Origin of the sequence: Novosphingobium sp. BW1, assembly GCF_008107685.1 — a bacterium.
Classification (GTDB): Bacteria; Pseudomonadota; Alphaproteobacteria; order Sphingomonadales; family Sphingomonadaceae; genus Novosphingobium.
In genome coordinates, this window is record NZ_VIRF01000064.1 from 1 (window position 1) to 54,522 (window position 54,522).

At 66.1% G+C, this 54,522-nt stretch carries 59 protein-coding genes and 1 pseudogene (1 of these 60 only partly in view); 37 read left to right on the plus strand and 23 right to left on the minus strand.

From position 1 onward, the window contains the following. The coding region (locus FMM79_RS08870; RefSeq protein ID WP_148627151.1) for a helix-turn-helix domain-containing protein at positions 1 to 345 on the minus strand (345 nt) is incomplete at its 3' end. Positions 346 to 493: 148 nt separating this feature from the next. On the opposite strand from FMM79_RS08870, the gene FMM79_RS08875 reads away from it, so the two are divergent. Together FMM79_RS08875 and FMM79_RS08880 are read left to right on the plus strand one after the other, a co-directional pair. Continuing rightward, positions 494 to 1,195 (plus strand): Crp/Fnr family transcriptional regulator, encoded by a 702-nt coding sequence (locus FMM79_RS08875; RefSeq protein ID WP_148627152.1) that lies wholly within the window; start codon positions 494 to 496, stop codon positions 1,193 to 1,195. A 168-nt stretch (positions 1,196 to 1,363) separates the two neighbouring features. Next, positions 1,364 to 1,810, plus strand: coding sequence for a GtrA family protein (locus FMM79_RS08880; RefSeq protein ID WP_240339074.1), 447 nt, complete (start codon positions 1,364 to 1,366; stop codon positions 1,808 to 1,810). 104 nt (positions 1,811 to 1,914) lie between these two features. Here the strand turns inward: FMM79_RS08880 and FMM79_RS08885 are convergent, their stop codons facing one another. After that, on the minus strand, positions 1,915 to 2,613 hold the full coding sequence (locus FMM79_RS08885) for an OmpW family protein (RefSeq protein ID WP_148627154.1): 699 nt from the start codon (positions 2,611 to 2,613) through the stop codon (positions 1,915 to 1,917). A gap of 231 nt (positions 2,614 to 2,844) precedes the next feature. Between FMM79_RS08885 and ccoN the strand changes: the two genes are divergently transcribed. The 9 genes from ccoN (at position 2,845) to hemN (ending at position 12,247) form a co-directional block, all read left to right on the plus strand. Continuing rightward, positions 2,845 to 4,506, plus strand: coding sequence for a cytochrome-c oxidase, cbb3-type subunit I (ccoN, locus tag FMM79_RS08890; RefSeq protein ID WP_148627155.1), 1,662 nt, complete (start codon positions 2,845 to 2,847; stop codon positions 4,504 to 4,506). 25 nt (positions 4,507 to 4,531) lie between these two features. Further along, positions 4,532 to 5,281 carry a cytochrome-c oxidase, cbb3-type subunit II gene (ccoO, locus tag FMM79_RS08895; protein ID WP_148627156.1) on the plus strand — a complete coding sequence of 250 codons (750 nt, stop codon included), beginning with the start codon at positions 4,532 to 4,534 and terminating at the stop codon, positions 5,279 to 5,281. Next, positions 5,278 to 5,448, plus strand: coding sequence for a cbb3-type cytochrome c oxidase subunit 3 (locus FMM79_RS08900; protein WP_148627157.1), 171 nt, complete (start codon positions 5,278 to 5,280; stop codon positions 5,446 to 5,448). Before ccoO ends, FMM79_RS08900 begins: the two co-directional genes overlap by 4 nt. Next, on the plus strand, positions 5,441 to 6,385 hold the full coding sequence (gene ccoP, locus FMM79_RS08905) for a cytochrome-c oxidase, cbb3-type subunit III (RefSeq protein ID WP_148627158.1): 945 nt from the start codon (positions 5,441 to 5,443) through the stop codon (positions 6,383 to 6,385). The genes FMM79_RS08900 and ccoP overlap by 8 nt, the downstream gene beginning before the upstream one ends. A 143-nt stretch (positions 6,386 to 6,528) precedes the next feature. Continuing rightward, positions 6,529 to 8,013 carry a cytochrome c oxidase accessory protein CcoG gene (ccoG, locus tag FMM79_RS08910; protein WP_148627159.1) on the plus strand — a complete coding sequence of 495 codons (1,485 nt, stop codon included), beginning with the start codon at positions 6,529 to 6,531 and terminating at the stop codon, positions 8,011 to 8,013. A gap of 17 nt (positions 8,014 to 8,030) precedes the next feature. Beyond that, entirely contained in the window at positions 8,031 to 8,495 is a 465-nt protein-coding gene (locus FMM79_RS08915) for a FixH family protein (RefSeq protein ID WP_148627160.1), read from the plus strand. After that, the gene (locus FMM79_RS08920) at positions 8,492 to 10,648 is read left to right on the plus strand and encodes a heavy metal translocating P-type ATPase (RefSeq protein WP_148627161.1); all 2,157 of its coding nucleotides are present in this window, start codon (positions 8,492 to 8,494) and stop codon (positions 10,646 to 10,648) included. Before FMM79_RS08915 ends, FMM79_RS08920 begins: the two co-directional genes overlap by 4 nt. 11 nt (positions 10,649 to 10,659) lie before the next feature. Then, positions 10,660 to 10,827, plus strand: coding sequence for a cbb3-type cytochrome oxidase assembly protein CcoS (ccoS, locus tag FMM79_RS08925; RefSeq protein WP_148627162.1), 168 nt, complete (start codon positions 10,660 to 10,662; stop codon positions 10,825 to 10,827). Between the two features lie 106 nt (positions 10,828 to 10,933). After that, positions 10,934 to 12,247 carry an oxygen-independent coproporphyrinogen III oxidase gene (gene hemN, locus FMM79_RS08930; RefSeq protein WP_148627163.1) on the plus strand — a complete coding sequence of 438 codons (1,314 nt, stop codon included), beginning with the start codon at positions 10,934 to 10,936 and terminating at the stop codon, positions 12,245 to 12,247. Here hemN and FMM79_RS08935 read toward each other — a convergent pair. The 3 genes from FMM79_RS08935 to FMM79_RS08945 all read right to left on the minus strand — a co-directional run bounded on the left by FMM79_RS08935 (position 12,231) and on the right by FMM79_RS08945 (position 15,975). After that, positions 12,231 to 12,524, minus strand: a complete 294-nt coding sequence (locus FMM79_RS08935) for a histidine kinase (protein ID WP_148627164.1) — start codon at positions 12,522 to 12,524, stop codon at positions 12,231 to 12,233. The two genes, hemN and FMM79_RS08935, sit on opposite strands and share 17 nt — an antisense overlap. Positions 12,525 to 12,811: 287 nt before the next feature. Beyond that, positions 12,812 to 14,422, minus strand: coding sequence for an amino acid ABC transporter ATP-binding/permease protein (locus tag FMM79_RS08940; protein WP_240339075.1), 1,611 nt, complete (start codon positions 14,420 to 14,422; stop codon positions 12,812 to 12,814). Continuing rightward, positions 14,419 to 15,975, minus strand: coding sequence for an ABC transporter ATP-binding protein/permease (locus FMM79_RS08945; RefSeq protein WP_148627165.1), 1,557 nt, complete (start codon positions 15,973 to 15,975; stop codon positions 14,419 to 14,421). The genes FMM79_RS08940 and FMM79_RS08945 overlap by 4 nt, the downstream gene beginning before the upstream one ends. A gap of 200 nt (positions 15,976 to 16,175) precedes the next feature. Between FMM79_RS08945 and FMM79_RS08950 the strand changes: the two genes are divergently transcribed. From FMM79_RS08950 to cydX, 3 genes are read left to right on the plus strand one after another with little or no spacing between them, the layout of a single operon-like run. Further along, the gene (locus tag FMM79_RS08950; RefSeq protein WP_205466584.1) at positions 16,176 to 17,759 is read left to right on the plus strand and encodes a cytochrome ubiquinol oxidase subunit I; all 1,584 of its coding nucleotides are present in this window, start codon (positions 16,176 to 16,178) and stop codon (positions 17,757 to 17,759) included. Between the two features lie 18 nt (positions 17,760 to 17,777). Continuing rightward, on the plus strand, positions 17,778 to 18,929 hold the full coding sequence (gene cydB, locus FMM79_RS08955) for a cytochrome d ubiquinol oxidase subunit II (protein ID WP_148627167.1): 1,152 nt from the start codon (positions 17,778 to 17,780) through the stop codon (positions 18,927 to 18,929). 12 nt (positions 18,930 to 18,941) lie between these two features. Beyond that, positions 18,942 to 19,058: a cytochrome bd-I oxidase subunit CydX gene (gene cydX, locus FMM79_RS08960; protein WP_148627168.1), complete on the plus strand. Its 117-nt coding sequence runs from the start codon at positions 18,942 to 18,944 to the stop codon at positions 19,056 to 19,058. Between the two features lie 448 nt (positions 19,059 to 19,506). On the opposite strand, the gene FMM79_RS08970 is transcribed toward cydX, so the two are convergent. Genes FMM79_RS08970 through FMM79_RS08990 form a run of 5 tightly spaced genes read right to left on the minus strand, consistent with a single transcriptional unit; the run spans position 19,507 to position 23,813 of the window. After that, positions 19,507 to 20,298, minus strand: a complete 792-nt coding sequence (locus FMM79_RS08970; RefSeq protein ID WP_148627170.1) for a sulfite exporter TauE/SafE family protein — start codon at positions 20,296 to 20,298, stop codon at positions 19,507 to 19,509. 38 nt (positions 20,299 to 20,336) lie between these two features. Further along, the gene (locus FMM79_RS08975; RefSeq protein ID WP_148627171.1) at positions 20,337 to 21,923 is read right to left on the minus strand and encodes a bifunctional protein tyrosine phosphatase family protein/NAD(P)/FAD-dependent oxidoreductase; all 1,587 of its coding nucleotides are present in this window, start codon (positions 21,921 to 21,923) and stop codon (positions 20,337 to 20,339) included. 41 nt (positions 21,924 to 21,964) lie between these two features. Further along, positions 21,965 to 22,381 (minus strand): DUF6691 family protein, encoded by a 417-nt coding sequence (locus FMM79_RS08980; protein WP_148627172.1) that lies wholly within the window; start codon positions 22,379 to 22,381, stop codon positions 21,965 to 21,967. Position 22,382: 1 nt separating this feature from the next. After that, positions 22,383 to 22,835, minus strand: coding sequence for a YeeE/YedE family protein (locus tag FMM79_RS08985; protein ID WP_240339076.1), 453 nt, complete (start codon positions 22,833 to 22,835; stop codon positions 22,383 to 22,385). A 36-nt stretch (positions 22,836 to 22,871) separates the two neighbouring features. Next, positions 22,872 to 23,813, minus strand: coding sequence for an MBL fold metallo-hydrolase (locus tag FMM79_RS08990; RefSeq protein ID WP_148627174.1), 942 nt, complete (start codon positions 23,811 to 23,813; stop codon positions 22,872 to 22,874). Between the two features lie 77 nt (positions 23,814 to 23,890). Here FMM79_RS08990 and FMM79_RS08995 point away from each other — a divergent pair, with 77 nt between their 5' ends. Then, positions 23,891 to 24,526: a peroxiredoxin gene (locus tag FMM79_RS08995; protein ID WP_148627175.1), complete on the plus strand. Its 636-nt coding sequence runs from the start codon at positions 23,891 to 23,893 to the stop codon at positions 24,524 to 24,526. Then, complete coding sequence (locus FMM79_RS09000; protein ID WP_371710888.1) at positions 24,523 to 24,972, plus strand: ArsR/SmtB family transcription factor; 450 nt, start codon at positions 24,523 to 24,525, stop codon at positions 24,970 to 24,972. The genes FMM79_RS08995 and FMM79_RS09000 overlap by 4 nt, the downstream gene beginning before the upstream one ends. A 123-nt stretch (positions 24,973 to 25,095) precedes the next feature. Here the strand turns inward: FMM79_RS09000 and FMM79_RS09005 are convergent, their stop codons facing one another. The 4 genes from FMM79_RS09005 to FMM79_RS09020 all read right to left on the minus strand — a co-directional run bounded on the left by FMM79_RS09005 (position 25,096) and on the right by FMM79_RS09020 (position 29,969). Then, complete coding sequence (locus FMM79_RS09005; RefSeq protein WP_148627176.1) at positions 25,096 to 25,800, minus strand: M23 family metallopeptidase; 705 nt, start codon at positions 25,798 to 25,800, stop codon at positions 25,096 to 25,098. A gap of 154 nt (positions 25,801 to 25,954) precedes the next feature. After that, complete coding sequence (locus FMM79_RS09010) at positions 25,955 to 26,767, minus strand: ferritin-like domain-containing protein (protein WP_148627177.1); 813 nt, start codon at positions 26,765 to 26,767, stop codon at positions 25,955 to 25,957. Positions 26,768 to 26,772: 5 nt separating this feature from the next. Next, complete coding sequence (locus FMM79_RS09015) at positions 26,773 to 27,246, minus strand: peroxiredoxin (protein WP_148627178.1); 474 nt, start codon at positions 27,244 to 27,246, stop codon at positions 26,773 to 26,775. Next, on the minus strand, positions 27,243 to 29,969 hold the full coding sequence (locus FMM79_RS09020) for a bifunctional [glutamine synthetase] adenylyltransferase/[glutamine synthetase]-adenylyl-L-tyrosine phosphorylase (RefSeq protein WP_148627179.1): 2,727 nt from the start codon (positions 29,967 to 29,969) through the stop codon (positions 27,243 to 27,245). Before FMM79_RS09020 ends, FMM79_RS09015 begins: the two co-directional genes overlap by 4 nt. A gap of 121 nt (positions 29,970 to 30,090) precedes the next feature. Here FMM79_RS09020 and FMM79_RS09025 point away from each other — a divergent pair, with 121 nt between their 5' ends. The 6 genes from FMM79_RS09025 (at position 30,091) to FMM79_RS09045 (ending at position 34,683) form a co-directional block, all read left to right on the plus strand. Then, positions 30,091 to 31,812, plus strand: a complete 1,722-nt coding sequence (locus FMM79_RS09025) for a M28 family metallopeptidase (RefSeq protein WP_148627180.1) — start codon at positions 30,091 to 30,093, stop codon at positions 31,810 to 31,812. A gap of 1 nt (position 31,813) precedes the next feature. Then, complete coding sequence (locus FMM79_RS09030; protein WP_240339077.1) at positions 31,814 to 32,806, plus strand: agmatine deiminase family protein; 993 nt, start codon at positions 31,814 to 31,816, stop codon at positions 32,804 to 32,806. Between the two features lie 34 nt (positions 32,807 to 32,840). Further along, positions 32,841 to 32,978 (plus strand): hypothetical protein, encoded by a 138-nt coding sequence (locus tag FMM79_RS21205; RefSeq protein ID WP_153269319.1) that lies wholly within the window; start codon positions 32,841 to 32,843, stop codon positions 32,976 to 32,978. 196 nt (positions 32,979 to 33,174) lie between these two features. Beyond that, a complete protein-coding gene (locus FMM79_RS09035; RefSeq protein WP_148627182.1) occupies positions 33,175 to 33,417 on the plus strand; it encodes a hypothetical protein in 243 nt (80 codons plus the stop codon). Continuing rightward, a complete protein-coding gene (locus tag FMM79_RS09040) occupies positions 33,414 to 34,301 on the plus strand; it encodes a bestrophin family protein (protein WP_148627183.1) in 888 nt (295 codons plus the stop codon). The genes FMM79_RS09035 and FMM79_RS09040 overlap by 4 nt, the downstream gene beginning before the upstream one ends. Before the next feature lie 40 nt (positions 34,302 to 34,341). After that, positions 34,342 to 34,683, plus strand: coding sequence for a hypothetical protein (locus FMM79_RS09045; protein WP_148627184.1), 342 nt, complete (start codon positions 34,342 to 34,344; stop codon positions 34,681 to 34,683). Between the two features lie 137 nt (positions 34,684 to 34,820). Here the strand turns inward: FMM79_RS09045 and FMM79_RS09050 are convergent, their stop codons facing one another. The 4 genes from FMM79_RS09050 to thrS all read right to left on the minus strand — a co-directional run bounded on the left by FMM79_RS09050 (position 34,821) and on the right by thrS (position 38,922). After that, positions 34,821 to 35,705, minus strand: coding sequence for a GNAT family N-acetyltransferase (locus FMM79_RS09050; RefSeq protein WP_205466579.1), 885 nt, complete (start codon positions 35,703 to 35,705; stop codon positions 34,821 to 34,823). A 110-nt stretch (positions 35,706 to 35,815) separates the two neighbouring features. Further along, positions 35,816 to 36,490 carry a spermidine synthase gene (locus tag FMM79_RS09055; protein WP_148627185.1) on the minus strand — a complete coding sequence of 225 codons (675 nt, stop codon included), beginning with the start codon at positions 36,488 to 36,490 and terminating at the stop codon, positions 35,816 to 35,818. Positions 36,491 to 36,493: 3 nt separating this feature from the next. After that, positions 36,494 to 36,928 (minus strand): acetyltransferase, encoded by a 435-nt coding sequence (locus FMM79_RS09060; RefSeq protein WP_148627186.1) that lies wholly within the window; start codon positions 36,926 to 36,928, stop codon positions 36,494 to 36,496. Then, positions 36,925 to 38,922, minus strand: a complete 1,998-nt coding sequence (thrS, locus tag FMM79_RS09065; RefSeq protein WP_148627187.1) for a threonine--tRNA ligase — start codon at positions 38,920 to 38,922, stop codon at positions 36,925 to 36,927. The genes FMM79_RS09060 and thrS overlap by 4 nt, the downstream gene beginning before the upstream one ends. Before the next feature lie 381 nt (positions 38,923 to 39,303). Between thrS and FMM79_RS21210 the strand changes: the two genes are divergently transcribed. Genes FMM79_RS21210 through FMM79_RS09080 form a run of 4 tightly spaced genes read left to right on the plus strand, consistent with a single transcriptional unit; the run spans position 39,304 to position 40,293 of the window. Beyond that, positions 39,304 to 39,471, plus strand: a complete 168-nt coding sequence (locus tag FMM79_RS21210; RefSeq protein ID WP_153269320.1) for a hypothetical protein — start codon at positions 39,304 to 39,306, stop codon at positions 39,469 to 39,471. Continuing rightward, entirely contained in the window at positions 39,465 to 39,896 is a 432-nt protein-coding gene (locus tag FMM79_RS09070) for a hypothetical protein (protein ID WP_240339078.1), read from the plus strand. Before FMM79_RS21210 ends, FMM79_RS09070 begins: the two co-directional genes overlap by 7 nt. Beyond that, positions 39,893 to 40,087, plus strand: coding sequence for a helix-turn-helix transcriptional regulator (locus FMM79_RS09075; protein ID WP_148627188.1), 195 nt, complete (start codon positions 39,893 to 39,895; stop codon positions 40,085 to 40,087). Before FMM79_RS09070 ends, FMM79_RS09075 begins: the two co-directional genes overlap by 4 nt. Before the next feature lie 2 nt (positions 40,088 to 40,089). Next, positions 40,090 to 40,293, plus strand: a complete 204-nt coding sequence (locus FMM79_RS09080) for a hypothetical protein (protein ID WP_148627189.1) — start codon at positions 40,090 to 40,092, stop codon at positions 40,291 to 40,293. Here the strand turns inward: FMM79_RS09080 and FMM79_RS09085 are convergent. Continuing rightward, positions 40,287 to 41,333 carry a hypothetical protein gene (locus FMM79_RS09085; RefSeq protein ID WP_148627190.1) on the minus strand — a complete coding sequence of 349 codons (1,047 nt, stop codon included), beginning with the start codon at positions 41,331 to 41,333 and terminating at the stop codon, positions 40,287 to 40,289. The genes FMM79_RS09080 and FMM79_RS09085 overlap by 7 nt on opposite strands. A gap of 220 nt (positions 41,334 to 41,553) precedes the next feature. On the opposite strand from FMM79_RS09085, the gene FMM79_RS09090 reads away from it, so the two are divergent. The 8 genes and pseudogenes from FMM79_RS09090 to FMM79_RS09120 all read left to right on the plus strand — a co-directional run bounded on the left by FMM79_RS09090 (position 41,554) and on the right by FMM79_RS09120 (position 48,486). After that, complete coding sequence (locus FMM79_RS09090; RefSeq protein WP_148627191.1) at positions 41,554 to 42,306, plus strand: alpha/beta fold hydrolase; 753 nt, start codon at positions 41,554 to 41,556, stop codon at positions 42,304 to 42,306. 55 nt (positions 42,307 to 42,361) lie between these two features. Further along, positions 42,362 to 43,210, plus strand: coding sequence for a hypothetical protein (locus FMM79_RS09095; RefSeq protein ID WP_240339079.1), 849 nt, complete (start codon positions 42,362 to 42,364; stop codon positions 43,208 to 43,210). A gap of 28 nt (positions 43,211 to 43,238) precedes the next feature. After that, entirely contained in the window at positions 43,239 to 44,219 is a 981-nt protein-coding gene (locus tag FMM79_RS09100; RefSeq protein WP_148627208.1) for an LLM class flavin-dependent oxidoreductase, read from the plus strand. 94 nt (positions 44,220 to 44,313) lie between these two features. Next, complete coding sequence (locus FMM79_RS09105; RefSeq protein ID WP_148627193.1) at positions 44,314 to 45,540, plus strand: NAD(P)/FAD-dependent oxidoreductase; 1,227 nt, start codon at positions 44,314 to 44,316, stop codon at positions 45,538 to 45,540. Between the two features lie 128 nt (positions 45,541 to 45,668). Continuing rightward, on the plus strand, positions 45,669 to 46,985 hold the full coding sequence (locus FMM79_RS09110) for an MFS transporter (RefSeq protein ID WP_148627194.1): 1,317 nt from the start codon (positions 45,669 to 45,671) through the stop codon (positions 46,983 to 46,985). A 177-nt stretch (positions 46,986 to 47,162) separates the two neighbouring features. Further along, a pseudogene (locus FMM79_RS22250) lies at positions 47,163 to 47,270 on the plus strand (hypothetical protein); the annotation flags it as partial. Further along, entirely contained in the window at positions 47,239 to 47,499 is a 261-nt protein-coding gene (locus FMM79_RS22255; RefSeq protein ID WP_371710890.1) for a transposase, read from the plus strand. The pseudogene FMM79_RS22250 and the gene FMM79_RS22255, both read left to right, overlap by 32 nt. Positions 47,500 to 47,694: 195 nt before the next feature. Then, positions 47,695 to 48,486 carry an FkbM family methyltransferase gene (locus tag FMM79_RS09120; protein WP_205466581.1) on the plus strand — a complete coding sequence of 264 codons (792 nt, stop codon included), beginning with the start codon at positions 47,695 to 47,697 and terminating at the stop codon, positions 48,484 to 48,486. A 9-nt stretch (positions 48,487 to 48,495) separates the two neighbouring features. Here the strand turns inward: FMM79_RS09120 and queG are convergent, their stop codons facing one another. Next, positions 48,496 to 49,563, minus strand: coding sequence for a tRNA epoxyqueuosine(34) reductase QueG (gene queG / locus FMM79_RS09125; protein ID WP_148627195.1), 1,068 nt, complete (start codon positions 49,561 to 49,563; stop codon positions 48,496 to 48,498). A gap of 60 nt (positions 49,564 to 49,623) precedes the next feature. On the opposite strand from queG, the gene FMM79_RS09130 reads away from it, so the two are divergent. The 3 genes from FMM79_RS09130 to msrB all read left to right on the plus strand — a co-directional run bounded on the left by FMM79_RS09130 (position 49,624) and on the right by msrB (position 52,494). After that, positions 49,624 to 50,652: an ABC transporter ATP-binding protein gene (locus tag FMM79_RS09130; protein WP_148627210.1), complete on the plus strand. Its 1,029-nt coding sequence runs from the start codon at positions 49,624 to 49,626 to the stop codon at positions 50,650 to 50,652. A 5-nt stretch (positions 50,653 to 50,657) separates the two neighbouring features. After that, positions 50,658 to 51,905, plus strand: a complete 1,248-nt coding sequence (locus FMM79_RS09135) for an ABC transporter permease (RefSeq protein ID WP_148627211.1) — start codon at positions 50,658 to 50,660, stop codon at positions 51,903 to 51,905. Positions 51,906 to 51,969: 64 nt separating this feature from the next. Further along, entirely contained in the window at positions 51,970 to 52,494 is a 525-nt protein-coding gene (gene msrB / locus FMM79_RS09140; RefSeq protein WP_148627196.1) for a peptide-methionine (R)-S-oxide reductase MsrB, read from the plus strand. Here msrB and FMM79_RS09145 read toward each other — a convergent pair. The 3 genes from FMM79_RS09145 to FMM79_RS09155 form a co-directional block, all read right to left on the minus strand. Then, positions 52,481 to 53,716, minus strand: coding sequence for an MFS transporter (locus FMM79_RS09145; protein WP_148627197.1), 1,236 nt, complete (start codon positions 53,714 to 53,716; stop codon positions 52,481 to 52,483). The genes msrB and FMM79_RS09145 overlap by 14 nt on opposite strands. 130 nt (positions 53,717 to 53,846) lie before the next feature. After that, positions 53,847 to 54,185, minus strand: coding sequence for a hypothetical protein (locus FMM79_RS09150; RefSeq protein ID WP_148627198.1), 339 nt, complete (start codon positions 54,183 to 54,185; stop codon positions 53,847 to 53,849). Then, positions 54,182 to 54,522, minus strand: partial view of a class I SAM-dependent methyltransferase gene (locus FMM79_RS09155; RefSeq protein WP_162528468.1) — the final stretch only. The gene runs 844 nt beyond the window's last position; 341 of the gene's 1,185 nt are visible here — the last part of the coding sequence; its start codon lies off the right edge, out of view — the gene reads right to left on this strand; the stop codon is at positions 54,182 to 54,184. Before FMM79_RS09155 ends, FMM79_RS09150 begins: the two co-directional genes overlap by 4 nt.

Here is a 54,522-nt window from a genome sequence, read left to right on the forward strand (position 1 = left end):
CGCCCGCACCGTCCAATGGGTGGCCTCATGGCTGGGTGGTTCCAGCGTCAGCGCAACGACCTTGTCGACCAAAGCCGCATCGAGAGGCGCGATCCCCGGAGGTCGGGTCTTGTCGCGCAGCAGCCCATCCACGCCTTCGGCCATGTACCGTTCCTGCCAGCGCCACACGCACGGCTTGGATTTGCCAGTCGCCTCCATGATCGCCTGCGTTCCTAGCCCTTGAGCCGTCAGCAGAATGATCCGCGCCCGCCAAACATGCTTTTGAGGAGAACTACGCGCTGCGACAATCGCTTCGAGCCGCTTGGTGTCCGGTCCTGTAACCTCAATCTGGATGCCCGTTCGCATGCGCCATCTTCGCATGTCCCCCCGTTCAAGGGAATCCCGAAAACGGAATCATCTGTTCCGATCAATCCACTAGTTACTTTCCATATGTAGTCGATTGAGGTATCTGCCGAAACTTGTGTGTAGCTGTAGGCCCTGATAACGGAACATAATGTCGACTTGTGACCTTTGTGTTGTCCGCAACCGGGCGATTTGTGCGTCTCTCAACGCTAGCGAACTCGAGGCCCTCAATGCGATCGGGCGCACGCGCAAGATCACGCCGGGCGAATCGCTGATCTGGGAAGGCGAGGATTCGGTCCTCGTTGCCAACGTGATCGAGGGCGTCCTCAAGCTGTCGACCAACACCGAGGATGGTCGCGAACAGATCGTGGGCGTGGTCTACCCTTCTGACTTCATCGGGCGTCCCTTCGGGGGAACCAGCGGCCACGGTGTGACCGCTCTTACCGAAGCCAAGGTCTGCGTGTTCTCGCGCCGCGATTTCGATGCCTTTGCCCGTGAGCACCCGTCGCTGGAGCACAAGCTGCTTGAGCGCACACTGGGCGAACTGGACCGCACGCGCCGCTGGATGCTGCTGCTGGGCCGCAAGTCGGCGGCCGAGAAGATGGCGAGCTTCCTGGTCGAGATGACCGAGCGCCTCGGCGGCAGCGGCTGTAAGATCCCGCTTGATGCACCGCAGGAGCGCCACCTCACGCTGCCGTTCTCGCGCCAGCAGATCGCCGATGTGCTGGGCCTGACGATCGAGACGGTGAGCCGTCAGTTCACGCGCCTGCGCAACGAAGGCATCATCGACCTGCCCTCGCGCCGCGATGTCATCATTCGTGACATGGATGCACTCGCGGCCGAAGCGGGCTGATTCGCACCAGACCTGGAGCATGCAGTTCGGCGGAGCTCCGCATGCGATGCATGCGCGCGTGCACAGACAGCATGGTCGGAGCGGAAACCGTGCGTCTGCTAGCGAGTTGTGCAAGGCATGCCACCGCGTTCGAATTCGTACGATATACCGACCGGGGCGACCTCCCGCGTGCCCCCTGAAGACGCTGATCCCGGGATTGGCGGGCGCGGTTTCCTGGGCCGCGTCCTGACCCGCAAGGGGCTCGATCTCTATCTGCGCAATGCCCTCGCGAGCGTCGCGACATTTCTTCTCGATCTCGTCTTCATCTGGGTCTTGGTAGAAAAAGCCGGAGCCGGTCGGTTGCTGGCGGTCGCACTGGGCTTCCTGTTGGCAAATGCGCTCCACTACGTTCTGGCGCGGGTCTGGATCTTCCGGGGCAGTGCGCGCGGGATGGCCTCGGGCTATGTACTTTTCGTCGGCAACGCGCTGGTGGGGCTGGCGCTTATTCTGGGTGCTTTCACGCTGCTGAGCGATGTCCTGAGCGTGCCCTATCTGGCCGCTCGCATCGCGGCCTCGCTGGTGGCGGGGACTGCAGTGTTCCTGTTCAACGCGACGGTCAATTTCGGGAAGCTGTAGACGGGCCCGCGACAGACACGAAAAAAGGGGGAGCGGTTTGCTCCCCCCTTTCCGCGCATGCAGCGTGTGTCCCTTGAAGTGGAGGCCCTGGGCCTCGTCCGGACTCAAAAGCGGTAGGTGACGCCCGCGCTGAGAACCCAGGGATCGAGGTTGTGCTTGGTCTCGAGCACCTTGGTGTCCTCGACATAAAATTTGGCGGTCGGCTTCATGAAGTACTTCTTGGCGTCGAGCGAGACACCAAAGCCGCTGTCGCCGAGCGCGATATCGACACCGCCCTGCAGCGCCACACCGAACGAGTTGGACATCTTCACGCGGTCAACGCCCAATGCCTGGGCGGTCGCGCCCGGCTTTTCGTCGAATACGAAGAAGATCGAGGGGCCCGCGCCGATGTAGGGCTTGAAGGGCGTGCCGGTGGGCAGGTGGGCCTTGAACGTCACCGTTGCGGGCAGGATCAGGACGTGGTCGACCAGCTCGGTGCCCGAGAGGTCGGCGGCGCCGTTGACGTGGTGCTGGGTGAAGCAGCAGATCGTCTCGAGCGAGAAGTTCTGGTTGAAGAAGTATTCGACCGCGAGCGTGGGGACCACGTTGTCGTTCGCCTTGGCGTCGACGTCGCTTACGCCCATGCTGGCAAGCGTGTCGCCCAGACCCGCATCGAGGTGCTTGATCTTGTCGATCTCGCCGTTGGGCAGGACGGCCGTGCCGAGCACCTTGACCTGGAACTTGCCGTTCGGACTGCCGGCCATGGCGGGCGTGGAAAGGGCAGTGGCCGCGGCCAGGGCGACGAACATCGTCATCTTGCGCATAGTAATTTCTTCCGTTGCCGCCGGGGCCGCACCATGCGTGTCCCCCCTTTTGAGCGGCTGCGCAAATGCCTTTGCGGCAATTGCGATCAAGTTGATTTGATTACGCGCAAAACAACGGAAATCTGCCTTTAAATTCATTGCTCGCGTAATTTGATCATTATCAATGCTGGATCAGGTGTTACTCGCCAAGGCGTTCGTCAGGTTCAGCAACAGTCTCGAAAGAGAAATGATATGGTAACGGTTCTCGCGCGGGCGGGCCTCTGGCTCGCCGTGCTCTTCCTTGCCGTCATCGGGGTCGCGCTCGCGGCTGATGGGGGTTTCGCCATTCACATGAGCATCGTCGCGCTGGCCGCGCTGATTGCCGTGTGGTTCACGGTGCGGAGTGCGGATTACGGCGCGATCGCGCGCGGTATCCTCAAGATGCCCGACGAGGGACGCTACGATGACGACCCGGTTCGCTGGGGTGTCATCGCAACGGTGTTCTGGGGCGTGGTAGGCTTTGCGGCCGGCGTGTTCATCGCCGCCCAGCTCACCTGGCCCTGGCTCAACCTGGAACCTTACCTCAACTTCAGCCGCTTGCGTCCGCTGCACACCTCGGCGGTGATTTTCGCGTTCGGGGGGAACGCGCTGATCGCTACGAGCTACTATGTCGTGCAGCGCACCTGCCGGGCACGCCTGGCCTTCCCGGGCCTCGCGCGTTTCGTATTCTGGGGCTACCAGCTGTTCATCGTGCTCGCCGCCACCGGCTATGTGCTGGGCATCAGCCAGTCCAAGGAATACGCCGAGCCCGAATGGTACGTCGACTGGTGGCTGACGATCGTGTGGGTCTGCTATCTGGCGGTCTTCGTGGGCACGATCATCAAGCGCTCCGAGCCGCACATCTACGTTGCGAACTGGTTCTACCTCTCGTTCATCATCACCGTGGCCATGCTCCACGTGGTCAATAACCTCGACTGGCCGGTGAGCTTCGTCGGCTCGAAGAGCTATCCGGTCTTTGCCGGCGTGCAGGGCGCGCTGGTGCAGTGGTGGTACGGCCACAACGCGGTCGGCTTCTTCCTGACCGCCGGCTTCCTGGCGATGATGTACTACTTCGTGCCCAAGCAGGCCGAGCGCCCGGTCTATTCCTACCGTCTCTCGATCATTCACTTCTGGTCGCTGATCTTCATCTACATCTGGGCGGGGCCGCACCACCTGCACTACACCGCGCTGCCCGACTGGGCGCAGACGCTGGGCATGGTCTTCTCGATCATGCTGTGGATGCCCAGCTGGGGCGGCATGATCAACGGTCTGATGACGCTGAACGGCGCGTGGGACAAGGTCCGCACCGACCCGATCATCCGCATGATGGTCATGGCGCTCGCCTTCTACGGCATGAGCACCTTCGAGGGCCCGATGATGTCGATCAAGTTCGTCAACTCGCTCTCGCACTACACCGACTGGACCATCGGCCACGTCCACTCGGGCGCGCTGGGCTGGAACGGCATGATCACCTTCGGTGCTATTTACTACCTGGTGCCGCGCCTGTGGAACCGTGAGCGGCTCTACTCGGTGCGCATGGTCAACTGGCACTTCTGGCTCGCGACCATCGGCATCGTCTTCTACGCCGCGAGCATGTGGGTGGCGGGCATCATGCAGGGCCTCATGTGGCGTGAATACGGCGCGGACGGGTACCTCGTAAACACCTTCGCCGACACCGTCGCCCGTATGTACCCGATGTACGCGATGCGCGCCTTCGGCGGCCTGCTCTACCTCGCGGGCGGTGCGATCATGGTGCTCAACGTATGGAAGACCATCGCGGGGCAGCTGCGCGAGGAAGCGCCGATGCACAATGCCTCCTACGATCCCGAGGCTGACAAGCCGCTGCCCGGCGCCCGCGCCGCGCAGGCCAACTGAAGCGCTTGGAAAGGGAACAGGTAAAATGACTTCCATGACCGAGCGCCACAAGAAGCTCGAAAAGAACATCACCCTGCTCGGCGTCTGCGCTTTTGGTGCGGTGATCGTGGGCGGCATCGTCGAGATCGCCCCGCTGTTCTGGATCGACAACACCATCGAGAAGGTGGAGGGGATGCGCCCCTACACCCCGCTCGAACAGGCTGGCCGCGACATCTACGTGCGCGAGGGCTGCTATGTCTGCCACAGCCAGATGATCCGTCCCTTCCGTGACGAGGTCGAGCGCTATGGCCACTACAGCCTCGCCGCCGAATCGATGTACGACCATCCGTTCCAGTGGGGCTCCAAGCGCACCGGGCCCGACCTGGCGCGCGTGGGCCTGCGCTACTCGGACAGCTGGCACGTCCAGCATCTGACCGACCCGCAGTCGGTGGTGCCCGAAAGCGTGATGCCCAAGTACGGGTTCCTGGCGGAGAACGACCTCGATGTCCCCGACATCGCTGCCAATCTGACCGCGCTGCGCCACGTCGGGGTGCCTTACACCGACAAGGACATCGAGATGGCCTTGGCCGACTTGTCGGCCCAGGCCGATCCCATGGCCGACGCAGGCGACCTCGAAGAGCGTTATCCCAAGTCGCAGATCCGTGACTTCGATGGCAATCCTTCGCGCCTTACCGAAATGGACGCGCTGGTCGCCTACCTGCAGATGCTGGGCACCCTCGTCGACGTCAACGACGCGGCGGCCCAGGAGGAACTTGCCTCGGAGAAGGGCCGATGAACGCGCACTCCACCTACGAGACACTGCGGCACATTGCCGACAGCTGGGGGCTCCTCGCCATGATGCTGGTCTTCCTCGTGCTCGTCGCCTGGCCCTTCCGGCCGGGCCACCGGGCCAAGAACGAGGAAGCTGCCACCATGATCTTCAAGGACGAGAACGATGGCTGACAAGCGTTACGATGAAGCCACGCAGACCGAGACCGTCGGCCACGAATGGGACGGCATCGAGGAACTGAACACGCCGCTGCCGCGCTGGTGGCTCTGGACCTTCTATGCCTGTATCGTTTTCGCGATCGGCTACACCGTGGCCTATCCGGCCTGGCCGGGGATAAGCTCGGCGACGCAGGGCGTGCTGGGCTGGACCAGCCGCGGACAGCTCGCCGAAGAGATGGACGAGGCCGCCGCGGCGCGCGCCAAGACCGTCGCCTCGCTGGCCGACATGCCGATCGAAGAACTGCCCCAGCACCCCGAACTGATGCGCGCGGCGGTTTCGGGCGGTGCGGCGGCCTTCAAGGTTAACTGCGTGCAGTGCCACGGCGCAGGCGCGGCGGGTTCCAAGGGCTATCCCAACCTCAACGACGACGACTGGCTGTGGGGCGGTGACCTCCAGACCATCGAGACCACGCTCATCTACGGTATCCGCCAGCCGGGCGAGGACATGACACGCCAGTCGATGATGCCCAACTTTGGCAGCGACGGCCTGCTCGATGCCGGTCAGATCAGCGATGTGGCGGATTACGTCCTCAGCCTCTCGGGCAAGGCGCAGAAGAGCGTGGCGACCCAGCGCGGCGCGCAGGTCTTTGCCGACAACTGCGCGGTCTGCCACGCCGAGAACGCGAAGGGCAACCGGGACCTGGGCGCCCCCAATCTCTCCGACGCGATCTGGCTCGACGGGGGCAGCAAGGCCGAAGTCGAAGCGCAGATTCACCATCCGCACCACGGCGTGATGCCGGCCTGGGGCGAACGCCTCGATCCGGTCACGATCAAGATGCTGGCCGCCTATGTCCATTCGCTGGGCGGCGGTGAGGAGTTCACAGCTCCGGTGCCCGAAGCGGCTGGCGAAGGCGAGGATATGGCCGAAGACACGGCCGAGACACGCGAGTAACACAGGACTGACAGGGGCCGGGGTGGCAAGGACCCCGGCCTGACCCTTCAGGCGTACCCCGGCCTTCGCATGCCTTGCGAAGAGGCGGACCACACCTTCCGGGCCGCTCAGCCCCCCATTTCGATGACGGGCGGACAACGGACATGAACAAGCCAGAACCGATCACCCCCAGCGCCGAGGCTCCGGTCTCGCTCTATGCCAAGCACGAGCCGGTCTTCAACCGGCGCATCGATGGCAAGTTCCGCCGCATCAAGTGGGCGATCATGGCGGCGTGCCTGGCTATCTACTGGGTGACGCCCTGGCTGCGCTGGGACCGTGGTCCCTACGCGCCCGACCAGGCGGTGCTGATCGACCTCGAACACCGCCGTTTCTACATGTTCGGCATCGAGATCTGGCCCCAGGAATTCTATTTCGTGGCGGGCCTCCTCATCATGGCGGGCATTGGCCTGTTCCTGGTGACGAGCGCGGTGGGGCGCGCGTGGTGCGGCTATGCCTGCCCGCAGACGGTCTGGACCGACCTTTTCCAGCACGTCGACCGCCTCATCGATGGGGACCGCAACGCGCGGTTTCGCCTCTACAAGGCCCCCTGGGGGCCGGCCAAGATCGCGCGGCGCCTGCTCAAGTGGACGATCTATCTTGTGATCTCTTTTGCCACCGGCGGCGCATGGATCTTCTACTTTGCCGATGCCCCCACCCTCCACGAGGAGTTCTGGAGCGGCACGGCCGCGCCGGTTGCCTACGGCACGGCCGCGCCGGTTGCCTACGGCACGGTACTTGTCCTTACCCTCACCACTTTTGCGCTGGGCGGCTTCATGCGCGAGCAGGTGTGCATCTACATGTGCCCCTGGCCGCGCATCCAGACCGCGATGCTCGATGAGAAGAGCCTTATCGTCACCTACAAGGAGTGGCGCGGCGAGAAGCGCGGCAGCCTCAAGAAGGCGCAGAAGAATCCCGGCGAATACGGCGACTGCATCGATTGCAACCAGTGCGTTGCGGTCTGCCCCACCGGCATCGACATCCGCGAGGGAGCGCAGATAGGCTGCATCACCTGCGCGCTGTGCATCGATGCCTGTGACCGCGTCATGGCCGAAACCGGCCGTCCGCGTGGCCTCATCGACTACGCGACGCTTGAAGACGCGGAGAACGAGAAGAAAGGCCATCCGCCAACCCGGCACGCCAAGCTTATCTGGCGCCCGCGCACGCTCGTCTACTTCGCGGTATGGGCCGGCATTGGCCTGGGTCTGCTCTTCATGCTGGGCACGCGCGTCCACACCGATGTCTCGGTCGCCAAGGATCGCAATCCGCCCTATATCCTCATGAGCGATGGTTCGGTGCGCAACGGCTATACCCTGCGCCTGCACAACATGCAGAACCGTCCGCGCGAAATGGACCTTGGCATCAAGGGGCTGCCCGGCGCGGTGATGTGGACCGAGGACATGCCCCGCGAGGCCGCATCGCGGGGCCTGACGCGCACTGTCGCGCCCGATGCGACGCAGGTGGTGCGGGTCTACGTGGTGGCGCCGCAAGGCACCCGCGACCAGGAATTTGCCTTCACCCTGGAGGCGCAGGGGGAAGAGCGCGAAAGCGATACCGCCAAGGCGCAGTTCGATGCGCCTGGAGACGAATGATGGCAGGTGATACGAACATGGCGAAACGCCCCACGCGCAAGCCCTTTACCGGCAAGCACATGACGCTGATCCTGGTGGCCGGCTTCACGGTCATCGTGGGGGTCAACGTGCTCATGGCCACGCTGGCGAGCCGTACCTTCGGCGGCATTGTCGTCGAGAATTCCTACGTCGCCAGCCAGAAGTTCAACACCTGGCTCGACGAGGCCCGCCGCGAGGAGGCGCTGGGCTGGCAGGTCGCGGTCGCGCGGCGCGGCGATGGCCGCCTCCAGCTTGAACTGACCGGCGCGCCCGAAGACGCGCAAGTTCTTGCCGAGGCGCGCCACCCGCTCGGGCACAAGCCCGACCAGGCGCTGACCTTCACGCGCGGTTCGGACGGAACCTGGGCCAGCGACGCCGTCCTGCCCGAGGGGCGCTGGACGCTGCGCCTGCGTGTCGAGACGCCCGACGGTGCGATCTGGCGGACAGAGCGGGCCGTGCTGTGACCGATCTTGTGGCGCCGTACCCGGACATCGCCACGCCTCCCGAGGCCGATTTTGTCGACAGCCGCTTCACGGTTCCGGGCATGCGCTGCGCGGGCTGCATCGCCAAGGTCGAGCGCGGGCTGGGTGCCATCTCGGGTGTCGAAACTGCACGCGTCAACTTCTCGGCCAAGCGCGTGGCTGTCCATCACGCTTCCACGATCACCGACGACGATCTGATCGGTGCGCTGCGCAAGCTTGGCTTCGAGGCCGAGCGCGCCGCCGACAATCCGCTCGGCCGCGATGATGGCGAACAGCGCCGATTGGCCAGGGCGCTCGCGGTTGCGGGCTTTGGCATGATGAACATCATGCTGCTTTCGGTCTCGGTCTGGTCGGGGGCGGACGCGATCACGCGCGACATGTTCCACTGGATCAGCGCGCTTATTGCGGTGCCGGTGATCGCCTATGCTGGACGCCCCTTCTTCGCCTCGGCCGCAATGGCGCTGCGCTATCGGCGTACCAACATGGACGTGCCGATCAGCATTGGCGTTCTGCTCGCCACGGGCATGAGCCTGTATGAGACGCTGACCGGTGGCCTGCACGCCTATTTCGACGGCGCGGTGATGCTGCTCTTCTTCCTGCTCGCAGGTCGCGTGCTCGATGCAATGATGCGCAGCCGCGCGCGCTCGGGCATTGCCGCGCTGCTGGGCCGGATGGGCAAGGGCGCGCAGGTGCTGAACTCGGATGGTTCGACCCGCTACGTGGCCGCCGAAGAGCTTGCCCCCAACATGGTGATGCTGGTGGCCGCGGGCGAATCGCTCGCCGCTGATGGCGTGATCGTGGAAGGGCGCACCCGCGTTGATTCCTCGATGCTGACGGGCGAAAGCGAGCCCCGCCCCGTGCTGGAGGGCGAGACCATCCATGCCGGGATGATCAACCTGGGCGATCCGGTCCGGGTCAAGGTGACGGCTGCCGCGCAGGACACCGCGATTGCCGACATCGCGCGTCTTATGGACGAGGCCGGACAGTCGCGTTCGCGCTACGTGCGCATCGCCGACCGCGCCTCGCGCCTCTATGCGCCCGCCGTGCACAGCCTCGCCGCGCTCAGCTTTCTGGGCTGGTGGCTGGCGGGCGCAGGCGTCTACAAGGCGCTTCTCATCGCCGTCTCGGTGCTCATCATCACCTGCCCCTGCGCACTCGGGCTGGCCGTCCCCGCCGCGCAGGTCGTCGCCTCGGGCGCGCTCATGCGCCGTGGCCTTCTCATCAAGGACGGTTCCGCGCTCGAACGCCTGGCCGAGGTGGATCAGGTGCTGTTCGACAAGACCGGCACGCTGACACTGGGGGAGCCGCGCCCGGTAGACCTGGGCGTGCTCGACCCGCAAGGCCGCAGCGTCGCGCTGGCGCTGGCGCAGGCGAGCCGCCATCCGCTTAGCCGGGGGCTTGCCAAGGCGCTGCGCGCCGCCGGTACCGAACCCGCCGTGCTCGACGGCATCAGCGAGGAAGCCGGACGGGGCATGCAAGCGCGCTACCAGGGGCGTGAAGTCGCCCTTTTACGCCCTGAATTCGAGGTTGGCGGACTTGCCGTTGACCTGCTCATAGATGGCATGCGCACGCGCCTTGCCTTCTCCGATCCGCTGCGGCCTGACGTGCGTGAAACGCTCTCGGATCTTTCCGGGCAGGGCGTCACGGCGGCGATCATTTCGGGTGACCGCGAGGCCTCCGTCGGCGCTGTTGCCGAGGACCTCAAGCTCTTTGCCACCCACTCCATGAAGCCGGCCGGAAAGCTCGCGCTGCTTGAGCGGCTGAAGGGCGCTGGGCACTTCCCGCTGATGGTCGGCGATGGTCTCAACGACGGGCCTGCCCTTGCCGGAGCGCATGTCTCCCTTGCGCCGGGCGGGGCCAGCGACGTCAGCCAGCAGGCGGCTGACGCGGTCTTCGTGGGGGAACGCCTGATGCCGGTCGCACTGGCGCTGCGCGTGGCGCGCCGGACCATGGCCATCGTTCGCCAGAACTTCGCCATGGCCGCGATCTACAACGTCTTTGCCGTGCCGCTCGCGATCCTGGGGCACGTGACGCCGCTCGTCGCCGCGATTGCGATGTCGGGCAGCTCGCTCGTCGTCGTCGGCAATTCCTTGCGTCTGGCCCGCGCGGCAGGCCGGGCGAACGAGCAGGCGTAAGCGCGCGAACCATGACGATACTCGGGTTTCTGATTCCGCTCGCCCTCATCATGGGGCTCGTCGGTCTGGTCGGCTTTTTCTGGGCGATGAAGAGCGGCCAGTTCGAGGACCTCGATGGGGCGGCCAACCGCATCCTCATCGACGAAGAGGAGGACAGCGACGACGACGCGATGGGGTGAGGGAAACGCCCCTTAGCGGCCCTCCAGGCATCCCCTGTGCGATCTTGTCGACGTGGCTTGATCAATCGCAATGAAGCGCCCGGTGGGATCGCCCAAGGTCCCCTGCATGTGGACATATCACCCCGATCTGCTGGCGGTCCCGGTACCGCGCTACACGAGCTTCCCGACCGCGGCCGAATTCGGCGACGAGGTGGGCGAAGGCGATTTCGTTCAGGCTCTCGCCGACGTATGCGGGGACATATCGCTCTACGTGCATATCCCGTTCTGCGAGAAGATCTGCTGGTACTGCGGGTGCAACACAAGCGCGGCCAATAAGGCCGAGCGCGTGGCAAGCTACCTCGATGCCCTCAACCACGAGATCGGCCTTGTCGCCGAGCGCGTTCCCAAGGAGGCAAAGATCTCGCGCATCGCCTTTGGCGGGGGCAGTCCCAACGGTATTTCGCCTATCGACTTCGTGCGCATCGTCGATACGCTGATCGTCCATTTCGGGGTGACGAACCCGGTCATGTCGATCGAGCTGGACCCGCGCACGCTGGGCTCGGAATGGGCTTCGGTGATCGGGGCCATTGGCATCGATCGTGGGAGCCTTGGCGTGCAGACTTTCGCGCCGCATCTCCAGGAGGCCATCGGCCGCGTCCAGCCCACCGGCATGATCGAGAATTCGACCGCGATGCTGCGTGCGGCGGGGATCACCTCGCTCAATTTCGACCTGATGTACGGGCTGCCCGGACAGACCATGGCCGATCTCGACGATTCGCTTGAACAGACCGTGGCGCTGGGTGCAGACCGCATCGCCCTGTTCGGCTACGCCCACGTCCCGCACATGATCCCGCGCCAGCGCAAGATCGACGCAAGCGACCTGCCCGATGCCAAGGCGCGCTTCGCTATGGCCGCGCATGGCTATTCGTTCCTGCTCGATGCGGGTTATGTGCCGGTTGGCTTCGATCATTTCGCCCTGCCCGGCGACAGCCTCGCGCAGGCCATGCGCAACGGCACCTTGCGCCGTAACTTTCAGGGCTTCACCGAGGACCCGTCCGACGTGCTGCTGGGGCTCGGCGCGTCGGCGATCAGCGGTTTCCCGGGCCTCCTTGCCCAGAACGAAAAGAACACCGGGCGCTATCGCATGATGCTCTCGCAGGATCGGCTGCCGGTGAACCGGGGCATCGCGCGCACGGCGCAGGACCAGCACCGAGGGGCGGTGATCGAGGCGCTCTTGTGCGGGGGCCGTGCACGAATCGACGAGACCCTGGGCGCGGAGGCCCTGCCGTTGCTGCGCCCCTATCTCGATGCGGACCTGTGTGAGATCGATGGCGAAGATCTCGTCATTCGACCGGGCGGCGTGGCGTATGCGCGCTCGATCGCGGCGCGTTTCGATCCCTATCGCAAGGATTCGCTGCGGCGCTTCAGTTCCGCGGTTTGAGCGCGCCCTCGCGGGTGTCGAACTCGACCCCGAAGAGGTTGCCCTCGCGCCAGCGCACCAGGCCCCACAGTTCCTGACCGTCCTCCAGCCGGGCGCGCACGACGCTTTCGGCGGGCGGCGGTGTGCCGAGTGCGGCTGCGCTCAGCCCACGTGACGAAATGTCGCGCACCATCACCTCGATCGGTTGGCCGTAGGCGTCGGTGAGCGCAAAGCGCGCACACTGGCGCAGTCGCCGTTCGCGTGGGGTCGGTGTCGGTCGAAAGCGGTCATGTCCCATCCAAAACCAGAACGACGCACCGGAGCGCGAATTAAGGGCTCGGCGAAGAACTTGGCAAAGACCTTGGCATTTTCTCCACGCGTGAGCGTAGCGCGGCAAGAATTGTGATCAACGCAACTGCGATTTGACCATGATCAAAGCCGGTTCCTGCCGCATCTGCGAGAAGAGAGTTGCCGGTCGCGCACCGCTGGCTGTCTCTGGCCCCGGTGCGAACCGCTTCTCCCCACCTTCGGGCGGCCCTACCTCGTGACGGGCCGCCTGTTTTTTTGTCCGCGCGGCGCCGGCTCTCAGGTGCGGGGCAGGGCTTCGATGGGCAGGCTGTGCTGCGCCAGCGAAAGCGGATGGGGGCGGTGGGAGACCAGCACCAAGCCCGTGTCCGTGCTTTCCAGCCATCCGCCAAGGCGGCGCACCAGTTCGCGCTCGGTCGCGCCGTCGAGCCCTTCTGTGGGTTCGTCGAGCAGCAGCCAGGGACGTCCGGCCAGGAGCGCGCGGGCAAGTGAGAGGCGCTTGCGTTCCCCGCCCGAAAGCGGTGCGCCGTCCTCGCCCAGCAGCGTGTCGAGGCCTGCGGGAAGCCGCGCGATCCTTTCGTCGAGACAGGCTGTGGCGAGCGCGGCGCGCATTGCGTCCTCGGTGATCCCGGGGCGGGCGAGGCGCAGGTTGTCGGCAATCGATCCGGCAAGCAAGGGCGCGTCCTGCGCGCTGAGCGCAAACTGGCCGCGCAAGGTATCCTCGGCGCATTCGGCAAGCGGCGCATCGTCGACCCAGATCGGGGCCGTGCTGGCGCGAAGCCCGGCCAGCGCCTCGAGCGCAAGAGTCTTGCCAGAGCCGGACGCTCCCAGCAGGGCGATATGGCTGCCGGGGGCAATGGCATGGGTCCCCAGCCGCAAGGGCGCGGCGAGGAAACGCTCGGACGGCGCTGCCGGCAAAGGCTGTTCTGCCAGGTCGAGCAGGCTTTCCAGGCGGCGCAGGCCTTCCTCGACACGGGCCTGGCGCAGCGCGGTGCGTGAGATCGCCGCGAGCGCTTCGATGGCCGCCGTGGCGGCGAGCAGGCCGAGCGCGGCAAGCGCGGGGCCGCCCGACGCGGTAGCAAGGACGGCGATGGCCGCCAGAGCGCCGTAGAAGAGCTGGAAGGCTGCAACACCCGCTTCGGCACGGAACAGCGTCCAGCGTGCGGCATCAAGCCGTGTGATGGGCTCGGCCAGTTCGTCGAGGACCGTGTCGACAAGGCCATAAGCCGCGATCTCGGCGCGGGCCTGCGCCATGTCGACATAGCGGGCGCGCAGCTCTCCCAGGGCCTCGGCGGCGTCGTGTGCGGGGGCGGCGGTGAGGCGTCGCGACAGCGCGGTCACGGCGAAGGGAAAGATCACGAGCAGCCCCGCCAGCAGCAGCGCGGAAAGCCAGCCCGAAAGGGCGGCGAGGGCCACGCCAGCAAGGGCTGCGGCCAGGCTGCCGGGGCGCGTGGGCTGACGCACGATGAGGTCTTCAAGCGATTCGATATCGCCGATCAGCCGCGCGCTCGCCTCGCCCGCAGAGACATCGGGGGCATAGCGCGTGTCCTGTGCGGCAAGCAGGCGGAAGAGGCGGCTGCGCAGGTCCGCCATCGCGGTCAGCGCGGCCTTGTGGGAGAGCATCCGCTCGCCGTAGCGGCTGACCGTGCGCAGGATCGCAAGGAGGCGGATCGCCGCGCTCGGGATCAGGTAATTGAAGGTCTGTACGGCAAGGAGCCCGGAGGCGCCCGCGATGGCCGCGCCGGTCAGGAACCAGCCTGAAATGCCAAGCAGCAGCAGACCGCTCAGCGCCGCGACAATGGCTGACAGCGTGCCAAGGCGCAGCACGTGGCGGACAGGCGGCGTGGGTTTGGCCAGTTCGAACGGATGCGAAAAAGCGGCGCGGCTCACAGGGCGATCTCCTGCTGGGCAATGGCCCGGACGGCTTCATCGTGGGTGGCGACAAGGAGCGCCTTTTCGCGGCCAAGTTCCTGCAGCACGGCCACGATCTGGGCGGCGCTGGCGGCATCGAGGTCGGCGGTGGGCTCGTCGCACAGGAGGAGCGGGCGGCCTGAAAGCAGCGCGCGGGCCAGTCCGATACGGCGCCGCTCGCCGCCCGAGAGGCCCGACCCCTTGTGATCGATGACGAAGTCGAGCCCGCCGCGCGCTTCCAGCAGCGGACCCAGGCCGACCCGGCGGGCGGCGACCAGGACGGCGGCATCGCAGACTTCGGGCGCGGCAAGAGCGAGATTGCGGCGCAGCGTGCCGGGCAACAGCAGTGGGCGCTGCGCGGCCCAGGCCACGTCGGCGGGGTCGAGAGGATGTCCGGCAAAGGTCGTGATCCGGCCCGAGGTGGCCTCGATTTGCCCGGCGATGGCGGCCAGTGTGCTGGTCTTGCCGCTGCCTGAGGGGCCGCTCAAGGCCACGATGCCGGTGCGTGGCAGGCGCAGGTCGACAGGTCCGATGCAGACCGGCGGCCAGGTCAGGATCAGTCCCTCGACAACGAGGCCGTCGAAAGGAGAGGGCGCTGCGCTGGACACTTCTTCCGCCTCCTCCTGCCCGGGCGCATAATCGGCCAGCGCGCTCTCAGCCGCCTCGCCCATCTGCTTCTCGTGGTAGGCGGCGGCAAGACGGCGCATGGGCAGGTAGACCTCGGGCGCCATCGCGAGCGCAAAGAAGGCGCGGCCCAGCGTCAGCGGCTCGGGCGGGGTGAAGGGCAAGAGGCCCAGCAGCGCGAAGCCGCAGTAGATGGCAACCAGTGCCACCGCGATGGCGGCGAAGAATTCGAGCACCGCGCTCGACAGGAAGGCCGCGCGCAGTACCGCGACGGTGCGCATCGCCACGCCATGGGTGGCGTCCTCGACCTGGCGGGCGATGCGTGCCTGCGCGCCGAAGTGGCGGATGAGAGGGAGGTGCCGGACCCGGTCGACGAAGAGTCCGGAGAGCGCGGCCAGGGCGTCGAGCTGGCGCTCCGAGGCCCGCCGCGCGGCGGTCCCGGCAAAGATCATGCCGACCACGAAGGGCAGCAGCGTCGCCAACAGGATGAGCGCGGAGAACCAGCTGGCCAGGGCGATGAGACTGATGGCCAACAGCGGTCCGACCACGGCCGAGACGCGGGCCGGCTGGAAGCGCGCGCCGTGCTCTTCGATGGCCTGGACGTGATCGATGGCAAGCGCCGCGCTGGTTCCCGCGCTGACCGGGGCGGGCAGACGCCCGCCGAGCAGGCGCGACATCGCAGCGCGGCGCCAAGGGTTTGCAGCGATTTGCGCACCTGGCATTGCGTAATGGTGCACGAGTACCACGCTGGCCGCGCGCACAAGGGCGCCTCCTGCGAGGCATGCGAGCCATCCATCAAGGGCCGTGCGCGCCACAAGTGCTTCCACGCCGCCGGAAATTCCCCAGGAAAACAGGGCCGCACCGAGAATATCGAGGGCCCAGAACTGCCCGGCTCTTTTGGGTTTCATAAATAGGCAACTGTGTAAGTGATATTGACTTGAGACCTGGCGAGGCCTAGGCGGGGGCTATTGAGTGCAAGCGCGTGACGCAAGTGCCGCGTGCCGGCACGCCGCTACTTGGGATTGACTGCGATCAATGCCCGGAATGCCTTGGCGCTCCAAGGGGCTACGCACGGATCGCACCAAAATTGCAAAGGTGACCCCCCATGATCGACTTCGCTGTCGTCGAATTGTCACGCCTTCAGTTCGCCCTCACGGCACTCTACCACTTCCTCTTCGTACCGCTCACCCTTGGCCTGTCCTTCATGCTGGTCATCATGGAGAGCGTCTATGTCATTACCGGACGGCCGATCTGGCGCGACATCACGCGCTTTTGGTCCAAGCTGTTCGGTATCAACTTCGTCCTGGGTGTCGCCACCGGCCTCACCATGGAGTTCGAGTTCGGGACCAACTGGTCCTATTATTCGCATTACGTGGGCGACATCTTCGGTGCGCCGCTCGCGATCGAGGGCCTGATGGCCTTCTTCCTTGAAGCGACGTTTGTGGGTCTGATGTTCTTTGGCTGGGACCGCCTCTCCAGACGCGGCCACTTGCTGACCACGATCATGGTGGCGCTGGGCTCCAACCTCTCGGCGCTGTGGATCCTCATTGCCAACGGCTGGATGCAGCACCCGGCTGGTTCGAGCTTCAATCCCGACACTATGCGCATGGAGGTGACGAGCTTCTTCGATGTCGTCTTCAACCCCGTCGCGCAGGCCAAGTTCGTCCACACCGTGAGCGCGGGCTACGTGACTGCCAGCGTCTTCGTTCTAGGCGTTGCCTCGTACTACCTGCTGCGCGGCCGCTTCCTAGAGCTTGCCAAGCGCAGCTTCACCGTGGCGGCCGCCTTTGGCCTGGCCTCTTCGCTTTCGGTCGTCGTGCTGGGCGATGAAAGCGGCTATGCCCTTGGTGACAACCAGCAGATGAAGCTCGCCGCTATGGAGGGCATGTGGCACACCGAAGCCAGCCCGGCCGGCCTCTCGGTCATTGCCTTCCCCTCGCAGGAAAAGCGCGAGACGCTCTTCGAGGTCAAGGTGCCCTACGTGCTGGGCCTGATCGCCACGCGTTCGCTGACCGGCCAGGTCGAGGGTATCTATCCCCTCGTCGCCGAGGCCCGCGGCCGTATTGAGAACGGCCTTGTCGCCTATGATGCGGTCGAGAAGCTCAAGTCTGACCCTGCGAACACCGCGGCGCGCGCGCAGTGGGAGAGCGCCAAGAACGATCTTGGTTACGCGATGCTGCTCAAGCGCTATGTCGCCGATCCGCGCACGGCTGATGCCGTGACCATCGACAAGGCGGCCTGGGACACCGTGCCCGAAGTGCCCGTCCTGTTCTGGGGCTTCCGCGCCATGGCGGGCATCGGCTTCCTCCTCGTCGCCTTCTTTGCCACGGCCTTCGCGTTTTCCACGATGCGCCGCTTCGACAAGCGCTGGTTCCTGCGTGCGGCTCTCTTCATCATGCCGCTGCCCTGGTTGGCAGTGGAGCTGGGCTGGATCGTCGCCGAAGTCGGGCGTCAGCCCTGGGCGGTCGACGGCGTGCTGCCGACGTTCCTCGCCAACTCAAGCCTGACCGTACCGCAATTGTGGACCACGATTGCCGGTTTCACGCTCCTTTACGGCGCGCTGGCGGTGATCGAGGTGCGCCTCATGCTCGCCTCGATCCGCAAGGGACCGGAGGAATACCGCCCCTGGCGTCCGGGCCGCGAAGAGAGCGCCGAAGTCGCGACGGCCTATACCGCCGTCCCCGCGGAATGATCTGAAAGGACAGATGAAATGCCTTTCGTACCTATCGATTACGAAACCCTTCGCCTGATCTGGTGGCTGCTCCTGGGCGTGCTCCTGATCGGCTTTGCCATCGCGGATGGCTTTGACCTTGGCGTGGCCGCCCTCCTCCCGTTCATCGGCAGGAACGACGTCGAGCGGCGCCAGGTGATCAACACCATCGGCGCCACCTGGGAGGGGAACCAGGTCTGGTTCATCCTGGCTGGCGGCGCGATCTTCGCGGCCTGGCCCTTCGTTTATGCGGTAAGCTTTTCCGGCTTCTACCTGGCGATGTTCCTGGTGCTGGCCGCGCTGATCCTGCGTCCCGTTGGCTTCAAGTACCGCTCCAAGAAGGCCGATCCCGCCTGGCGTTCGCGCTGGGACTGGGCGCTGTTCGTGGGTGGCTTTGTGCCCGCGCTGGTCTTTGGCGTGGCGGTGGGCAACGTGCTCCTGGGCGCGCCTTTCCGGCTCGATAGCGACCTTCGCACTTTCTACGAAGGCTCGCTGCTGGGCCTGTTCACGCCCTTCTCGCTGCTGACCGGGCTCCTGTCGGTGACGATGCTGGCGCTTCACGGGGCCGGCTGGCTCAGCCTCAAGCTGGAGGACGGCCCGGTGCTCGACCGAGCGCTGAAGTTCGGCAAGATCGCCGCGCTGGCCTCGGTCGTGCTGTTCGTCCTGGGCGGCGCCTTTGTGGCTTATGGCGACATGGGCTACCGCCTTGCCGCCGAGGCCGATCCGGCTGGCCCCTCCAACCCGCACCTGACGGGCGCGGTGGCCGCAACCGGCGCCTGGCTCGACAACTACGCCGCGCACCCCTGGATGCTGATCGCCCCGGTGCTTGGCCTTCTGGGGCCGATCCTCGCCTTCGTGGGCATCTCGGGCCGCAAGCACGTGCTGGTTTTTGCCGGTTCGACCCTGGCGAACGTGGGCATCATCGCGACCGTGGGCCTTTCAATGTTCCCCTTCATCCTGCCCAGTTCCATCGATCCGGCCTCGAGCCTGACCTTGTGGAACGCCTCCTCGAGCCAGGGCACGCTGTTCATCATGCTGATCGTTACGCTCATCTTCCTGCCGATCGTGCTTCTCTACACCGCCTGGGCCTACAAGGTGATGTTCGGCCGCGTGACCGATGAGGAAGTCCGTCTCAACCCCGATTTCTACTGAGGAGTTCGCCCCATGTGGTATTTTGCCTGGATTCTGGGCGTCGGCCTCGCCGTCAGCTTCGGCGTCATCAACGGCGTGTGGCATGAGTTCCACTCCGACCCGTCCCAGGACCGCACCGTCCTTGACTGAGCGCGGGTTAGCCTGACCAGAACGCCGCCTGTGTCCCTGGGGATGCAGGCGGCGTTTTTGTGTGGGGGAAGGACTTTTTTCAAGGGGCCATCGCCCCTTGCCCCCCGTTATGGGCGACCTCACCTTGCTCCGCCACGGCGGCGGGTGGGAGGTGAGGTAGACGGTATGGGGAGCCCCGAGGGCGATGGGCCTCGGAGTCATTTCCTGGCCCTTCTGTCCTGTCCGCCATGCTGGCAGATACAAAATCCCTGCGGAGGCCGGGATCATGTGCTCTCTGGGAACATGCGTCAGGGCTTGGCGGCGGACGCCTCCTCCCTCGCCTTGCGCCACCTCTGAAACGTTTTCTCCGAAATTCCGCCGACTTCGCGGCAGCTTTCGACCACGCCTTTGCCCTGTGCGATAAGGGCGAGGATCGTGTGGCAGCGCGCGTTCTTGTCGGGGATCGCGGTCACAGGACGCCGCCCGACTTCAGCAGCATGTAGATGGCGACGACGAAGATCAGCACGGCAAAGACCGTGGTCAGCAGGCCCTGGCCCGACAGCCGCCCGGCGGTCCAGCTGCCGCCGAAGCCGCCGAGCACCCCGCCAGCGATGAGAACGGCGGCGAGAAGCCAGTCGACGAGCCCGGACACCGCGTAGTTCGCCGCCGTGGTAAGCCCGAAGGCGGTCACCGCGACAAGGCTGGTGCCCACCGCGTTGATCATCGGCATCGAGGTCGAGGCGATCAGGCCGGGCACGATAAGGAAGCCTCCGCCGATTCCGAAGAAGCCGGAGAACGCGCCGGTGCCAAGGCCGAAGCCGAGCACTTTGGGCGCGTTCTCGCGATTGCACTGCGCGCCCGGGATGCCCATGTTGCGGCGCCCGCGGATCATCAACCCGCCTACCACGATCATGACGAGCGCGAAGAGGAACAGCAGGTTCTGCCCGTCGATCGCCTTGCCCAGCGTCGAGCCGAGGAAGGCGCCGAAGATCCCGGCAAAGGCGTACATCCCTCCGCAGCGCCACTTCACGTTGCCCGAGCGCGCGTGCTGGATGAGCCCTGTCGCCGCGTTGATTGCAACGGCAAAGGCGCTCGTCCCGATGGCGACGTGGGGGTTGGGGACACCCACGAGGTAGACCATCAGCGGCACGGCCAGAATCGAGCCGCCCCCACCGACAAGGCCAAGGGTGAAGCCGACCAGAACGCCCGAAAAGGCGCCGAGGAGCAGGTAGGCGAGGTCGATGTGGGAGGCGTCGAGCATGGCAGAGGACCGGCTTTGCTGGGGGAGGTATCAGGCGTTCACAGGAGCGGGGCGGGTTGCACCAGCCACTCGCGGCCCTTGAGCATGCCGTGCCAGTAGATCGGGGGCAGGGCGTCGGCCTTGAGGTGCCAGGCCATGCGCGAAGGTTTGGTTCCGTCGATCAGCCACTTGGGCAGGGAAGGCGCAAGCTTGCCGCCATAGGTGAACTCGGCAAGGACGATGTGGCCGCGATCGACCGTCAGCGGGCACGAGCCATAGCCATCGTAGGCCGCGACCGGGCCCTTGCCGTCGAGGGCAGCGAGCACGTTGACGGCAACCACGGGGGCCTGCTTGCGCGCAGCCGCGGCGGTCTTGGCGTTGGGGGTGCTGCATCCGTCGCCCAACGCAAAGATATTGGGCCAGCTGAGCGACTGGAGCGTCACCTGGTCGACTTCGGCATAGCCTGCCGCATCGGCAAGCGGGCTGTTCGCGATGATCGGGTTGCCCTCCTGCGGGGGGACGGCGTGGAGCATGTCGAAGCTGCGAGTGATCTCCCCGTCCTCGGTGCGGAAGGTCGCTTCGCGCGCGGGGCCGTCTACGGCCACGAGGGTGGAGCCGAACTTCAGGCCGATGCCGTAGCGCCCGACCGTTTCCATGAGCGCGGGCACGTAGTCGGGCACGCCGAACAGGACGCCGCCCGCGTTGTGGAACTCGACCTCGATGTCACCCAGAACGCCGCACTCCTCCCACTCGCTGCATGAGAGGTACATGGCCTTTTGCGGCGCGCCCGCACACTTGATCGGCATCGGCGGCTGGCTGAACAGCGCGCGGCGCGGGCCGGGCGTGCGTGCCAGCTTCTGGACCATCTGCCAGGTGTAGGGGGCGAGGTCGTAGCGGTAGTTGGAGGTCACCCCGTTCTGGCCGAGCGCGGCCTCCAGCCCTTCGATCTTGTTCCAGGCGAGACGGTTGCCCATCGCGACGACAAGGACGTCGTAGGTGACCTTCGCGCCGCCTTCCAGCTCGACGGTATTGCTGTCAGGCGCGAAGCCGATGACCGCCGCGCGGATCCAGCTGGCCCGTTGGGGCAGGACATCGCGGGTCTTGCGCACGGTATCGGGCTGCTTGAAAACGCCGCCGCCGACCATGGTGAAGCCGGGCTGGTAGAAGTGATCTTCGCTGGGCTCGACGATGGCGACATCGAGCGCAGGGCTGCGCTTGAGGAGCGAGGCCGCCGCCGCGATGCCAGCCGAGCCGCCGCCCACGATCACCACCTTGTGGTGGGGTGTGCGTCGGTTCGCGGCCCCATTGGCTGCGGACCGGCTGCGCGCGGCGCATGCGACCTTTTCGGAGCGGTTGTCGGTGCGGCAGAAGGCGAGGGTCGGGCCGAGATTTTCCGCTCGGATCTTCGCGAACGCCTCGGCCTGGTCCTCGGGCGCGATCTTGCCGCCGACGGGCAGGTAGAAGGCGGTGATGCCCCTGGCCCGCGCGGCCTTGGCAAGCTCCCCGAAGCTCGGCTGGCCGGGCTCTTCGTTGTCGGGTCGGTTGCAGATCAGTGTGGCGATGCCGGCGGAAACGAGACCGTCGATGTCCTGCGGGCGAACCTGCCCGGAAACGTGGAGCTGACCTTCGATATGCCGCGTCTGCATGCGCGCATCTCCTGGAATATACGTATTCTGAGTGGGGGGAATCAGCCGCGCAGCGTGTCGATCAGGCGCAAGGCGAGCATGCCTGCCAGCATGGCGACGACGAAGACGCCGGCGGAGACGGGGTGGAAGACGAGCGACGCGATCGCGGGGCCCGGGCACAGGCCGCCAAGGCCCCAGCCCACACCGAACAGCGCTGCGCCGCCGATGAGGCGTGCGTCAATGAGGCGCGTGCCGGGCAGCGCGAAGTCCTCGCAGGCGAGCGGGCGGTGCATGCGGCGCTGGAGCGCCCAGGCCAGCGCCATGACCAGGACTGCGCCGCCCATCACGAAGGCAAGCGTGGGGTCCCAGTCGCCCGCGATGTCGAGGAAGCCGCGCACGCGTGCCGGGTTCATCATGCCGGAAAGCGCGAGCCCGGCGCCGAACAGCAGGCCGGAAAGAAGAGCCATGAGATTGCGCATGTCAGATACCTCCCCCCAGAGCGTTGACCAGCGCGACGGTCATCATGCCGGTGGCAACGAAGGTCAGCGTGGCCACGATCGAGCGGGGCGAGAGGCGCGATAGGCCACACACGCCGTGGCCGCTGGTGCAGCCACTGCCCAGCCGCGTGCCGACGCCCGTCACCAGGCCCGCGATGGCGAGAAGGACGAGCGAGGGTGGAAACAGCGCCGGGATACCACCGATCAGCGCAGCCATAGCGAGCGCACCTGCCGGAAGTCCGGCGAGGAACAGGGCCGCAAGCGGCCAGGGCGCGCCGCCCGAAAGGCCCGCGACGCGCGCCGTCATTCCACTGATCCCGGCGATGCGGCCGGGGCCCAGGAGCATGACGGCGCCACCCAGACCGATGAGGACGCCGCCGGCCAGCCCGTGGAGCGGCTGAGCATCTGGAAACGTTTGCATGAACCAGTCGAACATGGGGGGCTTTCTGTCTTTGCTGGAAAAACGGCTGCTTCAGAGCGCGTTGACGGGAATCTTGAGGTAACGTACGCCGTTGTCCTCGGGCGCGGGCAAGTGACCGCCGCGCATGTTGACCTGGACCGAAGGCAGGATGAGGTTGGGCATCGAAAGCGTCGCGTCGCGGCGGGTGCGCATGTCGACGAATTCGTCCTCGCTCACGCCATCGTGGACGTGGACATTGGCGGCGCGCTGCTCTGCCACGGTGGTCTCCCAGACGAACTCCTCGCGGCCCGGTGCCTTGTAGTCGTGGCACAGGAACAGCCGGGTTTCGGCGGGGAGTGTCAGAAGGCGGCGGATCGAGCGGTAGAGCTGGCGGGCATCGCCACCCGGAAAGTCCGCACGCGCGGTGCCGTAGTCGGGCATGAACAGGGTGTCGCCCACGAAGGCGGCATCGCCGATCACGTAGGCCATGTCGGCCGGCGTGTGTCCGGGAACATGGAGCGCAGTGCCGGTCAGCGTGCCGAGGGTAAAGGGCTCGCCATCGGCGAAGAGGTGGTCGAACTGCGAGCCGTCCCGGGCAAAGGACGTGCCCGCGTTGAAGATCTTGCCGAAGACCTCCTGCACGCGCACGATTTCGCGTCCGATGGCGAGCTTGCCGCCCAGCTTTTCCTGGAGATAGGGCGCCGCGGAAAGGTGGTCGGCGTGGGCGTGCGTCTCGATATGCCAGGCGACTTTCAGATTTTTCGAACTCACGTAGGCAAGAACCTGGTCGGCCGATTCGCTCGTGGTGCGACCCGAAGAGGCTTCGTAATCGAGGACCGAGTCGATGATCGCCGTTTCGCCGCTGGCCGGGTCGTGGACCACATAGGTTACCGTGAAGGTTGTTTCATCGAAGAATGCTGCAATTTCCGGCTGCTTCGCGTTGTCGCCGCGCGCCGTTTCGATCTGGGCGGCGGCCTGGCTCAGGGCCGTGTAGGGGGCTGGTGCGTCAGGCATTCGGTTCTCCATAGCATTATTTAATGTAATTATGTAACTGTGTTGCGTCAAGAGGCAGCTTGCGCTAGAACTTTTCCATGGAAGACGAGACCCGCAAACACTGTTGTCCCTTGCGCATCGGCGATGCCGTGCCCGCGTTTACCGCACGCAGTACGCAAGGCCCTGTGGCGATGAAGGATTTTGAGGGGCGCTGGCTGGCGTTCTTTTCGCACCCAGCCGATTTCACGCCGGTATGCACCTCCGAATTCGTCGCCTTCGCGCGCGCGGCCGAGCGCTTTGCTGAACTCGATTGCGCGTTGATGGCGCTCTCGGTTGACAGTCTCTTTGCGCATTTCGCCTGGCTGCGCGCGATCCGTGACCATTACGAAGTCGAAGTGGCCTTCCCGGTTGTCGAGGATCCCACGCTGGTGATCGGGCGCGCCTATGGTATGGTGGCGAACGACGCCCACGATGCCGGAACCGTACGCACCGTCTTCATCATCGACCCTGCGCAAGTCGTGCGGGCGATTGTGACCTACCCGGTCGAGATCGGGCGTTCGGTGGAGGAAGTGCTGCGCATTGTCGCGGCGCTGCAGGTCGCCGATGCGGGCAAGGGGCTGCCGCCCGAAGGTTGGGAGCCGGGCAAGCCGCTCTTCGCCCATCCCGAGCCGACGATGGATAGCGTGCTGTCGGCTGACAACCCTGTCGGCTGGTTTCTCAAGGAGTGCGAATGATGGCCAGTGCATCCACCCCGCCTTCGGCGCCCGGAGGGGAAGGTGCCCCGATCGAACTCATCAAGGCGATCGCGCATCCCCTGCGCTACGAGATCCTGTCCTGCGTCGCGCGTGGAGAGCGCAATGTGGGCGAGATCGAGGCGGCCACGGGGATTGGTCAGCCCACGCTCTCGCAGCAACTCTCGGTGCTACGCAACGCCGGGCTCGTCTCGGCGCGGCGCGAGGCCAAGCTGGTGTTCTACGCGGTCGAGGCCGAGGCGCTCGAACAGGTCTGTTCGGCATTCCAGGCGATCTGCCCGGCTGAGTTCCAGGGGCGGATCGTGGCCAAGCTGACGGGCGGCGCGGTCACTTCGGTGGAGCCTTTGCCGGCCAATTGGCCGGAGGGCAGCGACACGGCGGCGTTGCGGCGGCGCGGTGGGGCTGCGGTCTTCGCCAAACTGGACTGATCGCTCTGGTGTCAGGCAATGGCCAACGCGCATAGAAAAGGCGGCTCTGCTGCCGCCCTTTCCCTCTCCGAACCGGGAAGCGAAAACAGCGCCAATCGGCGCTGCTTGTCGTCAAAAACTGTATCAGCCGCCCTTGGCGCCGCTCTCGTTCGCGGCGAGGCCCGACTGCATGTAGGGAACCGGGTTCACCGCAGCGCCGTCTACGCGCACTTCGTAGTGCAGGTGCGGGCCGGTCGAGCGGCCGGTTGAGCCCACGAAGCCGATGAGATCGCCCTTGTGGACGGTCTGGCCTTCCGCAACGTTCAGGCGCGAGAGGTGGCCATAGCGGGTCTGCAGTTCGCCGCCGTGTTCCAGCGAGATGTAGAGGCCGTACGAGCTGAACATCGAGGCGCGGCTGACGATACCGTCGGCTGGCGCGTAGACCGGGGTGCCGGTCGGCGCGGCGAGGTCGATGCCCTTGTGTCCGGCGCGGCGCCCGAGGATCGGGTGGTTGCGCATGCCGTAGCTGCTGGTGGTGACCGAGTGTTCGAGGGGGTTGCGCGAGGGAATCGAAACCGGAGCGATGGCGCCGACCTTGGCTGCGGGCTTGGCGGCGGCGAGGCCGGTTTCCTCGAAGTTCTGCCAAGAGCTGAACAGGGTGCGGAACTGGGCGTCTTCATTGCCCGAGGCCGACTGGCTGGCCGACTGTGCCGCGCGCAGCGGGGCTGCGATATCGGCGGAGGCCGCGCTGGAGTTTGCCATGGCCGGATGGGCGGCGATGGCGCTGCCCGCGATAACGGCGGCACCGGCCACTGCGCGGATTTTGGCGAAGACTTTCGTTACGACCACTCGCAATACCTTGTTATCCGCCGAACCCCTTGGGGCAAGGCGCTTGAACCCTTCGACTGCGATCCTGAGATGCGGACCGTGTCGAGCCTTGATTTCGGAGATGGTCGGAACCCCCCGCCGTCTCTCGAGTTTCAGTTATGACCGGGAATGTTAATCAAACAAGAGCGGCGTAGAATTCGCGCGATAAACCGGCAGCCGAGCGCGCCGAGTCGTTGAACGGTGGCTTAACGGCCCCGTGGAAATGGCGGGAAACCAAGGTTTTCCAGAGAATCGCGGGAGCGGCTTGTCGACGTTTTGCCTCCGCGTCGAAATGAGTTGCGCCGTACCGCACGTGCCGGATTTCATCGTCAAGGATTCGTTGGAGAATAATGGCCCCACGAGCATCGCCTAGGGTTTTAACCCTATCGCGAGTGTCCGGCGTCACGTCGAGTCCGCGCGCTTCAAGCACCATTGGAACCACGGCAAGACGCGCGGCGACATCATGCCGCGTCTCGCTCGCCGCGTCCCACAGCCCGCCGTGGGCGGGCAGCGCGCCGTAGTGGCTACCCATAGTGGCCAGGTGGCGCTCGATGAGGGCGAAGTGCAGCGCTTCGTCAGCCGCAACGCTCAGGAAATCGTCAACGAACTCCCGGGTCATCTCGCCCCCGAAGCGCCCGGCCATGTCGAGCGCAAGGTCGATGGCCACGAACTCGATGTGCGCGAGCGAATGCCACAGGGCGATGCGCCCGCGCTCCGAACCGGCCTTGCGCCGTTTGGGCATATCGCGCGGAGGGAGAAGTTCGGGCTGGGCCGGGCGACCCGGGGTGTCGGGCATGGCCACGTCGAAGACCGGCGCAAGGCCGCCCTGGCGCCACTCACGCACCAGTTTGCGGGTCGCCATGACCTTGGTTCGGGGGTGGGGCTCAAGCAGGGTGGCCCGGATCGCGCGCGCCAGCGTGCGCGGCGGGTTCGACGTGTCACAGGTCATGGCGCTCAGAGGGCCTTGGCGGCCTCCAGCACGGCCTTGGCGTGCTCCTTCACCTTCACCTTGTCCCAGACCTGGGCGATCTTGCCTTGGGCATCGATCAGGTAGGTGGTGCGCACCATGCCCATGTAGGTGCGGCCATAGTTCTTCTTCTCGGTCCAGATGCCCAGCGCATCGGAGAGGCCGTTCTCTTCCGCATCGGTCGCAAGCGGGGCCTTCAGGTCATGCTTGGCGATGAAGTTCTGATGCTTCCTGGCCGAATCCTTGCTGACGCCCAGCAGCGCCACTCCCGCGGCGTCGAACTCCGGCTTGAGCGCGGAAAAGTCGATGTTCTCGGTCGTGCAGCCGGGGGTGTTGTCCTTGGGGTAGAAGAATACGACGAGCTTCTGGCCTGCAAAGTCCGAGGCCTTCACGCTGCCACCTTCGGGCGTCTCCATGGCAATGTCGGGGAAGGCGTCGCCGGGGCCGGGGCGTTCGGTCATGGTGTCTCAATCTCCAGTTCTTCGCCAAAGGCGTCGCGCCAGGCCGTGGCGACGCAGCTGCGTGCGCCCGCCAGCGCGGTTTCGAGTTCGCTCCAGTCCCCATAACCACATGCGCGCACGAGGGCCAGCCGTGCCGCGGGGAGCGGCAGCTGCGAATCGGGCGCGAGCAACCGTGCCGCGACAAGGAAGCGGGTAAGCGTGTCGTGCGCGGACCCTAGGTCCTGCGGCAGCAGGCCGTGCGTCGCGAGCGCGGCGATGGCGTCTCCGAGATCCGGGACAAGCCCCCGCCCGCTGGCAAGCTGGGCGTGGTGGACGAGGAACTCAAGATCGACGAGGCCCCCGCGCGCGAGCTTCACGTCGAGCGGTCCTTTCGCCGGTTTGTACCCGGCCATGCGCGTGCGCATTTCCAGCACTTCGCCGCGCAGCACTTCGGGATCGCGCGGGCGGGTGAGGACGTGGGCGATCTCGTGCTCGACGGCAAGGCGCGCTTCGGGCGAGCCGATGAGGACGCGCGCGCGGCACAGCGCCATGTGCTCCCAGGTCCAGGCGTCTTCGCCCTGGTACTGGCGAAAGCTTTCCAGCGAGGCGGCGGGCGGGCCTTGTTCGCCCGATGGGCGCAGGCGCGTGTCCACTTCGTAGAGCGCGCCCTCGGCGGTGGGCACCGAGAGCGCGGCAATCGCGCGCTTGGATAGGCGGTTGTAGTAGAGCGTCGCGCCCAGCGGGCGCTCGCCGTCGCTCTCGGCCTGGAAATCGCCGGTGAACAGGTAAATGAGGTCAAGGTCCGAGGCGTGGGTCAGGATCCCGCCGCCGAAGCGTCCGAGGCCGAGCACGACCATCTCGCTCCCGGCAATCGTCCCGTGGCGCTGGGCAAATTCTTTGCTCGCCGCGCGGGTGAGGACGATGCTGGCGGCCTCGGCTATGCGCGCGAGGCCCTGGCCGATGGCGATGGGATCGTTGACCCCTTCGATCAGCTGTACGCCCAACCGGAAGCGGGCCTCACTGACCCGGCGGCGCACGGTGTCGAGGATGCGTTCGTAATCGCTGCCCGGTTCCAGCCGCCCGAAATCGGCGACGAGGCTGTCGACGTCGCCAGGAAGCTCGAAGGCGCTCGCATCGATCAGTGGATCGAGGAGGTCCGCACGACGCGCAAGGGCATCAGCGAGCGGCGGGGCGAGGCTGAGAATGTTGACGAGAACGTCCAGCAGCGCGGGGCGCGCTTCCAGCAGGCGGAAGAGGTTGATGGCGCTGGGCAGGTTGCCGAGCAGTTGCTCCCAACGCAATACCGCGCGTTCGGGCTCGGGGGCGTGCGCCAGCGCGGCCATGAGTTCGGGGCGCATCGCCTCGAAGGCGGCGCGAGCTGCGTCCGAGCGCAGCGCGCGTACGCGCCCGGAGAGCCAACCCTCGATCCGTTCGGCCAGCGCGGCCGGATCGGCGAAGCCCAAGTCCTCCAGTTCGTCGCAAAGGCTCGCCTGTGCGGGCATGGCGACGGCTGCATCGCTCTGGACGGGGGTGTTGGCCATGACCAGAGCGTCATAGCGTGCGCCCACCTCCTGCGTGATCGCGGTGACTTCCTCTATCAATTGCCCACCATCGGCGAGGCCATCGAGCCGGGCAGCGGCATCGAGCGCTTCAGGGTCGGTGGGCAGCGAATGGGTCTGGTGGTCGCGCAGCATCTGCAGGCGATGCTCGATGGTGCGCAGGCGATCATAGCTTTCGCCCAGAAGGCGTGCGTCCTCGGGCGGGATGAGGCCGGCATCCGCCAGGGCATCGAGCGTCGCGCGTGTGCCGCGAAGGCGCAGCGCGGGCTGGCGCCCGCCGTGGATCAGCTGGTGGGTCTGGGCGTAGAATTCAATCTCGCGAATGCCGCCGCGCCCCTTCTTGAGGTCAAAGCCGGGGCCCACGCTTTGCGCCCCGCGAGCGCTGGCGCGGATCTGGCGGGTGAGGCGGCCGATTTCGGCAATGGCCCCGAAGTCGAGGCTCTTGCGCCATACGAAGGGGCGGATCGCGGCGAGGAACTGCTCGCCCGCCTCGATGTCGCCCGCGCAGGCGCGCGCACGGATGAAGGCGGCGCGCTCCCAGGCGAGCGCCGAACTTTCGTAATGGGTAAGCGCGGCGTCGATCGAGATGGCGAGGGGGCTGACTTCCGAGGCCGGGCGCAGGCGCAGGTCGACGCGAAAGACATAGCCCTCGCCATCGACGTTCGAGAGCGTCTGAACGACATGGCGTGCGACGCGCTGGGCGGCCTCGCCCGGATCGTCGCGCTCGCGCCGAGGCAGTGTCTCGGGATCGAACAGCAGGATCGGGTCGATGTCGGAGCTGTAGTTCAACTCGCCCGCGCCGTGCTTGCCCAGGGCCAGGGCAAGGAACCCGCCGGGCTCGGCGTCGGGTGCGCGGCGGCGGATACCATCGGCAATCGCGGCGTCGAGAGCGCGGTCGGCAAAGGCGGACAGCTCGCCCGTCACTTTCAGGAGCGGAAAGGCGCCGGCAAGATCGCCGATGGCAAGCGTCAGCGCGAGAGCCTGGCGCTCACGCCGCAGCGCCGCGCCCGCCGAGGGGGCTCTGTCCCCGGCCTTGCGTGCCATCGCCAGCGCGGCCTCACCGTCGCCCGTGGCCAGCACTTCGGCCAGTTCGGGGCGGCGTTCGAGCAGCGTTGCAAGAAACGGTGCATGGGCACGTGCGCGCGCGAGCGCGCCGGTCCAGTCCTCTCCGGTTGTCGTCGTCATGATGCCTGTCCTGCCGCCTTGGGAAGAGCCGGGCAAGCGCCTTGTTCACCGCGCGCGCCTCTGGCACCTCTGGGCCAGGGGCGCCGCTGGGGTGCCGTATTGCCAATTCAGGGGACTTCCCGTGAAGAACCGCCTTCTCCTCCTTGCCGCGCTCGGCCTTTCGGCCTGTTCCTCCACCTCCTATTCCGGGCCCGACATGCCCAAGGGCACCGCGTTGCCCCCGCCCGAGCGGCCTATCGCGGAAGAAACGGCGGATGCGCTGCCAAGCAAGGCCAAGGCGATCATGGCAGAGGTGACCGCCACGCTTTCCTCCGATGCCTTCGAAGGCCGCGCGCCCAGCACCGCGATCGAGCCCAAGGTGCTCGATGCGATCATCACGCGCTTCAAGGCCGCCGGATTGCAGCCGGGCAATCATGGCGAGTGGCTGCAGGAGGTCCCCACGGTCGAGATCAACGCGACCAACCCCACCCCGCTCGCGGTCAAGGGGAAGGGAACTTCGCAGACGTTCGGCTATGGCGATGGCTATGTCGCGGCGAGCTACCGCGTCGTGCCCGAGACGCGCATCGCGGACAGCGAACTGGTCTTCGTGGGCTATGGCATCGACGCGCCCGAGCTGGGCTGGAACGACTATGCCGGGATCGACATGACGGGGAAGACCGCGGTCATCCTCGTCAACGATCCCGACTATGCGGCCGAGACCGAGGAGGGCCCCTTCAAGGGGCGGCGCATGACGTATTACGGGCGCTGGACCTACAAATTCGAGGAAGCGGCCCGGCAGGGCGCCGACGCTGCGCTGATCGTGCATGACACCTTCCCCGCCGCGTACGGCTGGAATGTCGTCAATTCGAGCTGGACCGGTGCGCAGTACTACGTCCAGACAGCCGATGACGGGGCGAGCGAGACGAAGGCCAACGGCTGGATCCAGAAGTCGGTGGCCGAGACCCTGCTGAAGGCGGCCGGACAGGACCTGATCAGCCTGAGCGCGGCGGCGAAGCGCCGGGGTTTCAAACCAGTCCCCCTGGGCCTGAAAGCCAGCTTCGGGTTCGACAACCAGGTGCGCAAGTCGGTTTCCAACAACGTGGTGGGGGTGCTCCCTGGTACCGAGCGCCCCGATGAATACGTGCTTTACACCGGGCACTGGGACCACCTGGGCCACTGCACGCCGGATGCGAGCGGCGATGACATCTGCAACGGCGCGGTCGACAACGCGACCGGGATCGGCGCGCTGACCGCGCTGGCGAATGCCAACGTCGAGGCCGGCGCAACGGCACGCAGCCAGGTGTTTCTGGCCGTCACGCTCGAGGAATCGGGGCTGCTGGGCTCGGAATACTATGCCGCGAACCCGGTATTCCCGCTCGATCACACGGTTGGCGGGGTGAACATGGACGCGCTGCTGCCCGGCCCCCGTGCGCGCAGCTATGCAATGGTGGGCGGCGACAAGTCGGACCTTACTGCGCTGTTCCGCGCAGCGCTGGCCGACGAGGGGCTTGCCGAAGTGCCCGAGGAGCATTCGGAACGGGGCAGCTACTACCGCTCGGACCATTTCTCTTTCGCCAAGCGGGGCGTGCCGATGTTCAACTTCGACCGCAGCACCGACCTTGTCGAGGGCGGGCGCGACGTGGGCGATGCGCTGAGCGAAGACTATGTCACCAACCGCTACCACGCCCCCTCCGACGAATATTCGGCGGACTGGAACTGGGATGGCATTGTCCAGGATGTGTCGCTCTTCTATCGGCTCGGCCGCGATCTCGCCGATTCGGACAGCTGGCCGAACTGGCACGCGAACGATGAATTCCGGGCCGTGCGCGACAAGGCATGCGCCGCATCCCAAGGAGGCTGTTGAGTTGTCTTTCGCCCTTCCCCCCGAGTGGCACCCGCAGGACTGGATCTGGATCGGTTTTCCGCACGATCCGGTCGAATGGCCCGGCTTCCTGGAGGCTGCGCAGGAGCAGATGGCGCAGTTCGCCAGCGTCGTGGCCGAAGCGGGCCAGGAGGTGCGGCTGATCGTTCGTGACGAGGCCAACCGCGCCCGCGCGGCCTCGCTCGTCTCGGACAAGGTCACGCTGGAGGTGCGCCGCTACGGTGACGTCTGGCTGCGCGATACAGGGCCGCTGGTGACAATGGACGGTCAGGGCGCGCGCAAGGCGATGCGCTTCGGCTTCAACGGCTGGGGCGGCAAGTACCTGATGGACGGGGACCGGGAAATCGGCGCCGAGCTGGCCCATGATGCCGGGCTTGCCGTCGAGACGGCAGACTGGGTGCTCGAAGGCGGCGCACTTGACGGCGATGGCACCGGCCTTGTCGCGACGACCGAGCAGTGCCTGCTCAACCCCAACCGCAACCCGCACCTGACCCGGCAGGATCTGGAAATGCGGCTGGAGCGCGACCTGGGCTATGGCAAGGTGCTGTGGCTTGGCGATGGCCTCATCAACGACCACACCGATGGCCACGTCGACAATCTGGCCCGCTTCGTGGCCCCCAATGTGCTGGCCCTGCCGCGCGCGACCGGCGTCGATGATCCCAACGCGGCGATCTACGCCGACGCCAAGGCCCGCGCCGATGCCATGGGCGTGCGCGTGGTCGAAGTGCCCTCGCCGGGCCGCGTGGAGAGCGACGGGCGGATCGAACCGGCCAGCTACATGAACTTTGCCATCACCTCGAACCTCGTGGTCGTGCCGATCTACGGCACGAAGCACGACGAGGACGGCATCACCGCCATTGCCGAGCTGTTCCCCGACCGCGACACGGTGGGCGTGATGGCCGACGCGGTGCTGGCGGGCGGGGGCTCGTTCCACTGTTCGAGCCAGCAGATGCCCTCGCTTCCCAGCGGTGATTAACGCTTTTGCAAGGGCTCGGGCGCATAGCGGCGTCATGGCCCGAGTCCTTGCCCTTGCGTTCCCGCACACGCGGCGCCCGGCCCTGCCGATGGCGCAGGACGTGCTGCGCGGCGTGGCCGTGACCGGCTGCGCGCTGGCGCTGATTCTGGCCGGGGTCGATCTCGGGCTCTGAGCCCGAGCGGACGGCGTTCATCTGCGGGCAAGGAGGCCCGCCCGACGCACACCCTTACCGCCCGCGATTGGGCGCGCGTGATGCACGGCACAACCCCTATATCGCACCGCAGCAAGATTTCGTCGCAATCGGCTGATGCGGGTGTAATTTGCACTACCCAGATTGCGCGTTCGAGATCACTTTTGGGAGTGTGAGTATGCGCCAATTCAGTGAAGCCGAAAGCGCGGCAGGACGCGAAGCGCTCGTCGGCAATTTTCTCCTGTTCCTGTTCGGGTGCGGCGTGTTGGCCTTCTTCGTCACGGTGGACCGGGTCGACTGGCTGCGCATCCGTCCGGCCAGCGCAAGTTCAGCTGCGATGGCGCAGGCCAGAGCCAAGCCCGCACCTGTGCCCCTGATCGAACGCGCCTGGCCGCGCGAAGGAGACGTCCGAAACCCATGATCGTTACATCGGCCCCCCGTCCGGCCCGCATCATCCGCGAAGTCTGGAAGCCGCTGGCGGTGCTGTTCGTGTGGGACGTGATCGTCACGTTCACGTACTATGTCCTGCCCTTCGACGCGCCCGAGCTGCCGGTGACGTTGTTCGGTTCCGCGCTCGCGCTGTTCCTGGGCTTTCGCAGCAATTCAGCCTACAATCGCTGGTGGGAAGGCCGCCAGCTGTGGGGCCTGATGATCAACGCGAGCCGCAACATCGCGCGCGCGTCCCGCAATTTCCTGCCCGATCCGGAAGGGGAGGACACCAAGCGGCGCATTGTTCTGCGCCAGATTGCCTATGTCCACGCGCTGCGCTGCCAGCTCAGGCGCCAGAAGCCCGACGATGAGGTCATTCGCCTGCTGCCAAGGCATGAGGCGGACCTCGCCCTCCAGCGCACCAACGTCGCCAACGGCATTCTCGATGGCACCGGTCGGCGCATCGACGAGGCGCGCCGCAACGGCTGGATCGACACCATACAGCAGGCCCAGATGGAGGCCGTGCTGGTCGACATCGCCAATTCGCAAGGGGGCATGGAGCGCCTCAAGAACACGCCGCTGCCCCACCAGTACCGCTGGCTGCCCACGGTCTTCACGCATATGTTCTGCGTGCTGCTTCCCATCGGGCTGGTCGAGACACTGCAGTTTGCAACGCCGCTCGGCTCGACGCTGGCGGGCGCTATGTTCCTCGCCGTCCTCACCATTGGCGATGAACTGGTCGACCCCTTTGCCAACGACGTCCACGACCTGCCGCTCAACCAGATGTGCCGTACGATCGAGATCGACCTACTGCAGTGCATCGGCGAAGCCGCGCCCGAGCCGCTCACGCCCGACAAGGACGGCGTGCTCTGGTAAGCGCTTGCCCTGCGCGGGACCTCGGCGCATAGGCTGGTCCATGGCACGAGCAGATCGTCTTGAACGCATGGACCGCCGCCGCGAGGAGGCCGAAGATGAATACACCGACGCGCTGATCAGTGCGCTTAAGGTGACCGCCGCTGGGCAGTGGGGGCTTTTCGGGCATACCCGCGACAAGACCCACGTGGCCAAGGCCAAGCCGCTCCTTGCCGAACTGGAGGACCTGGCCCACGAGATCGCAGACCTGCGCAAACGGCTCGACCTCGAACCTTTCGCGCTCCACGCCGAGTTCCTTGCCGCGCGCGGGCCGGTGAATTCCCACGCGGTGGGCGAGCCCAAGCAGGCGCAGGCCTGGCTCGCGCGGCTGGAACAGGATCAGTAAGATAGATTCGAGGACCATCGTCCTCGCGCTCCCTAACTCGTCGCGCCCAGCTCATGCGCGCATTGGCAGGGGAGCGAGGTGAGGCTGCCCATTATGGGGTCAAGGGACGATGAGCCCTTGAATCGGTTTGCCTATTTCTACCCCAGCTCGAACGTCGTGATCCCGTAGATCCGCTTCTCGTCGAGCTCTGGGGCTTGCCCCAGGTACATGCGGGCGCAGCCGAAGACCTCGCGCAGGCCGTGGCGTTTCACCAGCGCCATCGCACCTGGGTGCGTCTCGGGCACGTCGAGGGTGACGAGGCCGTCCTTGCCATGTGTAGCCAGCGCGCAGAAGAGCGCTTCGGCGGCCTCGTCGTCATCGGCGAAGAGCGGACCGATCTTGGTGCCCTCGCGGCAGGGGCGGATCGTGCCGAAGCCCGCCAGCTTTCTGTCTCGCACATAGCCGAGCGAAAGGGCACCCTCCTGCGCGATCCAGCGTTCCAGGAACGGCTCACGGGGGGCGGGAAAGCAGGTGCGGTCGTAGGCCGCGATCTCGGCGAAGGGAAGCTCGGACAGCGGGATCAGGGCGCTGTCGGCGCGCATTGCGGCCTCGGTTGTCGGCCAATCGGTCGGGATCGTGAACTGGAAGCGCAGGTCGCGGTGTGAAAAGACGAAGCCGCCCTTGGCGTAATAGTCCTGCATCGTGAAGACGCCGTCCATGCCGATGGGACGGCCGGGCTTCAGGCGCGAGAGCAGCATCTCGCGGCGGTTCTGCCACAGCCGGTCACCCAGGCCCTGTCCGCGCCAGTCGGGGCGCACGATGAAGAAGCCCATGAAGCCGAATTCGCCGCCATAGGAGGCGATGGTGCCCCCGCCGATCAGTTCGCCGTCCATATCGGCGGCGATGAAGGCGTTGGGCTCGGCCTCCCAGAACAGGTCGGCATCGTGCAGGCCCGGGTTCCAGCCTTCGTTCGCCGCCCATTCGACAAGGCGGTTGGCTTCGCGGCGGGTCATGGCGCGGATGGTGAGTTCGCTGAGCGTCATGCCGGGCAACCTAATGCGCCTGCGCCGATTTGCCAGCGATGTTGCATCCCGCGGGTGCAAGCCTTTCTATCGGCGCAATATCATCGCCCCGAAGATGGCGAGATGCAGGGTTATTCGCGGATCGTGGCGAACCAGATCACGTGCTTGGGCCCCTTGCCGTTCGAGCGCGAGGCGACCTTGCGCTCCTCCACCGCGAAACCGGCACGTTCGAGGCGGCGGGTGAAGTCCGGATCGGGCCCTGCGGACCAGATCGCCAGCACGCCGTCGGGCGTCAGCGCGCGCTTGGCCGCGCGCAGGCCGGACTTGGAATAGAGAACGTTGTTGTCCTCGCGCACGAGGCCATCGGGGCCATTGTCGACATCGAGCAGGATGGCGTCGTAATCGCCTTCCGCGCCCGCGATGAAGGGGGCCACGTCGGAGAGGATGAGATTGACGCGCGGATCGTCCAGGCAACCCGCTTCCAGCTCCTTCATCGGGCCTTTCGCCCACTCGATGATCTCGGGCACGATCTCGATCACGGTAGCCTTGCCGTTTTCGGGTAGGACCCGGAGCGCGGCGCGCAGGGTGAAACCCATGCCATAGCCGCCGATCAACATGTGCGGGCGCTTGGCGTGCTTGATGCGCTCAAAGCTCATCGTCGCCAAGGCTTCTTCGGAGCCCCACTTGCGGGTGGACATGAGTTCATTATGGCCAAGGACGATCATGAAGTCCTTGTCGTGGCGGTAGAGTTCGAGCTTTTCGCCGTCCGGCACCCATGCCGTATCGAGGAGTTCGCGCTGGATCATGGTTCAGCCTTCATAGCACAGGTGGACGATGGGAAAGGGACGCCCCTCGGCGTCGGTCGGGGAGCGGCCGGTAGGTACAAAGCCACGGGAAAGGTAGAAGGGCAGGGCGTTGTCAGCCTGCTCGTTGGCATCGACGCGCGGTGCCGGGTGCAGTTCGAGCGCCTTGCCGACAAGCGCGGAGCCGAAACCCTGTCCGTGGACGTCGGGGTGGACGAAGAGCGCCTCGATCATGTCGCCGACGAAGACCAGGAATCCCTGGACTTCGCCGTCTGGGCCCTCGGCTACCCAGAGGGGCACCTGCGGCAGCATGGCCGCGACCTGGACCTCGATCCCGGCGCGTTGGTCCGGTGTCAGAAAGCCGTGCGTGGCCACGACGGCCGCGCGCCAGATCTCCAGCGCGCGGGCGACGTCGCGGGGTTCGCCCGGCCGGAGGATCACCGCAGGTCCGGGGCCGTGGCAGCCTCGCGCAGCATCGCGATGGCCTCGTCGAGCGGCATGACCTTCTGGTCCTTCTCGCCCAGCGTGCGGATTGCGACGGTGCCTTCCTCGGCCTCGCGCGCGCCCACGACGAGCAGGTGCGGGACCTTGGCAAGGCTGTGCTCGCGCACCTTGTAGTTGATCTTCTCGTTGCGCAGGTCCGATTCGACGCGGATACCTGCGGCCTTGAGCTTGGCGACGGCCTCCTTGGCGTAGTCGTCCGCATCCGAGATGATCGTGGCGACCACAGTCTGCACGGGGGCGAGCCAGACCGGAAGGCGGCCCGCGAAGTGCTCGATCAGGATGCCGATGAAGCGCTCGTAGGAGCCGAAGATCGCGCGGTGCAACATGACCGGGCGGTGCTTGGCACCGTCCTCGCCGATGTAGGCGGCATCCAGGCGCTCGGGCAGGACGCGGTCGGACTGGATCGTGCCGACCTGCCAGGTGCGTCCGATTGCGTCCGTCAGGTGCCATTCCAGCTTGGGCGCGTAGAAAGCGCCTTCGCCGGGCAGTTCCTCCCAGCCGTATTCCTCGGTGGCAAGGCCGGCCTCGATGACCGCGTTGCGCAGCTCGTCCTCGGCCTTGTCCCACATTTCCTCGGTGCCAAAGCGCTTTTCGGGGCGCAGGGCCAGCTTGATCGAGTAGGTGAAGCCGAAGTCCTTGTAGATCTTGTCGGCGAGTTCGCAGAAGGCGCGCACTTCGGCGACGATCTGGTCCTCGCGGCAGAAGATGTGCGCATCGTCCTGCGTGAACTGGCGCACACGCATCAGCCCGTGCAGCGCGCCGTGCGGCTCGTTGCGGTGGCAGCAGCCGTTCTCGTAAAGGCGGATCGGCAGTTCACGGTACGAGGTGATGCCCTGGCGGAAGATGAGAACGTGCGCGGGGCAGTTCATGGGCTTCAGCGCCATCCAGTCCGCATCGTCGGAAACGATCGGGCCTTCATCCTCGGTGTTGGGAGTCTCGTCGGGAATGACGAACATGTTTTCGCGGTACTTGCCCCAATGGCCGGACTGCTCCCACTGGCGCGCGTCCATCACCTGCGGGGTCTTGACCTCCTGGTAGCCCGCGCCGTGGATGGCGCGGCGCATGTAGTCCTCCAGCGCGCGGTAGATGGTAAAGCCATTGGGGTGCCAGAACACCGAACCGTGGGCTTCCTGCTGGAGATGGAACAGGTCCATCTCGCCACCCAGCTTGCGGTGGTCGCGCTTGGCGGCCTCTTCGAGGCGCGTGAGGTGGGCGTTGAGCTGCTTCTTGTTGAGCCAGCCGGTGCCGTAGATGCGGGTCAGCTGGGCATTCTTCTGATCACCGCGCCAGTAGGCGCCGGCTACGCGCATCAGCTTGAAGGCGGCCGGGTCGAGCTTGCCGGTGGAGGGCAGGTGCGGCCCGCGGCACATGTCGAGCCAGTCATCGCCGGACCAGTAGACCGTGAGGTCCTCGTTGCCCGGCAGCTCGGCTGCCCATTCCGCCTTGAAGGTCTCGCCTTCCGCCGTCCACTTGGCGATCAGCTGTTCGCGGCTCCAGACCTCGCGGCGCAGCGGCTTGTCGGCCTTGATGATCTCGCGCATCTTTTCCTCGATGGCGGGAAGATCGTCCATCGAGAAGGGCGCGCGGCCTTGCGGGGCCATTACGTCGTAGTAGAAGCCATCGTCGGTCGAGGGGCCGAAGGTGATCTGCGTGCCGGGCCAGAGCGCCTGCACCGCTTCGGCCAGCACGTGGGCGTAGTCGTGGCGGGCGAGATCGAGCGCGTCCGCCTCGTCCTTAGCGGTCACCAGCGCGAGCTGCGCATCGCCCTGGAAGGGGCGGGTAAGGTCGACCAGTTCCCCGTCGACACGGGCGGCGAGCGCCGCCTTCGCGAGGCCCGGACCGATGGCCGCGGCCACGTCGAGCGGAGTCGCACCTTCGGGCATCTCGCGCACGGAACCGTCGGGAAGGCTGATCTTGAACATCTCGGACATCGAACTCGTCTTTCGCTCCTGGGCCGCGCGGGCGGTACCTTGGGCCTTTGGCACAAGCGCACGCCTCGCGGAAGGTCCGGCGTCGGCTATTTTGGCTTGGGATCGGGAGAATGACGCCACATCGCCCGAGCCCGGGCAACGGCGCTGCGTGGTCTCAGCCCACGACCTGCCGTGCCCGGGCGCGCCGGGGGGTGGTCGTCGTGGTCGTAGTTACACGCTTGGTCATCGCGGGCGCTCCTAGCAGGGAAGCGCGCGCGAGTCACGCCGCAGGGCACAGTGAAGGTGCGCGACAAGCCAGCCTGTCACTATGTCAATGGTGCTTGACACGAATCGATAGGGTATGACAAACAAGCTTTACACAAAAGCAAGGGAGCTTGTCTTATGTCCCGTAATGTCTCGCTGCTCTGGGGGAGTGCCGTGATCGGTGTGGCTCTTCTCAACATCGCCGATGTCCTGCCCGACTGGACCACGATCGCCGCGATCCTGACCATGCCCGCCATGGTGGCCCTGCGCATCCGCAAGGGCCGGGCGCAAGGAAACGGGTGCTGAGGGTGGGCCTCTCGAACACGAACCCGGCGTATCGCCGCTATCAGCGGCGCTTCATTCCGATCACGTTTGCCTACGTCGCGCTGATCGCGCTGGCGACCTGGGTGATCCCGGACGATGCCCCGGCCAGCGTGCTGACAGTGGGCGTCGCGATCCTGCCGGGGCTTGCCGTCCTTGGCTGGATCTGGGCCATGGGACGGCTGCTGGTCGAACTCCAGGACGAGTATCTGCGCATGCTGGAGGTGCGCAAGGTTCTGGTCGCGACCGCGCTGACGCTGGCGGTGTGCAGCGTCTGGGGCATTCTCGAACTCTATTCGCCCCAGGTGCCAAAGCTCCCGATCTTCTTCGTATTCCCGATGTGGTGCGCAGGGCTGGGGCTGGGACTGGTGGTCAACAAGCTCACGCTTGGCGATGCGGGGGGCGTGTGAAGAACCGCCTGAAAGTCCTGCGCGCGGAACGTGGCTGGAGCCAGCAGGACCTGGCCGGAAAGCTCGAGGTTTCGCGCCAGAGCGTCAACGCCATCGAGACGGGGCGCTACGATCCCTCGCTGCCGCTGGCCTTTCGTATTGCCGAAGTATTCGAACTTGCGATAGAAGAGATATTCCTAAGAGGAGAGTAACGATGCCGCGCGCATCCCGTCCCGTTCGCACACGACTGCTTATGCTGGCCGCTTCGCTGGCCCTGTTTGCAGGTCTGGGTGTACTTGCATTTGAGCGCTTGGGCACCGAAAGCGTGGCATCGGACATCACGGGCGCGCCGATCTACGCGATCACGCAGACGGGCAATCGCATCCTTGTCGAGGTGGTCAGTCCGATCCTCTACTGAAGTCGCTTGGGGCGCCGCTCGGCGATCCGCCGCCAGCACCACATCGCAAATTCACCTGCGGGAAGGCACAGCAGGGTCAGGTCCGCCGCGAGTAGATCTGGCGCAGGGGCGAGCGCGGCGCCGAGAAGGACCGCATAGGGCAATATCCACCAGCCCCGGCCCCGGCGTTGCAGGAGCGCGACCACCAAGGCGCTCGCTGAAGCTGCAAGGATCAGTGTACACCAGGCAAGCTGAGCCGGACCCAACTGAGCGAAAACATCGCCCAGATTCACAGGGCTGGGCACGCGGGCGAGGAAGGCCTCCGGCTGGTCGAGGTAGCGCCAGGTCCATGGTGCCGTGGCGAGCAGCGCGATGCTGAGCACGATGGCGGCTTCGCCCAGTACGCCGCCAAATCGTTGCCACGTTAAGCGCGCGCGCAGCGCGTCGAGGATGAAGAGTAGCCAGGGCACGAGAAGACTCGCCGGCTCGGTGAGTGCTGCGAGTGCGAAGACGAGGCCCGCGCTCCCAAGCTGCCAGCGGCTCGTGCGCACGATCACCAGCCAGCACCCGGTCAGCACAAGCGCGGTGAGGAAGAGCCCGGGGCCCGCCAATGGAACCGAGGTTACGGCAAGCGGCGAGATCGCCAGCAGCAGAAGGCCGATGCGCGCCGCGGCCTCGTTTGCGAACAGGCGCCGCCCCAGCGCCAGCGTCAACGCGCCGATGGCGAGGGCATTGGCGAGATTGCACAGAGCCAGCGTCACCGCACTCGCCCCGAAGCGGGTATAGGCGAGCGAGAGCACCATGGGCCAACCGATCGGCGTGAATAGGGCCGGATCGCGGGGCGCGGCGAAATAGTCGCCACCCATCGCCAGCGCGAGGGCGGTATCGTGATGCCACTGCGCCTCGGGTGTGACAGCAATATCGAGGAACAGCGCCGCGACCCGCACTCCGAAATAGAGCGCCCAGATCGCGAGCAGGACCGAGCGCTGCTGCGCGAACCATTCCAGGCGCCGCGCCATGCGCGTGGGCCGTGTGGGGAAGCGGATGATTTCGGCGCTCATGGTGAATTTTCGTAGATGCGGCGGAGAAGGCGGGCAAGGGGCGTGAGGAGGAGAAATAAGATTCAAGGGGTTACTACCCGTTGGCCTCGGAATGGGGTGCTGCACCTTGCGCACGCCATCTTGGCTGAAGTGCGCGAGGTCGTCCGTTCGGGGAGCCCAAGAGCGATGGCCCTCGGATCTCACCTTGCCCTTCTCCACTCCAGCCCCCACCTTGCGCGCCATGACCGAGATCCGCTTCCACGAAATGGCCGATGGCCGCCGCATCGCCCACCGCTTCGCGCCCGGACAGGGGCCCACGCTCGTCTTTCTGCCGGGTTACATGTCCGACATGTCGGGCAGCAAGGCGGCCGCGCTGTTCGAGATGGCCGTCCACACCGGTCGCGCTTGCCTGCTCGTCGACTATTCGGGCTGCGGCGCGAGTGACGGCGATTTCGCCGACGGCACGCTCAGCCGCTGGCGCGACGAGGTGGTTGCGGTCATCGAGGCCGCCGCGCTCGACAAGGTGGTCCTGATCGGCTCCTCGATGGGCGGCTGGCTCATGCTGATGGTGGCCGATGCCCTGCCCGACAAGGTCCACTCGATGATCGGCATTGCCGCTGCGCCCGACTTTACCGACTGGGGCATCGCGCAGATGGACAAGGGCCTGCTCGCCGATGGCGAAACCATCTATGAAGACAACCCCTACGGCCCCGAGCCCACGCCGACCCACCCCGCCTTCTGGGCCGACGGGCAGGCGAACCTGCAACTGGAGACGCCGATCGAGTTCTACGGTCCGGTGCGTCTCCTCCACGGCCAGCGCGACGAGGACGTGCCTTTCGACCTCTCCTTGCGCCTGTGTGAAATGCTGCGTTCAGACGATGTGCAGGTGACTTTCATCAAGGACGGCGACCACCGCCTTTCGCGCGAGACCGATATCGCGGTTCTCATGCGCACCGTGGCCGACCTGCTTCTGGCCCGTGATCCGGAAAGCTGATCGTCCGCACGGCCGACCGGAGACGTAACCCTCGATGTCGATATCGTTGCTTCTAATGCCTCTTCTCGCCCAGGCGGCGGGGACCATTGGCTCGCCCTATGCCTCTTCGCTTCCGCTCGAGATCATCGAGAAGAAGAACGACGCAGCGCGCAAACAGGCGCAGGAGCGGGCCTATGCCGGGCCCGCCGCGCCGGTTAGTCGCAAGGGTTGCATGGACCTTGTCCAGTCCGATCCGCAGCGCTCGGCCGAACTGGCGCAGGAGGCTCTGTATGAGGCGATGGGGCGCGAACGTGTGCGCGCAGGGCTGTGCCTGGGTGCCGCGCTCACCGTGCTGGAACGCTTCGACGAGGCGCGTGAGGCCTTCGTCACCGCGCGCGATGCGACCGAGGCCGAGGACCACGTCAGCCGCGCGCGGCTGGGCGACATGGCGGCCAATGCCGAACTGGCGCAGGGCAATGGCGCCAAGGCGCTGCTCCTGCTGGGCCCCGCGCTCACCGAAGCAAAGGCCAGCGGTGATGACCGCGTGCTCGCCGAAGTCCAGATTGACCGTGCGCGCGGGCTTGTCGCCGTCGACCAGGCGGGGCAGGCGGCCGATGCCCTCGCGGCGGCACGCGTCGCCGATCCGGAGAACGCGCAGGCCTGGCTTCTTTCGGCGACGCTCGCGCGGCGCCAGGACCAGTTGATCGTCGCCTCGGGCCAGATCGAGACGGCCGCGAAACTGGCGCCGCGCGACCCTGCGGTCGGCCTGGAGGCGGGTGTGATCGCGATGCTTTCGGGCGATGCCTCGGCCGCGCGCCGAAGCTGGCAGTCGGTGGTGGACGTCGACCCGCAAAGCCCGGAAGCCCAGACCGCCAAGACTTATCTTGCGCAGACGGCCCCCGATGAGAGGCCGGAGCGCCCCTGAGGCCCCAGATTTACGGATAACGATGCCTATGGTACCCCTTTCGGTTCTCGACCTCGTCACCGTTCGCGAAGGCGACAGCGTGGCCCGCTCGCTCGACATTAGCGTTGACACCGCCAGGGCCGCCGAGGTCAACGGTTTCAAGCGCTACTGGGTGGCCGAGCATCACGGCATGGCGGGGATTGCGGGGGGCGCGACCTCGGTCGTGCTCGCGCACATCGCCAATGCGACCAAGTCCATCCGGATCGGCGCGGGCGGGATCATGCTGCCCAATCACACGCCCTATGTCATCGCCGAGCAGTTCGGCACGCTTTCGGCAATGTTCCCGGGCCGCGTCGACTTGGGGCTGGGCCGTGCGGCGGGCGCGGACGGACGGCTGGCCAACGCGCTGCGCAAGGACATCATGAGCGCTTCGGAACGCTTCCCGCAGGACGTCGTCGAACTGCGCGCGCGCTTCGCCGGGCAAGCTGTGGGCGGGGTGGAATCTCCGCAGGCGAGCGGCGCGGATGCGGAAATGTGGATCCTGGGCTCCAGCCTCTTTGGTGCGCAGCTCGCCGCCATGCTGGGCCTCCCCTATGCCTTCGCCTCGCACTTCGCGCCCACCCACCTGGACGAGGCGGCACGCATCTACCGCGAGCGCTTCGAGCCCTCCGAATTTTGCGACAAGCCCTATTTTATGGCCGCGATCAACACGATGGCGGCCGAGACTGAGGAGGAGGCCTGGTACATCTCCTCCTCCACCGACCAGAGCTTCGTGGCGCTGCGCACAGGCAATCCCGGCAAGCTGCAGCCGCCGCTCCCCAACTACCGCGAAGGGCTCCCTGGGCCTGCGCGCGCGATGCTGGAGCAGATGCGCGGGGTCGCCGCCGTGGGCACGCCCGACCAGGTGCGCGCGGGGCTGGAGGCCTTTGTCGAGCGCACGCAGGCCGACGAGCTGATTCTGAGCGCCTCGACCTTCGATCCCGCCGCGCAGATCCGCTCGCTTGAACTGATCGCCGGGGCGCTCGACTGAGCCGCGAGGGCGAGAGCTGGTACAAGACTATGTAGGCGCAGGGGTATTGCAAGGCACGCCGCAAGCGGCCAGACATGCCCGTCCAGGAGGGGATATGAACCAGTCTGATGTTGTTATCGTGGGCGCCGGACACGGCGGTGCCCAATCTGCCCTGGCCCTGCGCCAGAACGGTTTCGAAGGCTCGATCACGGTGATCGGGCGCGAGCCGGAGTATCCATACGAGCGTCCACCGCTCTCCAAGGAGTACTTCGCGCGCGAGAAGACCTTCGACCGCCTCTATATCCGCCCGCCCACGTTCTGGGCCGAAAAGGATGTGATCTTCCGTCTCGGCTGCGAGGTCATCAAGGTCGATCCCAAGGCGCATACCCTGAGGCTCTCGGATGGCGAGACTTTCGAATATGGCAAGCTGGTCTGGGCGACCGGCGGTGATCCGCGTCGCCTGTCCTGTTCCGGCGCGGGGCTGGCGGGCGTCCATGCGGTGCGCACGCGCGCCGATTGCGACACCCTGATGGCCGAGGTCGACGCCGGGATCCGAGAGGTGGTGGTTATCGGCGGAGGCTACATCGGCCTGGAGGCGGCTGCCGTGCTGGCCAAGCTGGGTCTGGATGTCACGCTCCTCGAAGCGTTGCCGCGCGTGCTTGCGCGCGTGGCGGGCGAGGAGTTATCGGCCTTCTATGAGAAGGAGCACCGCGAGCACGGCGTGGACCTGCGCACGGGCGTTGAGGTCGAGTGCCTCGAAGGCGATGGCCGCAAGGTCACTGGCGTCAAGCTCGCCGATGGTTCGGTCCTTCCCGCCGAGGCCGTGATCGTGGGCATCGGCATCGTGCCCGCGGTCGGCCCGCTTATCGCGGCGGGTGCCGCGGGTGCCAATGGCGTCGATGTGGATGAATACTGCCGCACCTCGCTTCCCGACATCTACGCCATCGGCGATTGCGCGGCCTTTGCCTGCGGCTTTGCCGGCGGCGATGTGATGCGCGTGGAATCGGTGCAGAACGCCAACGACATGGCGACCTGCGTCGCCAGGACGCTGTGCGGCGACCAGCAGCCCTACAAGGCTTTCCCGTGGTTCTGGTCGAACCAGTATGACCTGAAGCTGCAGACAGCGGGCATCAACAAGGACTTCGATACCACCGTGGTACGCGGCGATCCGGACACCCGCAAGTTTTCGGTGGTGTACCTGCGCGGTGGGCGCGTCGCCGCGATCGACAGCGTCAACATGGTCAAGGACTACGTTCAGGGCCGCAAGCTGGTCGAAGCGGGCGCGAAGGTCGACGTCGAGCAGCTCGCCGATCCCGAGGTTCCTCTCAAGTCGCTTCTGTGAAGCGATAGGTCCTGTATCGCGCCTGCGGACTGGACCTGTGCAGAAATGTCGTTAAGGCCCGCACTTTCGTAATTTTCAAAGGGGTGGGCGTTGACGCACGCACGCACCCGCGCAAGGGGTGAAGCGGTATGAACGCGCGGACGGACGCGGAAAGCAGGCAGGCGCGCGGGCTTGAGCCCTATCGGCGCAACGCGCGGGTGCTGGGCGCGAGCCTTGTCGGCACCGCGGTCGAGTTCTACGACTTCTACATCTACGCCACGGCCACTGCGCTCGTCTTCGGGCCGCTGTTTTTTCCCGCCGATTCGGCCTCCGCGCAGCAGCTGGCGGCCTATGCGAGCTTTGCCATCGCGTTCCTTGCCCGGCCCATCGGCGCCACCTTCTTCGGCCATTTCGGTGACCGGGTGGGGCGCAAGTCCACGCTTGTCGCCTCGCTCATGCTGATGGGTGGGGCGACGGTCGCGATCGGCTTCCTGCCCACCTACGCGAGCCTAGGCTGGTATGCGCCGCTCCTTTTGTGCGTCCTGCGCTTCGGGCAGGGCCTGGGGCTGGGCGGCGAATGGGGCGGCGCCGCGCTGCTCGCGGTGGAGAGCGCTCCGCCCGGCTGGCGCGCACGCTTTGGCATGTTCCCGCAGCTGGGCGCGCCGCTGGGCTTCCTAGCGGCTAACGGTCTGTTCCTGATCCTGTCCGGGCTGCTGAGCGAAGCTCAGTTCGTAGCCTGGGGCTGGCGTTTGCCGTTCCTGCTGAGTTCGGTCCTTGTCGGGCTGGGCCTGTGGATTCGCTTTAAGCTCTCCGACAGCCACGCGCTTGATGCTACGGGGCACATCGCGCCACCCAAGGCGATTCCCCTGTTTGAGCTGTTCAAGGGCCACCTGCGCCAGACGGTTGCGGGCACTTTCGCGGTCGTCGCCTGCTTTGCCATCTACTATCTCACCACCGCCTTTGCCTTGGGCTATGGCACGGGCGAACTGGGCTATGACCGGCAGGATTTCCTGGGCGTGCAGTTGTTCGCAATCCTGTTCATGGCGCTGGGCATCGTGGTCGCAGGTTACGCAGCGGACCGTTGGTCTTCGCGCTCTGTCCTTCTGACAGGTTCGCTCTGCGCGATTGGTGTGGGTGTCATGATGGGGCCGATGCTGGGCGCGGGCTCGCTCGCCGTGATCGCGCTTTTCCTGGCGATGGGCCTGTTCACCATGGGCCTCGTCTACGGTCCGCTGGCCGCACTCCTGCCGCAGCTGTTTCCGGCGCGGGTGCGCTACACCGGCTCCTCAATCGCCTTCAATGTCGGTGGGATCCTGGGCGGCGGTTTTGCCCCGGCCGTGGCGCAGGGGCTGGTGGATCAGGGCGGATTGGCCTTTGTCGGCCTCTACATCTCCGGCGCCGCGGTGCTTACGCTAGTCGGGCTGCTCAGTCTTTCCCGAAACACGGAGCGCGACTTCACTGTCTAAGTGTCTGATTGGAAATTAAGTTGAGTGGTATCCGCAGGTTAGCTTGACGGTTTGGCCTGTTGTTGATCCAGAGGTTTCGCCAAAAACTACCGTGGATTCAACGATGTGGACCGATACCACTCGCGCCCTTCATGCGCGAAGCGGGCTGGCATTGCCAAGTGATATGCGCGATGCCGAGTGGGCGGTTCTGGAGCCCTGCTGCCACCTGCGTCACATGCTGGGCGACCTCGCAAATGGCCGTTGCGGCGCATTGTTGAGGCGATCCTTTACCTACTGCGCGGCGGTTTGCCTTGGCAAATGGACCATCGAGATCATCAAGAAGTCCGATGCCGCGAAAGGTTTCGAGGTGCAGCCCCGGCGCTGGGCCCGGCGCTGGGGCGTCGAGCGAACGCTGGCATGGCTGAACCGGAACCGACGGCTCGCAAAAGACTTCGAGCAGACTATTGCGTCTGCAACCGCATGGCTCCTCATCGCCTCGATCCAGCTCTTCACCCGGTGCATTGCAAGGTCATGAAACACAAACCGATAATTTTGAACAAGACACTAAAAGTGTATCTGTATTGAGCGCTTCATTCAATTTTTATTATTTCAGCTGTCATGTAGATTTATTGTTACATGCGATGAATATTTGAGTAGATATAATCTCTTTGGGCGAACAGGTCTTAGGGGAGGTGTTGTGAGGCGGATTCTACTTTCGAAAGCCGCGTCGGTGGTTCGTACGCTCGGATCACGCGAGGCGCTGCAGAGAATGGCCTTCAACGCGATCCGGCTGCATCGCCCGGAAGTGCGCGACCTGGTGGCGAGTGCGGACCTGCAGTTCCTGGCCTACTGCATGGCGCGGCGCGAACGCTCGAAATCGCAGATCATGCAGGACCTGTGGGTCTGCTATGAACTGGGCGAGAAGCGTGAGGGGTTCTTCGTCGAGTTCGGTGCGACCAACGGATTGAAGAACTCGAACACCTGGCTGCTGGAACACGAGCTGGGCTGGTCGGGCATTCTCGCTGAGCCAAATCCCATCTGGCACGGGGATCTTGCCGCCAATCGTGCTGCCAGAATCGAGCACCGCTGCGTGTCCTCGCGCTCAGGCGAGAGGGTCGCGTTCCTCACCACCGACGAGGATGATCCCGAATTGAGCGGTATCGCCGCCTTTTCCGATGGCGATCACTTCGCGGATCTGCGCAGCAGGGCCGCGCAGATAGAGGTGGAGACGCTCTCTCTCGACGACCTGCTGGAGACCTACCAGGCGCCGCCTGTCATCGACTACATGTCGGTCGACACCGAGGGCAGCGAACTCGATATCCTTTCCGCCTACAGCTTTCGCCACCGTTTCCGGTCGATCTCGGTCGAAACCAATCCGAAGAATGAGGCGGCGATCGACGCACTGCTTGCGGCCCAGGGCTACATGCGGGTGTTTCGCCAGTTCTCGCAGTGGGATGGCTGGTACGTCGCGGCCGAAAGCCGGGACCGCGATCGCGGCGAGGTCGCCGCGCCCGAAGCCTGAGCGCAGGGTTCACCCGGTGAGGCGATGGAATGCCCAATCGGCGGCTTCGGCCACCACGTCATCGGCGTCCGTGCGCAGCGCTTCGACTTGTGGGAGAAGGGCGCTCCACCCGCTGTTGCCCGCCGCATAGAGGCAGTTGCGCAGGAACCGGCTGCGTCCTACGCGCTTGATTGGCGAGCCAGAGAACAGCTTGCGAAAGCCCGCGTCATCGAGCGTGAGCAGATCGGCGAGATCGGGCGCGGTCAGCTCCGCGCGCGGCAGGAAGGGCTTCATCGTGTGGGCGCTCTGGGCGAACTTGTTCCAGGGGCACACCGCCAGGCAATCGTCGCAGCCGTAGATGCGGTTGCCCAGCCCTTCGCGCAGATTCTCGGGCACCGGGCCCTTGTGCTCGATGGTGAGATAACTGATGCAGCGCCGGGCATCGAGCTGGTAGGGCGCAGGGAAGGCGTCGGTCGGGCAGGCGTCCTGGCAGGCGCGACACGACCCGCAGGCATCGCGCGCAGGCGTTGAGAGCGGGAGCGCAAGCGTGGTGTAGATCTCGCCCAGGAACAGCCAGGAGCCGTGCTTGCGGCTGACGAGGTTGGTGTGCTTGCCCTGCCAGCCAAGCCCGGCGGCCGCGCCTAGCGGCTTTTCCATGACGGGCGCAGTGTCGGTGAAGACCTTGACGCCCGCTTCGCCAAGGCCGCGCTTGTCCGCCTCCGCGACAAGCCAGCGTGCCAGGTGCTTGAGCGCCTTCTTGACTGTGTCGTGGTAGTCCGCGCCTTGTGCATAGACCGAGATGCGCGCGCGCTCGGGATCGTCCGCCAGCGCCAGCGGGTCGTGTGCGGGGGCGTAGCTCATGCCAAGGGCGATGACACGCTGCGCCTCGTTCCAGAGGCCTTGTGGCGAGCGGCGGTGATGGGCACGCTCGGCCATCCAGCCCATCGTGCCGTGCATGTCGGCCTCCAGCCAGGCTTCGAGTCGCGCGGCGCGTTCAGGGTCTTCCTCTGCATCGGCAATGCCGAAGGCGCAGAAGCCCAGCGAACGCGCTTCCTTTTCAAGGTCTTCTCGAAGGGCACTTAGGACGGTCTTAACCAAGACGGCTCCATGGACGGGGTTCACACGCCGCAGCGCGCGCACGAAGATAACGGGGTCGATATGGAGTGTGCACTAGGAGATAGGCCCATGACGGGCAATGCGCCATCGCGGGAGAGTGCTGCTAAGGCACCCGTGTCCCCGGACCCTGCGCGTGCTCTAGCGATCGAGGCGCGCGGGCTGATCAAGAGCTTCGATGGCACGCGCGCGGTCGACGGGGTTAATCTCTCGGTGCCGGAAGGCGCGGTCTATGGCATTCTCGGGCCCAACGGAGCGGGCAAGACCACGACCTTGCGCATGGTTCTGGGCATCATCGATCCCGATGCGGGCGTGCGCAGGATCCTGGGCCACGACCGGCCGCACGAGGTGGCGCACACCATCGGCTACCTGCCCGAGGAGCGCGGGCTCTACCCCGCGATGAAGGCGGTCGAGGCCATCGCGTTCCTGGGCGCGCTGCGCGGTCTTCCCTTGAAGGAGGGGCGCAGGCGCGGGCGCGAGCTGCTGGAACGCCATGGCCTTGGCCACGCGGCCGACCGCCAGATCCGCCAGCTTTCCAAGGGTATGGCGCAGCAGGTTCAGATCCTGGGCACGCTTGTCCATCGCCCCCGCCTGGTCATTTTCGATGAACCCTTCTCCGGTCTCGATGCGCTCAACCAGGGGCGGCTCGAGGCGATGATGCGCGATCTCGCCGCAGAGGGGACCACCGTCATCTTCTCCACCCACGTTATCGCGCATGCCGAGCGTCTGTGCGACGAGGTCGCGATCATCGCAGGCGGCCAGGTGCCCTTCGCAGGCTCGGTCGACGTCGCGCGCGACCGTATCCCGGCGCAGGTCCGCCTGGAGACGCGGGCGCGTGAGGGCGCCTGGCGCGCCGCGCTTCCTGCCGATGCCCGGCGTGAAGGACGATTCTGGTATTTCCCGTTGCCCGAAAGCGGTATCGAGCCCCTGCTGCGCGCGCTGATCGAAGGCGAGGCGGGCATCCTCTCGCTCTCGATCGAGCGGGCGGGCCTCCACGACGCCTTCGTCGCCATCGCCGGCGAGGCGGCGGCGCGCGCGATGGGGCAGGACGCGCCAGAGGAAACCGGCTCGTGAGTGATATGCGAGAGCCAGGCCACTCGGGCCGCCTGTCCATGCTGTCGGCGGCCTGGGTAATCGCCCGGCGTGACTTCGTGGCGATCCTGTTCAGCCGAGCCTTCTTCTTCTTCCTCTTGGGACCGCTGTTCCCGGTCCTCGTCGGAATCCTGGCAGGCTCGGTCGGCCAGCGCGTGCAGCAGACCGCCCAGAGCCCCGAGATCGGCCTTGTCATGGCCGAGGCCGACGCGCGCCGCATCCTTGCCGCGCGCGAGGCTTTGGCTGCGCGGTTGGGCGAGAGCGTGCCACGCATGACGCTGGTGCACGCCTTGGCCAAGGGGGAGGACTATGAACCGCGCAGCGCCCTGGAAGGCCGTGCGGCCAATATTGCCGCGATCCTTTCCGGGACTGCCGAGGCGCCGGAGCTGACGGGGCCGCGCACGCGAATCGAGAGTTGGCGCGGCCCGGTCGCGATGGTCGCCGCGCAGGCGCAGGCGGGTGAACTCGCGCCCTGGCCCAAGGTTCGTCTGGAAACCACCACCTCGAGCAGCGCGACCGAGCGACGCGGGCGCCTCACCACCGCGCAAGGCGCACAGACGCTGCTGTTCCTTCTGACGATGATGCTTGCGGGCATGGTTCTCTCCAACCTCGTCGAGGAAAAGGGCAACAAGATCATCGAGGTGCTAGCCGCTGCAATTCCCATGGAGGCGGTCTTCATGGGCAAGCTGTTCGCCATGCTCGGCGTTTCGCTGGTCGGTATCGCGACTTGGGGCGCGACCGTGGGCGCGGTGCTTCTGGCAGGCAGTTCGGTGCTGCCCACGCTGACCACGCCGGCAGTCGGCTGGCCGATGCTGGTAGTCCTGGGTGTGGTTTACTTCGCTACGGCCTACCTGCTGCTGGGCTCGGTGTTCCTGGCTGTAGGCTCGCTGGCGACAACCGTGCGCGAGGTGCAGACGCTCTCGATGCCGGTGACGATGGTGCAGTTGCTGGTATTCTTTCTCGCCAGCTATGCGATGACGCAGCCGGGCACGGCAATCGAGTACTTTGCGCTTATCTTCCCCTTCAGTGCGCCCTTTGCGATGCTCGCCCGCGCGGCGCAGGACCCGGCGCTTCTGCCTCATATCCCGGCGGTGCTGGCGCAGTGCGCCTGGGTGCTGCTACTCGTACGGCTGGGCTCGGCGCTTTTCCGCAAGCGGGTGATGAAGTCGGGCCCTGCGGGGGTGAAGAAGGCGCGTCGCTCGCTGTTCATGCGCAAGGCAGGCGCGAAGGTGTAGTCTTCCCTCTTGCGAATCACAGGCGGGAGCGGGGTGGCGGCTTCCGCGCGATTGGGGAGAGAGCATGGCGCAGATCCGTTCCGCAAGGCGACCTTCGGGTGGCTTCGATGCTGGCCGCAGGCGTGCGCTCGGCTTTCTGGGCAGCGCGCTGGCGAGCGGTGTTCTGGCCGCCTGCGGGGCGCAGGAGGCCGATGCGAAGACCTACCCGGTACAGCTTACCAGGGCACAGTGGAAGGCGCGGCTGACCCCGCTGCAGTACCGCATCCTGCGCGAAGGCGCGACCGAGCGGGCGGGTTCGTCTCCGCTCGACAAGGAAAAGCGACGCGGTATCTTCGCCTGCGCGGGGTGTGACCATCACCTCTTCGATTCGGCAACCAAGTACGACAGCCGCACCGGCTGGCCGAGTTTCTGGCGCCCGCTGCCCGGCGCCATTGGCACCTCCACCGACCACAAGATCGGCTATCCGCGTACCGAGGTTCACTGCGCGCGGTGTGGCGGGCACCTGGGCCATGTCTTCAACGACGGACCGCAGCCCACCGGCAAGCGCTATTGCATGAACGGGGCGGCGATGCGCTTCATTCCGCGTTGATCGCAGGCCTGGGCGCGCCCGAGACGGCCGGCGCGAGCGGCTGGACGAAGGCAAGGCGCACCGCGAGGACAAGGCCGAGCGCGATCAGGCTCCCGGCAAACAGGGCTACCCCGCCCCAGCCCGCGTGGGTCCAGGCGTAACCGCCCGCCGAGCCCAGAACGCTCGATCCCATGTAGTAGCCGAAAAGGTAGCTCGCGGTGCCTTGCGCGCGCGCCTCGCGCGCGCGACGTCCGACCCACGAGGAGGCGACCGCGTGGGCGGCAAAGAAGGCCACGGTGACCACGCCGATCCCCGCGATCACTAGGGGAAGAGCCTGTGCCGAAGTCAGTGCGATCCCGAAGAGGAAGAGGACGAGCGGCGGCCATAGCGCGCGGCGCGGGCCGAGCTTGCCAGAGACATGGCCTGCCAGCGCGGAACTTGCCGAGCCGAGCAGGTAGAGAAGGAAAATGAGGCCAACCTCGCCCTGCGAAAGCGCATAGGGCGCAGCCAGCAGGCGGTAGCCCGCGTAGTTGTAGACCGAGATGAAGGCGCCCATGAGCAGGAACGCGACGAGGAACAGCCAGGGTAGCGCAGTGTCGGCAAAGAGGCTCGAAAAGCCCCTTGCATAGCCCGTGAGCGACTGGCGGCGCGGCGTGAACTGGCGCGAGCGGGGCAGGATGCGCCAGAAGACGAGTGCAAGGGCCAGCGCGGCAAGGCCCGTCGCGCCCAGCGCCGTTCGCCAGCCCCACCATTCGGCAAGCACGCTGACGAGCAGGCGCCCGCTCATCCCGCCCACGGCTGAACCCGCGATATAAAGCCCCATCGCACGCCCGACGGCGGCGTCCTCCACTTCCTCGCTGATATAGGCCATGGCGACCGCGGGAACGCCTGCCAGAGCAATCCCGCTCACGAGGCGCAGCGCCAGGAGGCTGTGCCATCCGGGCAGAAGCCCGAGCGGGGCCGTCAGGACGGCGGCGCCCAGCAGCGAGCCGATCATCATGCCCCGCCGCCCGATGCGGTCCGAGATCATGCCCGCAACCAGCAGCACGAAGGCCATCGGCCCTGTCGCGAGCGAGACGGCCAGGCTCGCCTCCTCGGCGTTGAGGCCATAGTCGGCGCTGAACTGGGGCAGCAGCGGCTGGGTGCAGTAAAGAAGCGCGAAGGTGGACAGCCCGGCAAACAGCATGGCCGCGCAAAGGCGGCGGTAAGCCCCTGTTCCGGGGGAGATCTTGGCCTCGGTCATCGGCCCTTCCTATGGGCGCGGGATCCAGGCAGCGCAAGGCGAAGTGCGTGGAATGCTTCAGGACGGCAGACCTGTGTAAGCGGCGTCTCCACCGCGTGGGGTCACAGGTGATGGTCCGCCTTCCCGCTCCTCAGGTCCCGTTCGTGCGGGCCGTGGGCACGTCCATCCCGGCGCGCTCGAGGATCTGGGAGACACTGCGCTGCGTGGCCGCGATGGGCGCCCCGGCGACGAGGTTGGCAAAGCGCTGGCGTTCGGCGGCGATGCGCTCGGCAAGATCGCCGGAGGGCACAAAATCGTCGATCTGCTGGCGCGTGACCGCCCCTTGCATCTCGAGCAGATATTCGGTGACGATCTGGCGGTCGCGCTGGATCCACACCTCGCTCATCAGGGCCATGACCATGCGTGCGACGTCGGTGACGCTTTCGGGGCCCAGATAGTCAGGGCCGGTGTCGGTCTTGGGGGTGTTCATGTCTGGGCCTCCAAAGCGATGCTCTCGGGTTTGCGGGCGCGGGTGATCCAGGGGTACTGGTCCTGCCCGATAGCGTAGGATTCCACGGCTTCGAAACCGGCCTCCTTGAGCATCGCATCGAGGCTCTCGTGGAGGACGGGCGAGAAGAAGGGTTCTTCGCGGTGGAGCGTGTCCCAGTCGAGGATCACGGCGTGGAACATCGAGACCGCGCGGAACGGGGGCGGGTCGGAAATGACGATGTCCGCGCCCGGTTTCATGATCCGGAACAGCTCGTCAAAGAGCGAACGGTTGGCCTTGGGCGGCAGCTCGTGGTGCAGGGCATAGGTGATGACCCCGT

Excerpts from the sequence above, each read along its gene's own strand:
- FMM79_RS08875 (WP_148627152.1), top strand. The coding sequence starts at position 494 with ATGTCGACTTGTGACCTTTGTGTTGTCCGCAACCGGGCGATTTGTGCG.
- FMM79_RS08885 (WP_148627154.1), bottom strand. The coding sequence starts at position 2,613 with ATGCGCAAGATGACGATGTTCGTCGCCCTGGCCGCGGCCACTGCCCTT.
- ccoN (WP_148627155.1), top strand. The coding sequence starts at position 2,845 with ATGGTAACGGTTCTCGCGCGGGCGGGCCTCTGGCTCGCCGTGCTCTTC.
- ccoO (WP_148627156.1), top strand. The coding sequence starts at position 4,532 with ATGACTTCCATGACCGAGCGCCACAAGAAGCTCGAAAAGAACATCACC.
- FMM79_RS08900 (WP_148627157.1), top strand. The coding sequence starts at position 5,278 with ATGAACGCGCACTCCACCTACGAGACACTGCGGCACATTGCCGACAGC.
- ccoP (WP_148627158.1), top strand. The coding sequence starts at position 5,441 with ATGGCTGACAAGCGTTACGATGAAGCCACGCAGACCGAGACCGTCGGC.
- ccoG (WP_148627159.1), top strand. The coding sequence starts at position 6,529 with ATGAACAAGCCAGAACCGATCACCCCCAGCGCCGAGGCTCCGGTCTCG.
- FMM79_RS08915 (WP_148627160.1), top strand. The coding sequence starts at position 8,031 with ATGGCGAAACGCCCCACGCGCAAGCCCTTTACCGGCAAGCACATGACG.
- ccoS (WP_148627162.1), top strand. The coding sequence starts at position 10,660 with ATGACGATACTCGGGTTTCTGATTCCGCTCGCCCTCATCATGGGGCTC.
- hemN (WP_148627163.1), top strand. The coding sequence starts at position 10,934 with ATGTGGACATATCACCCCGATCTGCTGGCGGTCCCGGTACCGCGCTAC.
- FMM79_RS08935 (WP_148627164.1), bottom strand. The coding sequence starts at position 12,524 with ATGGGACATGACCGCTTTCGACCGACACCGACCCCACGCGAACGGCGA.
- FMM79_RS08945 (WP_148627165.1), bottom strand. The coding sequence starts at position 15,975 with ATGAAACCCAAAAGAGCCGGGCAGTTCTGGGCCCTCGATATTCTCGGT.
- cydB (WP_148627167.1), top strand. The coding sequence starts at position 17,778 with ATGCCTTTCGTACCTATCGATTACGAAACCCTTCGCCTGATCTGGTGG.
- cydX (WP_148627168.1), top strand. The coding sequence starts at position 18,942 with ATGTGGTATTTTGCCTGGATTCTGGGCGTCGGCCTCGCCGTCAGCTTC.
- FMM79_RS08970 (WP_148627170.1), bottom strand. The coding sequence starts at position 20,298 with ATGCTCGACGCCTCCCACATCGACCTCGCCTACCTGCTCCTCGGCGCC.
- FMM79_RS08975 (WP_148627171.1), bottom strand. The coding sequence starts at position 21,923 with ATGCAGACGCGGCATATCGAAGGTCAGCTCCACGTTTCCGGGCAGGTT.
- FMM79_RS08980 (WP_148627172.1), bottom strand. The coding sequence starts at position 22,381 with ATGCGCAATCTCATGGCTCTTCTTTCCGGCCTGCTGTTCGGCGCCGGG.
- FMM79_RS08985 (WP_240339076.1), bottom strand. The coding sequence starts at position 22,835 with ATGTTCGACTGGTTCATGCAAACGTTTCCAGATGCTCAGCCGCTCCAC.
- FMM79_RS08990 (WP_148627174.1), bottom strand. The coding sequence starts at position 23,813 with ATGCCTGACGCACCAGCCCCCTACACGGCCCTGAGCCAGGCCGCCGCC.
- FMM79_RS08995 (WP_148627175.1), top strand. The coding sequence starts at position 23,891 with ATGGAAGACGAGACCCGCAAACACTGTTGTCCCTTGCGCATCGGCGAT.
- FMM79_RS09000 (WP_371710888.1), top strand. The coding sequence starts at position 24,523 with ATGATGGCCAGTGCATCCACCCCGCCTTCGGCGCCCGGAGGGGAAGGT.
- FMM79_RS09010 (WP_148627177.1), bottom strand. The coding sequence starts at position 26,767 with ATGACCTGTGACACGTCGAACCCGCCGCGCACGCTGGCGCGCGCGATC.
- FMM79_RS09015 (WP_148627178.1), bottom strand. The coding sequence starts at position 27,246 with ATGACCGAACGCCCCGGCCCCGGCGACGCCTTCCCCGACATTGCCATG.
- FMM79_RS09020 (WP_148627179.1), bottom strand. The coding sequence starts at position 29,969 with ATGACGACGACAACCGGAGAGGACTGGACCGGCGCGCTCGCGCGCGCA.
- FMM79_RS21205 (WP_153269319.1), top strand. The coding sequence starts at position 32,841 with ATGGCCCGAGTCCTTGCCCTTGCGTTCCCGCACACGCGGCGCCCGGCC.
- FMM79_RS09035 (WP_148627182.1), top strand. The coding sequence starts at position 33,175 with ATGCGCCAATTCAGTGAAGCCGAAAGCGCGGCAGGACGCGAAGCGCTC.
- FMM79_RS09040 (WP_148627183.1), top strand. The coding sequence starts at position 33,414 with ATGATCGTTACATCGGCCCCCCGTCCGGCCCGCATCATCCGCGAAGTC.
- FMM79_RS09045 (WP_148627184.1), top strand. The coding sequence starts at position 34,342 with ATGGCACGAGCAGATCGTCTTGAACGCATGGACCGCCGCCGCGAGGAG.
- FMM79_RS09050 (WP_205466579.1), bottom strand. The coding sequence starts at position 35,705 with ATGACGCTCAGCGAACTCACCATCCGCGCCATGACCCGCCGCGAAGCC.
- FMM79_RS09055 (WP_148627185.1), bottom strand. The coding sequence starts at position 36,490 with ATGATCCAGCGCGAACTCCTCGATACGGCATGGGTGCCGGACGGCGAA.
- thrS (WP_148627187.1), bottom strand. The coding sequence starts at position 38,922 with ATGTCCGAGATGTTCAAGATCAGCCTTCCCGACGGTTCCGTGCGCGAG.
- FMM79_RS21210 (WP_153269320.1), top strand. The coding sequence starts at position 39,304 with ATGTCCCGTAATGTCTCGCTGCTCTGGGGGAGTGCCGTGATCGGTGTG.
- FMM79_RS09080 (WP_148627189.1), top strand. The coding sequence starts at position 40,090 with ATGCCGCGCGCATCCCGTCCCGTTCGCACACGACTGCTTATGCTGGCC.
- FMM79_RS09085 (WP_148627190.1), bottom strand. The coding sequence starts at position 41,333 with ATGAGCGCCGAAATCATCCGCTTCCCCACACGGCCCACGCGCATGGCG.
- FMM79_RS09090 (WP_148627191.1), top strand. The coding sequence starts at position 41,554 with ATGACCGAGATCCGCTTCCACGAAATGGCCGATGGCCGCCGCATCGCC.
- FMM79_RS09095 (WP_240339079.1), top strand. The coding sequence starts at position 42,362 with ATGCCTCTTCTCGCCCAGGCGGCGGGGACCATTGGCTCGCCCTATGCC.
- FMM79_RS09100 (WP_148627208.1), top strand. The coding sequence starts at position 43,239 with ATGGTACCCCTTTCGGTTCTCGACCTCGTCACCGTTCGCGAAGGCGAC.
- FMM79_RS09105 (WP_148627193.1), top strand. The coding sequence starts at position 44,314 with ATGAACCAGTCTGATGTTGTTATCGTGGGCGCCGGACACGGCGGTGCC.
- FMM79_RS09110 (WP_148627194.1), top strand. The coding sequence starts at position 45,669 with ATGAACGCGCGGACGGACGCGGAAAGCAGGCAGGCGCGCGGGCTTGAG.
- FMM79_RS09130 (WP_148627210.1), top strand. The coding sequence starts at position 49,624 with ATGGAGTGTGCACTAGGAGATAGGCCCATGACGGGCAATGCGCCATCG.
- FMM79_RS09135 (WP_148627211.1), top strand. The coding sequence starts at position 50,658 with ATGCGAGAGCCAGGCCACTCGGGCCGCCTGTCCATGCTGTCGGCGGCC.
- msrB (WP_148627196.1), top strand. The coding sequence starts at position 51,970 with ATGGCGCAGATCCGTTCCGCAAGGCGACCTTCGGGTGGCTTCGATGCT.
- FMM79_RS09145 (WP_148627197.1), bottom strand. The coding sequence starts at position 53,716 with ATGACCGAGGCCAAGATCTCCCCCGGAACAGGGGCTTACCGCCGCCTT.
- FMM79_RS09150 (WP_148627198.1), bottom strand. The coding sequence starts at position 54,185 with ATGAACACCCCCAAGACCGACACCGGCCCTGACTATCTGGGCCCCGAA.